Consider the following 57,671-nt stretch of genomic DNA (forward strand, 5'->3'; position numbering starts at 1 on the left):
TTAGGTCCACCTTCTGACTGTGTGTACGGGATGACCACCATGTTTTCACGCAATGCATGCGAAACATCTCGGGCTACCCTGCCCATACTCCACAACTTCCCCATTTTCTTTGGAGCCGCAGTCCATGGGTAATCCCCCCATAACATACCTATACGGGTTTGCCGGCTGAATACCAAAAAAACACCTCCAGACAATAGTTCACCAATATATATTTACATATTAATATTCAAGGGATACTTTTATTTACCTGTTCAAATCATTGTCTCGTTGCCTATTATGTTAATCTACCTGTTAGTTGAACAAAAGCAGCCGATCCACGTTGATCGGCTGCCTTCTTGTTTTTATTGAGCTATCGTTCCCCGTTAGCGTAACACTGGGCATACTTTATTATTATTTTCCTCCAACATGAAACACACCAATTACGGTTGCACCTTCAACATCATACAGAGGGATAGCGCGACCACCTAGTGATCTACTGTTCTGTATCGCAATGGCATCCTGGGGTGACTTTGGTTGTTCACCGTTTAAATCTTTTTTCAGTACATATCCTGCAGTGCCATGCGTAAAACTGCCGTTAGTTGAAAAAAAGAAGCCGATCACGTAGATCGGCTTCTAAATGGTTTAAAGAGCTTATCGGCAATTTCAAGCAATCGTTTTGCAAAGTTCTTGTGGTTTTGAATCTCTTCCTCTGACCAATTTCTTATTCGCATATTATAGTCATGCGTCCACTTTGAGCGATATTTCGTGCAACCCGTAGCCCTATATTACGCATTTTCTCCCAATCGTGCCCAATAATTTCAACAAGATTATCAACTTGCACTTGATGGAGCAAGAATAATTAAAAATGCAAGAAATAACCGGTATAACTGTAAATGGTACTAAATACTATTATGATCACTCTGTCTGTAAATCGGGGGTGATGAATCATGAAACATTTCTCATCGGGAAAAAAGCTACAGCAAATGGTTATTATCCATTTCGTGCCTTAACAAGTAAACTTGTTTCCGTTGGACACAGATAATAACACAGTTTACTATTAACTTAGGTTAAATTATTACAAGTGAAATGGGGATATATTAAATGAAAAAAGCTCTAGTAGCATCTATAGCTGTTGTCTCATTGCTTTCAACAACTACAACTGGTATTGGACCAGCAATAGCGGCTAGCACATCACCAATTGTTGATGTGCAAGATATGATTATAAATGGCATGGTAATCGATGTTACTGATTCTGTAAAAACAGTAGTCGATTCTTCTTTTAAAGATATTGTTGACCACTGGGCAGAATCCAGTATAGTTGCTGCAATTAAGCAAGGCATTGTAAGTGGATATCCAGATGGACTCTTTCACCCAGAAAATATGGTTACACGTGCAGAGTTCATTAAAATGTCAGTTGTAGCAATGGAGCTCCCTATTAATAACAATAGTCAATCTGATAATTGGTATGTTCCTTACATCGATTCAGCAAAAACTATCGGCCTTTATAAGGAAGGAGATTTTTCCTCTGGCGACATGACTAAACAGATGTCCCGATTAGATATGGTACATATCGCAGTGAGAGCTATCGGTGAAACTGCAAAAGATGATAATGAATTTATGTTAATTGCTGTGAAGAAAGGACTCATTTCAGGTACGGGAAATGGCAAGCTTGATCCGGATGGTACAACGACACGAGCTCAAGCTGTAACAGTCATACAGCGTATTCAAAAAGTAAAAAGCGGAATGACGTTACCGGTTGACGAAAAAGCTGTTGCTAATGCTGAATCCGCGATGAATGCAAAGAAAGATGCGTGGGGACTCACTATTAGAACTACAAATCTACCTAAAAATGCAAAAGATTATGCCTACATATTAGAACAATATCCAAATGACATGTACGAAATGGCGTATCCACAAATCGTAAAAACAATGCCAGCAATTTTATCCAAAACAAATAAATTTGTAAGGCATAAGCCAACAATGGAAGCATGGAAAAAGAATACAGAAGAATTTTATAATTTATTATTAAATGTGGATTATAGAACTATTAACGACAAATGGGCCGAGGATCTTTTTAGTCACTATAATCAATCAAATGTCTTTGTGTTTAAAGATATGAAGGAATACGTTTCTTGGGTAAAGAAGAATAAAATCATTACAGAAGGAAGTCTTATAGCTGAACCATCGATGGTTTCTGCAGCCGAACATGTGGGTTTATATTATATTAGAACGAAGTTCACTTTTAAGATTTCTTCATACACTGAGTACAAAGATATATTTTTCGATGAATACTTCAAGAGTAGAGGGAAATTCACTAAAGGTAGCTGGTATGAAGGTTACGCTGACATCCCTCTGTCTACCAATGTTGGAGGTAGTCATTTAAGGCAAATTGATGGGCAGGCATCATTATTTAGACTCACTAATATTGTTCGTAAGAAGAATTAGTAAGGCGTGATAACTATGAAAACTCATCATAAGAAAGGCATTTCTTTAGCTATACTCATAGTATAAATTTCTAATTTGTTAAAAGCTACCCTCGGCCTAAATCGGCCAATCGATTCATCAGCGAAGAGCAGCTTTCTGAAATAGGGGATTTTCTTCAAACTAAAGAACAAGCCCTCATTGTCAAGGGCTTGTTATATTTCATAAAATTTAATTTTGGATTAGACAATAAGGTGGGGTAAACGAAATAAGGCATCTCCCTGAAAATTTAAAATATTAAGACAATGATTTTAACATACTTAGCTTAAATATCTGATCAAACTCTATTTTGATGTTGTTGAGGAGTTGAATTGCTTTAGTTCTTTGTGAATAGAATTCTTTAAGATGCTCTTTATCTCCTGTTTCAGCGTATTTTAACAATGCATCAATTGCTTTGCTATATTCATCTACGCTCGTTGTCGCATCGAGAAAAACGTACGATGAATCCGTTACGTTGGTATAGGATTTATAATCGAAGGACTTAGAATCGATCTGAGAAGTTTGTAACAGTTCTTTTAACGAATTGGAATCTATTTTTTCTTCTAAAATAATTTTCCCTAGAATATTGAATGCTTCTTGGTCCATTTTTGTGAAATTTGCTATAAAAGTAGAATTGAATCTGTTAAGAATATTGAGATTGCTGATATACTTTTCTTTTTGATCGAATAAGGATAATACAGAGTTCTTGTAGTTAACTGAAAAACCTGCCTCTCTAAGTAGGTAGACTGGGACATAAACACGATTGTTTAAGATTTTCGCCTCTTCTCCGGACTTAGGCAGGAGTTCTTTAGTATTATAAAGAACCTTTATCGTTTTAGTTGGTTGAGCTGAGACAACTGTAACGCACATGAACACTAGACAAAAGGTCAATAATAGAATTTTTTTCAAATAAACAACCTCTTTCTATTGATTTAATTTTCCAACTGCTTTTCCTTCATCTTCTCGATTGTTTCTAGGCCGTCCAACCCACCGGCCATATTCAAGTCAAGCAGAAGCACGTCCGGTTCGGTCTCAATCATCAAAGCCAAAGCCGCTTTTCCCTCCTCGGCTTCGCCGACCACTTGATATTGCTCATCCGTTTCCAGAATCATTTTCAAGCCTTCCCGTACAACCAAGTGATCGTCCACGATCAATATCTTATGTTTCAGATACTCATCCTTCCACTGCTGTCTTTGTAAGCAGATGACCACCAATGATTCGAACTCGTTCCTTCATGCCAATAATTCTGTAGTGCCTCGCATTCTTGATGACTCTATCCGGGTCGAATCCGATACCATTATCCTGAATACTCATAAGAAAGTTATCTTCCATATCTTCAGTCTTCACCGATACATTGGTTGCCTCAGCATGCCTGGCAATATTGGTTAGAGCTTCGCGAGCCTCCAGGAGGAGCCTTATTTCACTTTCATCAACAATCTATTCCAAAAGCTTGTTTTTCTTCAAATGATCCCGTCTTGGTTAATGGGAACTTATGAATAGCGTGTCCGAATGGAACCTGCCTTACTTGAGTTATATGCTCTATATCTTCAGGGAAAAGAAGCATCTCAGTGTAACGTTCATCAGCAAATTTATATTTATTCTTCTCAAGGTGCTCCTGATTTCTTTGGACCGCCAAAGAAAGCTTCATCTTCACCCAGTTGAATTTATCCAGTCTTTGAGTCTTATCGAATTCAAATATCAATTGATCTGCTAGGCTCTGTGTATGCCTATCTATATGTATGGCAGGCTGGTCATCGGCATTTAAAGCTCTCACATAAACTAAATAATCTCCAGGAAGATACCCTACATTGATCGTATGGCCTTTTCGGTGCCCTAAGATCCCACGATCCTCAACAGACTTAATATCAAACATATGAAAGTAACAATAATTCCCCGACCACTCACTAGGTTTGATTAGTAAAGGATCTTCTAGATTAATTTTATTTTGAGCGTTATAATCAAAAATCTCCCCTTTATAAAAGTACTCTCCCGTGCTGTATGTCATCGGAGAAAAACCCTCATTTGCATATCGCACAATCCGAATCCATTCCATGTAATGCCTCCTTTGCTTTGTAGGTCAATAACCCTCCACATCTCGCGCTACCTTCATCTACAAAATATGGATAATTCATTGTACCTCAGTTATCATGAGTTCGAGAAACAACTTGTCAATTAACCCTATTACTCACTGCCACCATTCGAAGAACGAAGTATTTCTCCCTGTTTAATCAGCTGCTGGACCAATAAATAATCGGCCTCGCTTTGAGAAATAGCTTCAAAATAGGATTTGCCTGAAACTATATAATGATAGGTGGCAGAAGTACTAGATTCTAATCGTTTGGTTTGCAATAATCCTTTCTTGATTGTTAGAACGAGGATTTCTCCTTTCGGCGTTATGATATAATCACCAGGTTCTAATAGGGTCTTATCTGGATCAAGAACGGTCGGGTCTATCCAGCGGAATTTCCACGTTTGCCCTTTATCTTTACTAACCTGAACCCTCTGTTTTGGCACGAACGAACTCCCCCTTTAATACCCTAACTATCTATCCAAAGTTTATATCAAGATTATGTTTAAATCCTATATTGAATGGGACAATTTAACAATTTAATCTTAATGGTCTTTGATTACCTGCTCTTAGCAGTTTACTGCTTAGAGCCGGTTGCTTTCATAAAAAAAAGCAGCCCGGTGTCAGGCTGCCAATGCTTGTCCTATTTTTTTGGTTTCTTAATAACTTCCTCACTGCCGGCTGCGGCCATGAGGGCAGCTTCTTGAGCTTCCATTTTTGCCTCATAGAAGGCTTCAGCAATATTTTGTACCGCACGTTGCAGTCCATTGGTCCGGATCATCTGGAAATCAATCTCCATCATTTTCTCTTCTGTGATCGTGCCGACCTTATCTGGAAGCAGCCACTCCCGATTGATAGCAATCATTTGCTCTGTACTGGCAAAACTATCATGATCAAGGAATGGATGATCCGCCTTTTCGATTTCAACATATGCTGATCGCACTGCGCGGCCTTCCCTTTGCGCTTTCTGAACCTCTGCTTTAGCTGATGTTATCGGAATTACCATAACAGAGCGCGAATGATGGATTTTTGAATCATGATTATGTATGACGATCATCATATGCTGACCTTTAAGGACGTATCCAGGCTCTGGAGTAATGCCATCTACAAAATTGAACTCAGGTATATTGCCATTGTAAACTTCACCGCGAACAAAACTCATCGATTAAACCCTCCCCCAAAAATAAAACCCCACTCACAGTGGGGCTTAACCTTCATTTAAAAATCGAGTTGCAAGCGCCATTTGACGTTTCTGCAATCCGCGTTCAATTTTCTTTTCGGTTTCTTCGGAGTTACCTTCAAGCCCGATAAACTCCAGAAGAGACACATCGTATTTTTTCTTGATGTTGTCTTCAGCTTTCAGTGCGGCTGAATTTCTTGGTTTAACATTTGGTTGGGGAAATGCCAGAACTGTGGACATTATCCATCCCTCCATTCTCTTACCTCCAGTATATCATAAAGAAAACCCAAGTAAAATGGTATAAACCAATGTAAACCCATATAAAACGGTCAAATCAGCCAATAACTAATGATTCATCAGTCACAACTTTAATTGAGAACTCTTCATCGCAATCAAGACATTTATATAGTGAAACATTATACAAATCAGGTTGATCCTTATCCTTCTGGAACTCAAACATTTGCGCCTCACCCTGCAGCTTCGATATCGCCAAACATTTAGGGCAATAGATGATACCATTCTTTTCTTCTTGATCGGACACAGCCAGTCTCTCCTTTGATTTTATTGCTATGGCCGGATATCACCGGCCATAGCAGCTCATTTAGGTATTTAACACTGTCTTACAATTTACACATTGATATTCCATCGGGTGAGTACTAATCTGAATCACCTTGTTGAGCACCTGTTCACCCGTGATATAAACCCGTTCACCGCATTCTTTGCAAAGTTTTTTACGCAAGATCTCCATCTCCTTCGGAGTAACGGAAAAGATCAGATCCAACAGCTCAGGATTGTCACTTTCTACAATGTCCTTTCGATAGATCACCGGTACGGGTATCGCTTGAATTTGTTCGCGTTCTGCTATTTTCATCTCCAGATGCTCACCAGCGGACATTATTCTTAAGATATCATGTTGATATAAGGCTGTGCAAAAACTTGTCCAACTATTAATCAAATTGCCAGAATCCCATAGAATAAGTTCTTCATTCAGATTAATAGAAAACTGTCGGCCATCGAAATAGGTGCAATGGATAATAAGAGGTTCAACATCTGGGTACTCCCTAATGTCTTTCACAATTTTCTGTTCGATGTTTCTTTGACGCTCGGTCACCCAACGATTCGGCATCCCGTTAAGCCGCTTGATCTCTTCAAGTAAACTCATGCGGAGCTTAAGGCTAGGTATTCCATTTTCAAGCCGTTGATCAATCAACGAGCACAACAGCCTTATCGACATTTCCTCAAAATGATTTCCAACCAAGGAACCATAGAATTGCTTTATCTTCATCGTAAAGTCCTCCTGTGTTTTGTTTTGTCCGGGGAAGGGGCCCCGGCGCCCTCCCCTACCACTCATAGGTCTTCAACCCAGGAATTTCAAGACCATCAGAATCCAACATGAGCCAGTCTATTTTTTTGTTTGACGCGTAGTGAAGAACATGAAATAAGCTTTCTGGTAATTTGCCTTGCATGCATTCAAGTTCTTCACTTTCTGGAACAACAATGAAATATCCATATTGATTTTTCTCATAGATCACAAGTGGCATTTTCACATCTTGGTTAATTAAAAACTCCATAGCCATCCGGGTCACATGAGCCGTACTCACAGCAATCATTGATAAAACTTCCAGCGTGTCCATTTCTGGACCAGTCACCGCATCTTCACAATAGATTTGGCTGCCGGCCCAATCTTCCCCAAGAATCACATCGTCATCTTCCTTTTGTTGCTTCCTTTCAAGAAATTCAGAGTATGTGATCCCTGTCCAGGCTTTAAAATCATTCATCGCATTCACTTTGGCGTTCGGTCCTACAAATGGTGTCACTTCTTGAATAGCGTCTTGGAACATCTTCACTACAACATGAATTTTCATGTTACATCATCCTTTCAAATTGTTATCTGAATTTGGCCGACCTTTCTTTGAACGGTCAAAACGTCATTTTACGAAACCCTTTCGTAAAAACCCCGAACTTTTCTACGCAAAAACCCTTCAGATTCCAATTCCTGCAATGTACGACGAACCGTTGCTTCCGGCGTATTCGTCTTTCGAAGTTTTGAGGGGAATTGCTTCTTAACGCGTTCAAAGACTTTCTCTGGTGTGATGACTTCTAATCCCTTGGTTACATGTTTTATAGCGTTCTTCCATGTTACATAGTTGTCTGCATCAATCTTTTTGTATTGACCAGGGACCAAAATCCAAAGCTCTCCTTCCGGTTTGTAGTCCGTTTTAAAGAGCAATAAGTGCTCCGTCACCACCGGAATAAAGTTGCCTTTATACGAAGAGCGGTAACTCATAGCGTTGTGCTGCACTTTGGTGAAATGGCGAACCGGTGCACCGATCCAAGCCATCTCCCGTTGAATGCTCTTGATATATCCCTTTCCTTTGACCACCATATCCCCTACCAAAACGGCCACATATCTGCTGTGTGCAGCTGCCTTCACATTCACATGGCTTACAGCTGCGATAAACGTTTTCCAATCCATCCTGCTCATGTCCATGCTCTGCATGTGCTTAGGAAGATCAGCCGCGTAATCGATCATGTTCCAGTAAGGATAATGAAGAACCGTTAGATCAAAACCAGTATCATGGAAGTCGTCGTTTACAACATCAAATCCGTTGTGGATGTCGTCACCGACATAAGGCAGACCAAGGGCAGTGCAAACATCCCGACTGGTCTTCCCTCCTTCCATAGGGTCATAAATGTAAGGGGCCTGAATGCCCGTTCTCTTTAAGTAACTGACCAGCTTACCAAGGACATCACCAGCATAATTACCTCGATAGTTTGCGTTGCCGTATTTCCCACGTTCCGGAACAGAAATCAAAGTGGTTAATTCACCAAAGGAATCATTAAGTCCATGAATCTCCATATGAATCCCTCCTATCAGTCGTTCGTATGAGCTCGGTCGAATCAGAACAACTCGGTAATATTTCCGTGAACCAGCTTGGATTGGACATCTTCTTTGAAATCACGGAAGCTCTTCCCGGCATGTGTGAGCGTTTGTACGAAAGGGTGTTCTGTCACCTGTTCGGTATGTTGAATGGCAAACATCAAAGATTCAGTTCGAAACATTTCATCTGCCACTGATTCACAAAATCGCTCGTAATCCTTTTGAGCATCCTCATCGTTAATGGCAAGTAGAAAATCTTCTTCAAACCATTCTTCAAACAAAGACGAACCCGGCTCTCGAAACTGCACCAGCTGTTCATCGTCTGCCCCCGAAAAGTAAGACCCCGTATACTCAAGAACCCGGGATTCCCCAGCTGAATTGAACACACGGTAGGCAGTATTTAATTTCATTTGTTTAAAACTTCTAATAACGATCAATTTGTGTTCCTCCTTAAGCCTCGTTTTTTGGCCTGTCGGCCCCCTTAACATCCGGCTTCGTTTGCCGGTCTAGCCAAGCGGCGATGAGCGTTCTTTTGATTTTGGTTTGATGAGCAGTTTTCCATCTGCCGGTTAAGCGTTGGCGTATGTAGTTTTCAAAGAGCAAACATCCGTGTGTCGTAGCCGTCATAGCGCCCTTACCGCGCAGGCTTCCGGAGTGCAAGGGTCTGCCCGGAGGGATGGCGTTCTCGAATGAGAAAAGCCACCCTTGCATGAAGGATGGCTGCGTGGTTTGCTATGATCAACGGATACGACACATGTCGCGGATGTGCCTGAAGAAAACGTAAGGAGCCATGAGCGGCTGCTGGAGGACACTTGCGAATCAAAGCCGGGGTGCTTCTTCGAATTTGCTTACATGGGTTTGGAACTCTCCCGTTAACGGGAGAGGTCTGCATCCAATGCAATTTTAACGAGTTAAAATGCATGGGTGGATTACCTGAAGGTTTTTGTCTTTCGAGAAGGTTTTGCATCGGGGATTATTCTTCGCCGGTTATCACGGACATTGGAATGCGGAATTGGGCATTTCGAGGTCCGTGATAACCACCATTTAATCCGAAGCCCTGCCACGCAGGCAGGGCAACATTTGCGCATAAAAAAACCATCGACTCGTTTCAGTCAATGGCGTGGATATGTATAATCACTTACTAGGGAAAAAACAAGGATACAACTATGACTTTCCCTACCTATACGGCCCTGGCTACCAGGGCCATTACTCGTCCATGAAATCTCCATACGACTGCTGCTTTTTTAGATCACTTATTGATGACCGTTATACTGCGCTGTTGTATTTGTATAGATACCAATCATCATGATTTACCACAAAATTGTTATTTCTATCTTGTTTAACTGCGCGCCTCTCTGGTACTCCTATCTTAAAGTTATTAATCTGAGGAATATTGTTTTCTATAAATATTTGTTTGATTGTCACGCTTTTAACACTCTTTTTAACAACTTGGAAAGCTTTAATAATTGTATTGCCGCCAATAGCTGTACGAACTACAATGTCGTCTACCTCAAACGGATTATCTATTACTTCCTTTTTCTTTTCCATCCATCCCTCTGGAATTTTCATGTCCTGAATTTCACCATAAGCGTACTTGAGTGTATATGGAACAACATCAGGCTTAACCTCCACAGTCTTTGGATTCGCTTTAACAACGATATCCCATCTGCCGCGAATTTTAACGAGATAACCTGCCTTTAGATTATCTTTATTAAATTGAACGCCGCCGATCTCGTCCATTTTATTATGGAGAAATGCAAGTTTATCTAATTCATATTCCATTTTCTCTAGTAGAGTTTCCATGTATGTTTCGTTCTGAGTTTCTTCTGCTTGTACAATTCGACGCTGGTATTCACGGATATTTTTATTACTTTCTTCAATTCTGTTACTTAAATATGTTCTGTCCTTAAATTTACCCATACTTGCCGTTTGTTGTGCTGTTTCAGCTCGATCACGGAAATATTCACTCTTTCGGTACTCTTCAAATCCTCTATGATAACGGTCAAACATTTTTTCTCTTTGACGTGCAAATCGTTGACTTTCTGCATGTCCTGCAATAATCGGTTGAGTGAAAAATGAAATGTCACCGTGCATACTGTTTATATCTTTTTGCAGGTTCTTTGCTCTTGTCTCTGCATTGTCCGCATACTTCTCGAAGCGCTCAATACGTGCTTCTGCTTTTTCTACTTGTCTTTCTACTTCCTCAGCATAGGACAAGCGTTCTCCAGTTTTACCGCCATCTGTAAAGCCTAGTTGTTTAGCTGCTCGGATAGCTGAATAATGATTTTTGGTTGAACGGGACACCCAAGCAGAACGAGAACCTGAAAAAATATATGCCTTTTTTATTGCCTTTTTTTCATCCGTGGTTAGAGATTGATACTCTTCTTTAGAAAAATGCAATTCAATTTTAGAAGTTTCGAGATTTAGAATATATTGTTTTGTCATTATAATTCCCTTCTTCCTAGATAATTTTTTGTGGTTGTCTCAATTGCACTTGCCTACATAACATTTGCAAAAGTCTTTTACTTGGCGGAAAGATCCCTAAATCCTAACGGGATCTTTCATGGTGATTCACCCTTAACATCCGGCTTCGTTTGCCGGTCTAGCCAAGCGGCGATGAGCGTTCTTTTGATTTTGGTTTGATGAGCAGTTTCCATCTGCCGGTTAAGCGTTGGCGTATGTAGTTTTCAAAGAGCAAACATCCGTGTGTCGTAGCCGTCATAGCGCCCTTACCGCGCAGGCTTCTGGAGTGCAAGGGTCTGCCCGCAGGGATGGCGTTCTCGAATGAGAAAAGCCACCCTTGCTCGGAGGATGGCTGCGTGGTTTGCTATGATCAACGGATACGACACATGTCGCGGATGTGCCTGAAGAAAACGCAAGGAGCCTTAAGCAGCTGCTGGAGGACACTTGCGAATCAAAGCCGGGGGTGCTTCTTCGAATCTGCTTACTTGGGTTTGGACTTCTCCCGTTAACGGGAGAGGTCCGCATCCAATGCATTTTAACGAGTTAAAATGGATGGGTGGATTACCTGAAGGTTTTTGTCTTTCGAGAAGGTTTTGCATCGGGGATTATTCTTCGCCGGTTATCACGGACATTGGAATGCGGAATTGGGCATTTCGAGGTCCGTGATAACCACCATTTAATCCGAAGCCCTGCCCCGCAGGCAGGGCAACATTTGCGCACAAAAAAGCCATCGACTCGTTTCAGTCAATGGCGTGGATATGTATTAAATCATACTCATTTAGGAAAAGATAAGATTACACCTTTGACTTTCCCTCTAAGTGGCCCTGGCATCAGGGCCTCTTTTATTTTGATCTGTAACAGCTATCTTCAGACATTTAGCAACAGAGTCTAGCTGAGATTTGAACATTCGTTAAGAAGTATTTGGGAAGGGAAGACAATGTACACTTCGTCTTCGTCTTGAAGTTCACCTTCGACATGAACCCTCAGACCATAACTCCACCCATTAAAGCGTGACACGCCTTCTAACACCTTGTAATCTTGAGGTTCATTTGTTTCGTTAAAATGTTGTGGTATACGGAATCTAATCTTCATCCCCGTCAGATTCTCCAATTCGCTAAACCCTGGATAAACGTCGGAAGGTCGATAACGGCTTCCGATTCTATCTTCCATTACCTGCTCGATGGCAATACACGCAATTTCGATTGGATTAAATGTCTGATCCATATTACCATTTAGCTCTGCTAACCCATGCCCTTTGACAAATGCCCTCATGGATACCCGGGAAAACATCGGACAATCATGAATGTGAAAGAACCTATTCTCTCCATTTAAGCATACCCGGACATAATCCCCTTCACTTACAAAAACACTCTTCCGATAAGCCTGAATTTCTTTATAGGCTTGATGAAGTTTAGGATAGCTTGCTAGTGCTTTTTCTAGGAAATAACCATTCCCATGCAATGCCCAGTATAACTGACGGTAATGAAATTCCTTTTTTGCTTGCTCAGCAGATCGATACTTCCCGATCCAGCCCCCCCTATACTTGGATCCATCCGGCTGCTTCATATAATAGTTCCCCTTACCTTCTCCTGTAGCCTCTGTATCCAGGAAGGCCTCCCATTTAGAGTTCATCATGAATTCAGTAAGAGTCATTTCAGTAATCAACAGATTATCAAGATCAGAATTTACAATAAATAATTCATCCTGAAACAAATCCAAAGTCAATTGCATCCAATACCGCATCCCTTCGAAGTTTGTTATCATTTACAGGCATCGCCTATTGGCCGCAACCTTTTCTTATATTGGCAGAAACGGATAAATCGAAAAGTATTCCTTATGGCGCAATTCATAGTAGTAGCCATATTTAGAGAACATCATTTTTAATGCCTCATGTATTTCCAAATCCCCATTACTGAACGCTTCATATAGTTGGTTTTCGTAGAAGCTAACCGTCAATGTTTCTGGATTACAGTTAACGAATGGACCTGTTGGGTTCACATTATCCAGCACCTCATCCTCGCTGAATGCTTTTCCGTTGAAGAAGATCGTAACGCCATGCCACATATTCCGCTCAAGCAAAAAGGCTTTAAGTTCATCTGCGATCGATTTCATCAGCTTGCGGTGGTCTTCCACATTCGGGCGATATTCCAGGTCATTGTGTTCATAATAGCCGTCTTCCGTATGTGACCTGGTATAGACAAAGAACGTGTTCTTGTTGATACGGATCTGAACGGGTATATCGGTTCCATCCTCGTAACCTTGAAAGTACACATAGTTCTGATCCGTCAAAAAAGGGAGTTGGATCACACTTCGAAATGATGTTGCTTCTAACTCAGCCGCAATTTCACTTAAATCTAAAGGAACAGGAGCATTATATACAGCATGGATCATGAAATTTCCGGCCAGGGAAAACTCTTTATGACAGCCTACACATTGAAACATTGTCGCTTCGTATCCATCTGGAAGTTCGTGCAACTCAGAATCAAACTCGACTTCAACGATCTGCAAGAGTCGATCCGGGTTAGCTATGTCTCCACATATAGGGCAATTAAAAATACCAGTTCCATTCGGCAATTTACTCATAGCATCATTTCCTTTCGGTTTGAGATCTCATCATTTCCTGCATCGAACTCTTCTAGTTCCCACCACTCATGACGGGTCTCCAAATGATCAATAATCGTTTCGAACACACCTTCGTCACCAGGAATAAAAATATCCAACAGTTCCCCAATATCATTCGTACAGAGAAAACGATCCGTATTCGTTTCAGGAGACTCCATCGAAAGCGCCTGCTTCTTATCCTCATTCCACATGCATATAAAAATGCTAGCATTCGTTTGTATTTGATCAATCCGATACTTTGCCGCGATCGAAGCCAATTCCTCATCCGACTTCAATTGTTCCATCATTAGATTCCATTCCTCGTCAAATTGATTCGGATACTGAAACACGATCCAAACAGGATGGCTATTCAGATGAAATTCACCCTTTTCGAACAATGTGTGTGCGCGGTTTAAATGACGAACCATATCAACTTTTTTCAAGACTCTCAACCCTTTCAAATCCAAAATATTTGTTTGATGGTGATTCAGCCTTAACATCCGGCTTCGGTTGCCGGTCTAGCCAAGCGGCGATGAGCGTTCTTTTGATGTTGGTTTGATGAGCAGTTTTCCATCTGCCGGTTAAGCGTTGGCGTATGTAGTTTTCAAAGAGCAAACATCCGTGTGTCGTAGCCGTCATAGCGCCCTTACCGCGCAGACTTCCGGAGTGCAAGGGTCTGCCCGCAGGGATGGCGTTCTCGAATGAGAAAAGCCACCCTTGCTCGGAGGATGGCTGCGTGGTTTGCTATGATCAACGGATACGACGCACGTCCCGGATGTGCCTGAAGAAAACGCAAGGAGCCATGAGCGTCTGCTGGAAAACTAACCTGCGAATCAAACTGCACTCTTCTTCATGAATTAACCCCAACGGTTTTTCACGCCACCGGGTACCCAGGTTGCATTGCTTGCAATGCAAAAAGCCCAATGGAACAGCGGTGTTCTTCCGCTGGTCGCTTGGGCTTTATGGGTGGTGGGGTTTCGTGCCGGTGTATTCTTAAGGTATATGTTTTAAAATCAGATTAGATTATCAGGCTGTTTAGGATAACCAAACGCATTCCAAAAATAAGTGCAAATTGTAGCTGCTGTTTGCTCAATAGTTTCTTTATCCATAGTTTCAATTAATACCTCTGGCAAAATCAAAAAGTCTTCATCGATTGCTTGGGGACGTCCAAACATCACTCGCCTTGTCCCGCAAACCCCCATCCCCCCAACCATACTGACAAAAATATAAAAAGGGTCGCGCATGCCAAGCCCAGCATAGTTTTTAATTTGCCACTCTAATGATTCTATCAAGGCTCTTTTAAACTCAATAACATAAAAAATCGGACGTCCATTAGGTTCTTCCGCCGATGATTCAATAGAAAATTGATAATTAGAAACCTGTTCAATAATGCCATTTCGAAAAATTTGAGTATGTCCTCTAAAAGATTCCCCCTCGGACTCCTGATAAAATACACCATCAGCGTGAATCCTCGGATTTGCCCCTGACCGACCAAGTACAAATGGAACTAGAGACCGGTAATTGTCTACGACAGGATAATTAGACGTGATGTCAAATGCAGAGACTGGGACATAATGAAGCATGATAAAAGGAGGCATCTGATGATAAACGTGTAGTGACTTTTCAGCTCGCTTAGCGCGGAAGCGTTCATATCTTTCAAGGAAATGCCCTCGTTGGTCCATCATACTTCTGATTTCAGAAGTTCCGGCAGCAATTTTTGCCGAGCCAGTTCGTATCAAAAATTTAGAATTGTCCTTTACCATGTGTGGAGCATTCCAGCTGCGAGGCACACGAACATGAATAACATTATTCCCATTAGTCAAAGGAATAGGTTGATATAATACATTAATTAGTCTTGGGTCTGTCTTCGCTTCAATGGATTGTTTAATGCGTAGAATCAGGTTATCTGGATTCTCTTCTAATCCTTCCAGCTCAATGGTTCCTTCTTTGTTTTCGCTAATGCCGATAAAGAGATCCCCACCTCTGGTGTTGGCAAACGAGACTACTTCCTCTACCAGGCTTGTAAGGTGAGGAAGCTCCCTCTTAAATTCAAGCTGCAGCCCCTCAATTTCTCCGCTATCTTTCAATACTCGCAAGTCCGCCTCGTTCACGTCTGCGAAATTCTTGTAAAATGTCACGCTTTTTCCTCCTCATTATATTTATCTAATAACTACGAAATAACTCGTGCCATGCTATTAAATATATACAAATACTAGATAGTTTATACTCACAACATAAAATATTAACGTCATTAAATCAAAATGATATTTTGTCGATGTATATAAATAGAATTTGAGTTATACAATTCATGCTGCTTATTGGTAGTTTAAGGGTAATCGTATGTATACAACAAATAAGCCGACACAAAGTGCCGGCTAAATATATTATAATACCTCTTCGAGTACAGCTAATCTCATTTTTCCATCCTTTGTCCAATGACGAAATCGAACACCCACTCGTATAAGAGGATCAACATATACAAAATGGCTGGTTTCCCTCAGCTTGGAATTAGCCAATATTGGAAATACCTTTTTTCTCTTAGCTGGTGTCAATCCATACTTCACCATTCCAGCAGGTATCAGCTTACCATCTCGTTCAATTCCCAACAGCCAGGCTAACTCCCTTTTCGAATATCCCATCACAACGCAAACTTCACGCTGATAAACTACGACACGTTGCCACAAATCTTTAGGTCGCTGCCCGTAATAATATCGACTGTTACGCTTTTTAATAACAATCCCTTCAAGCCCCTGCCCTTTGCATAAATTAAACAAAGGAATAAAACTATGTTCCATAAAGCGAATCCGTTTGATGACTTCATTCTCTATTAAGGCTTCTTCCAAAATGGCTTTGCGGCTCATCAGATCGAGAGAACGCAAATCATTCCCCTGATGTCTAATAATGTCGAAAGCAACGAAAGCCAGCCCCGGTGTTCTCCCTAATTTCGGCCTAGATTGGAATCGGCTCATCATGGCCTCAAAGTCAGGTTTACCCGTTTCTATATCACAAACAACCAGCTCACCATCCAATGTCGTCCCTGAAGAAACAGCGGATGTAGCTGCCTTTGTAATCTCTTCAAAATTAAAGGTAATATCGTTTTGATGGCGAGTATAAAGCCTTACCCGGTCATGATCTACTTCCAGGAGAGCTCGTATCCCGTCTAGCTTTAACTCTGCAATATGATCATCGGACTCAAAGGGCTCCTTTAGATCCGCTAACAACATTGGATCAATCATACATCATCACCCTATTAAAGGGTATCACACAGGGTTATGAACTCATACCGGGAGTTGATGGCAAGAAAAAAGATCCTGAGGAGAAGTGGGGTTTCATGCAAAGTAAACTATCGATTATATGTTAATTTACAGGATCAACCAATTGTTGTAGAATATTTACGAGAACATTCATTCGCTTATATTGGAGGTATGAGAAGTGCCTATCCCTGAAAGTCAACTTGAAACCTGGGCACATCAAGGGGCAATAAAGACTTCAAAGTTAACCCACGAAAAAATCAGAGAAGTAATTGAAAACAGCCCTGTTTTAAAAGATAAGGCAGTCGAAATATATCTCCAAGGATCTTATAAAAATTCCACGAATATTCGAGGAGACTCTGATGTCGATATTGTAGTCCAGCTTAACAGCGTATTTTACAAAGACATCAGTAACCTGAATGCAATTGAAAAACAAAACTACGAGTCGAATTTCATCGCTGCAACCTATTCCTGGAAAGATTTCAAATCGGACCTCATCAAAATCCTAGAAAATTATTTTGGTAAATCCTATGTAGAGGTTGGTAACAAATCGATAAAAATCCTCCCCAATAACGGACGATTACCCGCCGACGTGGTTCCATCGGCACAATATCGCCGCTATATACGATATACAGGTAACAGAACTGACTATATAGAAGGCATGTGTTTTTGGACTTCAAAAGAAAACCGCTTTGTCGCCAATTATCCAAAAGTCCATTATGACAACGGAGTTTCTAAAAACCAAAAGACAAATCAAATGTACAAGCCATTGATTCGAATTTTCAAAAATGCTCGTACCTATATGGATGAAAGAGGATTATTCGATAAGTCCCAAGCACCTGGTTATTTTATCGAAGGTTTACTCTACAATGTATCCAATACCAGTTTTAGAAGTACGTATAACCCGTCCATGTTCGAGATTTTAAATTGGCTACATCAAGCGGATTTCCAAAAATTCGTTTGTCAGAATGAGCAAACGATGCTATTTGGATCAACTCCAGAGCAATGGAACATTGAAGATGCGGGTGCATTTTTACGTTCGATGATAAAACTTTGGAATGACTGGGGAAAATAAATCATGCATGCATATTCAACGGATTCTAATGAAAGAGTCAATATTCCTTTTTATTTAGCTGCGGCTAGTATTCTATCAGCTTGGATTCTGCCTAAATTTCTAAATTGGATTGGGCTATCCGTACCTTGGTGGTTCGATGCACCTGCAGTTATGGGTTTTTACGGCATATACTACAAACTGTTCGATACCCTCTTTTGGAAATGGCTTGCAAAAGTCGGTATCATACAAACTCCGAATTTAAACGGTTTATGGAAAGGTCATTTCCTCAGTTCTTACGATGGACATACTACGCAAAAAGTTGCAACGATTGAGATTAAGCAAACCTGGACGAAAATGTGTATTGTGTTTAGGAACGGCACTTCCCGATCTAAAAGCATGACTTCTTCGATCATTACAACCAATGCAGAAGGTATAGTAATAAGCTATGAATATCAAAATGAACCCAATTACGATACGGTTAGTACCATGCAAATACATCGCGGTTTCACCCGGTTAACTCTTTCAACCAACAAAAAGGAACTTGATGGAGAGTACTATACAGGAAGAGGCAGGTTAAGCTACGGGACAATGAGATTCACAAAGACATGAGATGGCGATTCTAAGTTTCAGCCTTGCTTTACAAGATTTTATGAAGGTTTTAGGCATCATGGGAAATCGCTTCGTTCGGTCGGTCGTTCACGGCCGGCCACCATCAATTCAGAAGCTCCGCCGCGGCGGCGGAGCAACCATGCACTTTAAAATTCAGTCGATACAAAAACCCGGCAATTATGCCGGGTTACTCCGCAAGGCTCCAAGGGCATTAGCGATAACGGTCGAATCCATTGTCGAACCGGTATCGAAAAGCAACCGACTACGCAATTCGTGAACGATTTGAAGTTTATTTTTGTTGGCCTCCTGGTCATTAGGGTTATTCGATTGCAGGTCTCTTTTGAGCACTTGCAAAGCAAGCATTAATATGTTGGATTCTTCAGCGGATAATTTCATGAATACTACCTCCGTATAGTAAAAGATTTTTTATACTAAAAGATCATCTTCATAGATTTCGAATAAATAGGAGCCCGATTCATTTCGATCACTCCCGCATAAATAACCACCGGTTACCTTTGCATGAACTTGATCTAAAGCCAACAAAATATCTTCCATGGATTGACCAGATATATTAACGGTTGCGTGTGTTTTTTTCATTTTCTGAGATCTCCTTTAAAGTCCCCCGGCCACTGGCCGGGGCATATTTTTAGGTCTTAGGCTGCTTCTTGATTTAATTGGGTTTCGATCATTTCTATGATTTCTTGGGAAGCCTTCTGGATAATATCTCCGGCTTTCTGGATGGCGTCCAAACTGTTTTCCGGGTTCCAATGTGCTACATATGGAAAACTGTAGTCACTAGTATCAAAGCCGAAATAATTCAACACAACAAACGCTGTTCCCTCGGCCTCGATCTCTCGATCATTACGCGTCAATTCGTCTCTACGTGGATTTTCATAGCCATGAAGCATACCATGGGCCAGTTCATGGATAAGGGTCTTGGCTTTGTGCTTATAGGCCATGTTGTCCTTAATCCCAATGGATTGAGTCAAGTGATTAAAATATCCTTTTGCCCCACCTTCGATACGTTCTTCATTGACTGGAAACGGACAAATAGTTTTAGCCGCCGCGTAAAACTCACGCATGGATTTCGAATCCCCTTTTAACTCGGAACAAAGTTCCGGCAACGGCTCCCCGTCCGTCTGCGAAACATCGAACACGTAACAATGGCGAAATCCGGTTAGCACACGGCTTTCTTCCCCCGTTTCATCATCAATTTTTTTCTTAATGTTCGGCGCAAGGATCGCCAGCCCCCTTTCCCCTCGTTTTACATAACGTTTAAACTTCTTCCAATCTTCAAACCCTGCAACTCGGCTTGCATGCGGACATTGAAAGTAAATCAACATCATGTTTTTGAAGGAATAACGGTGGAATTTAGATTGAAAAACGAGAATTTCTTTCCATTTATCAGAAGTGTAAACTTGACTCACACCATTCTTTAGTTGGCTGAAAAGTTCTTGAACCTTGGATTTTTTGTTTGTCGTCATATCGAAAATCTCTCCTTTAACATGGTGTATTGTTGTATAAAATAGGGGCTTTATCGCCCCGCAATTTATTTGAGTTTCAGGGTTCCGTAAACCGTAAGATTACGTAGAGCCTGATGACGCTGGATTTTGGAAAGTGCGATTGCTTTTTGCGTTTGGGACATATTCGAACATCTCCTTTAAGTTGAATGGATATTTATGGTTAAACCCCTTATCCGGCTTCGTTTTCCTGTCTAGCCCGAGCGGCAATGAGCGGAATGGTTTAGGGGGTTGAGACATGAACCGTCTTGCGATGCTTGCTGTAGCTTGCGTATGTAGTTTTCAAAAGAGCAGTACATCCGTATGTCGTATCCGTCATAGCCCGGTAAATCATGCAGGTTCCAGTAAGGCAAAGGTCTGCCCGTAGGGATGAGAAAAGTTTTTGGCGACATTCCAAAAAGTTTTCTCACCTTTGCCTGGAAGGGTTCTGAATGATTGGCTATGATGACGGATACGACATGCCTACGGATGGACTGCGGTTGGAAACAGAATGAGCTGCGGATGCTCGCACAGTAGGCTTCAGGGATCAACACCCGTCGCCCTTATCCTCTTCGAGCTACCCACAAAATCACTTCGAAGCCCTTACCCACAGCACTTTCAAGCCCTTCAAGCTTCATTTCTTTCATGAATGGTCTTAGATCTGACGGTCTTAAAATTGCTCAGAAAGAACATTCATGAAAAAGATGAAGGCTCAGCTGCAGCCGAATGAAGCCATAAAAAAGAGCCCGGCGACTGCCGGACCCTTTTTTACTGAGCATGATATGAATATTGAAAATGAATCAGATGAGGTTAGATTACTCGGTTAACGGCTGGATCGTAATAGAGGAGATCGTCCAGTTTGATATCGATTTGAGATATCTCCAGGGTAAGCCGCCTTCTCTGACAGACTCGTTCTACTTCAGCACAAGTATAGTTGGCTATATTTTGGGTAAGGTCAAAGATATTGGACCTTCGTTGACACGCAAACGGGTTATAGATACATCCGTCCCCTGTTTCCTGAACGGTAATAGAAGCATATTCTTTAGTCTCGTTGTCCTGGGTGAAGCCGATAATTCTGACAGCATACCGAACTCCCATCTTTACTTTAAGCAGCTCCATAACGGCTTGAATCTCGATTTTTTTGACGCCATCCCGTTTCAACATAAAGGGCAAAAATTCAATGTCGATATCCGAGAAGTTATGGAAGATATTTAATAGGGTCTTGGTTTCGTATGGGGAGCTATCTTTTTTTAGACTTTCATTTTCAACCTTCAGCGCGAGGTTTTCTTTCTTTAATTCAATCATCTTGCGATGAATATCGTTTCTTTTATTAAACAAGTACATGTTCCTCCTTCAGGGATACTGTCATTCTAATACCACACTGTTGCTCACTGTTCTTCTCATCGGAACGCAAAGGAAGATAAGAAGGGCAATGGAATCTATCGGGTCTTAGGCACTTGTGCCTTAGACCCGGTAAGTCGCTTGCCCTTCCTGACTGAACGAGCTGGGGGATCCAAAACTGATTTAGTCTTTAGTTCAACTCAAGAAGACTTTCTCTATATTCGTCATAAAACGAGTCCTCATCCACATTATTCAAACGAATGAATAGAATTTCAAAGTACCCAGTAACCTCAATGTGTAATGTCTCCTCTTTATACAACGGATCTCCATCGGATCTATCAAAATCAAGTTCAAATGAGACTTTTAACGAACCAAGTAAACGAATAGTAACATCGAAATCAATAACTATTTCAGTTCCATAATACTCCGACAAGCTGGCCTCCACTTCAAGCTCAAAAGCTGACTCGATTTCAACGTTTTCCTCTATAACACTTGCTGATGGGCCATGCAAATAGATGTTAGAATATTTCAACACTTCTGCTTTGTCAGCATTCATATAAATCTTATCAGGTAAAGCAGATGTATTTTCTAAATAGTCGGTTAATATGCCATCTTTATTAAATAAATTATCATTCACAATCACTGGTGTAATTAGTTCATGTAGAATATTCTCTGTCTTCATTTCAACTTCGGCTTGTAAACTGTGTACACCATTAAGAATGGCCAAGTGATTTACTGCTTCAGTAAGGCTCAAAAACGTGATACCTTTAGAACTCACTTCGGAAAATTCTTGGATCAATTCCATTCTAGCTTGAATGGGTCTTTTACTTTTTGGATGCAACTCCCACCAATCTTCCTTCACATCGCTAGTTACAAAAATGAACGGCCGTTGACACTCTGCGGCTCTTTGAAGGATCTCTTTCCATATCAATAAATCACCATACTGTTGATGTTTAAAATCACCATTCTTACTCTTTCCCATATCCTCATATCCAGGTGGTATTTTATATTTAAAACGCAGCTGACCTTCCTCATAAATTGCTATTGTCTCATTAATACTCAGAGGTAGACCAATATTACCTTTCTGTTGTAGTAAAGAAATGAGCTGTGCAGGCAAATCTTTATCTAGCATTTCTTGATTGTTCTGAACTTCCGATCGGATACGTGTTTCATAATTTTTAATGTCATCCCTCATGCCATCAATCTTGTTAAACAGAGTTTCTTTCAGGAGTTTTATTGAAGGGAAATCTGATTTTTCATAGGTAGCCAACTTGCTCGATAGATCAGTTTTGAATCCCTTAATCATCTGAGTAAGCTCTTTATCAGCATTTTTATACCTCGACAGAGATTCAGATTTCACTTTTTCTTTACCTGCTTCAAACTCCTTGCAAACCTGAGCTGGCAAAAATATAGACTCATGTTCTATTTGTAAAATATCATGGATGTATTGGTTGGTCGTTGAAGAAAACCGATAACCATCTAACAAACTGGAAGAATCGATAACCATTAAAGCATTCTGATCATTCCACAATCTTTTAAAACTTTCGATATCCATATAAACCCCTCCATTTAGAAAACACTTGAATCAATACAAGGACATAGCGTATCTGATAAACATCTCGTCTATGATTTCCACCGGTAAATCAAATCGCTGACTGGCCTTTTCAAGCACCCTTTCATCATGGAATTCAGGATCATAGAATATTCCGTATTCCTCAAACTCTTTCATCATATAATCGTATACTTGCTTATCCAAATTGCTCTCCAAAGGACCCAAATCATTTAAATCCGTTCTCCCGTCTTCTATCGAAGCAATGTCAATGTGTCTATCATACTCAAGTAAATCAAAGGTCGTATCGCTGATATAGTAACGGGCGGATGAATCTCCTTCTTTCTGAAATTCCAGTCTACCGGCATCTTCATCACCTCGTAACGTAAGAGTGGACTGTTGATACACTTTATAAATCTCTCGCATCTCTTTGTACTGGCGATCCAAATCTTGATTAAAAAAACGATCGGTCAAAATAACTGTTGCGAGAATTTTGTCATCGATTCTTTTGATATACTCATGCCCCCGAATGTTCCATCTAAAATCCCTCAAGATATCCTCGTAGGGAACCTCCTTCTTAACCGGCTCTTCATTCTGGTTACAACCAGTCAGTGTCAATAAAACCGTAAGCAAAACACTTATTACTAAAACTGAATGTCTCATCTGTCCATTTCCCTTCCATATCCAATGATGATTTTCTATTTCATAAAGCTATAACGGTTCTTTTCTGGGTCATACCCAAGAGCCGTAGCAAATGCCCCATTCTTCCCGGTGAAGCCGTCAATTTTATCGGTCCTGCCGACCTTCAGTAATTTTTTGATTTGAGCAACTGGTATCCGTTGCCCCAAAAATTCCTTGGATAATTTGAACTTGCATCCGGTTTTCCACTGGCTACACCCGTAAGCATACTCCGTTTCAACAACCGGATGCTTACATAACGGGCATACCCCTACAGCTGAATCAGCAGCAGTCGGGAATCGCGATTCTAGTTTTCCATTCTTTAAAAAGACGAAAAGATCATACGTCCCTTCTCCATTAGCTTTAGGTAGCTCTTTCAGCAACACCTCTTTACCGGAGAGAACCGATCGAATATTCTTTGCCGGCAGCTGAATCTTTCGAAACTCCTTGTACACCACGAATGAACACCCGGCACTTCTTCCGCTGCAGCTGTATGTTTTTTCATGCTCTACAACAGGCTTACTACAGATCGGACAACTGCCCAACGATCGATCCTCAGCATCCGGGAACCTTCCGTCGATTTTGCCATCCTTTAATTTAAGCAACATATCGTATGACCTTTTCCCTTCTGCTGCCGGAATGTTGGATATCATTACTTCCTTACCAGCTAACAGATCCTTCACCTGTTTTAGCTTGAGATCAACCTTTCGGAAACTCTTCCAGATACTAAACGTGCAGCCATCTTTCCAACCGGTGCAGCTGTAGCTCTTTACCTGCTCAATAACAGGCTTCCCACAACTCGGGCAAATGCCAATCTCATTTACATTATCAAATAAGGGCTTTCCCGAAAGCCTTTGCTCCATGATGAGCTGAAGCCGGTCTTTGTAATTCAGAATCTCAAAAGCAAACTGTTTGAACTCATGCATAAGTTCCCCAGCATCACGAGCTCCTGCAGCGACCTCTTCCAATTTGTGTTCAAATTCTCCAGTAAGTTCGATCGATGCAAGGGGCTGTTCGTAGACCATACCCATGAAATTACGGCCCTTATCCGTTAAATAGATCAAGTTCTTTTTCGACTCGATGTATTCGTCTTTAATCAGCTTTTCGATAATTTGAACTCGAGTCGCCGGCGTGCCAATCCCTTTTTCTTTCAACTGCTGAAGCACAGCATCTGCAGCTTTCTCCTCATCAATCGCACGGCCGGCATACTTCATCAGATTCTCCAGATCGGTGTCCGAAAATCGTTTAGGTTTCGTTGTTTTACCTGTATTCAGGTCAGTTTGAACCACCTTCGATGTTTGTCCTTCCGTAACCAAAGGAATAGCAGGTTGCTTACCATCAGGCTCATCCGGATCCTCTTCTTGCGGCTTATAGATTTGCCTCCAACCTGGAGCAATAACACTAACCGACTTGGATTGAAAAAGCTCGCCCTGGACTTGCGTAACCACTTCGGTTTCTTGATCGATACCTTCAGGATGAAACGCGGCTAAGGTGTGCCGCAAAATGAGCTCATACAATTTCTCTTCATCCGTTGTTAACTGATATGTATCATCATGCTTGAAATCCTCTGGATTACGACCAGTCGGAACGACCGCATGATGTTCGTTTGCTTTGCTATTATCGACAAATCGCCTTTGTCCTTTTAGTGATTGGATATGACCAGGAAACAAATCTTGATATTTGCTCTTCTCGCGAAGCTCATGTAAACGATCAGCCAGCTGATCTGCCGCATTTTCGGAAAGATGCCGGCTACTGGTACGCGGATATGTACAATACTTCTTGTCATACACCTTTTGAAGTAAATCGGTTGTTTTCCTGATACCAAATCCAAGCTCCTTACGCGCTGCCGCACGAAGGGCCGTTCCATCAAAAAGCATAGGCGCAGCGCGTTTAACCTCTTTCGATGAGTAAAGAGTGATCTGCCCCATTTGTCCGCGAATCTTGCTCATAATCTGCTCGGCAGCAGCCTTCGAATCAAAACGACTGGTAGTACCTTCTGGACCTTCAGTGAACCACTGACCATCATATTGTCCATTCGGTACGCTAAACCTGGCCTTCAAGGTATAAAAGGTCTTGGGTTCGAATTGCTCGATGTCCATTTCCTGATCGTAAACCAAACGCAGCGTTGGTGTTTGAACCCGACCTGCTGACAGGGTGACGCTTTCCTTCGCCACTTCTTTTGCCATAATGGAAAACAATCGTGTTGCTGTAATCCCCATCCAGAAATCAGCAGCGTCACGGACTTTGGCCGCCGCGGCAAGCGCATCGTACTCCTGCGCCGGCCGAAGCTGCTGAAAACCGGTACGGATCGTTTCTGGCGTCAAGTCATGCACCCACAATCGAAGCAATTTACCTCGATAGTCAACATACTCCAAGATCGTTCGGGCGATATGCTCACCCTCCCTGCCAGGATCCGTTGCAATTACACAGGTATCACTCTCAGAAAGAAGACGTTTAATCACGGCCAGCTGATCTTTTTTGGTCGGATCCACTTCCATTTCAACCGGATATGGAACAAACGGCAAATTCTCCAATTTCCATTCTTTATATTGTGGATACGAATGCGGCTGTTTCTGTTGGATGAGATGGCCAATAGCCCAGGTAACGACGTCCCCTGATTTCAAAGTAATGTAGTGTCTGTCTTTACTAGCAATACCAAGCGCCTCTGCAATATTACGTCCCATATCCGGTTTTTCTGCCAGTATGACCCTCATATTTACCTCTCCTTCAACAAAGCGATCTGGTAGACAAAATGTAAGGTGTAGAAAAATTCCGTTCGATATTATTCATCTTTCCTAAACGGATTTTTAAATGTTTTTTTAGGTACCTCTACGAGTGCCGGCTTATTAAACAGATCAGATCCTGGAAAATCGCCATCATGTTTCGTTTCTTCAATTTCCTGAACTGTTTCCGTGAAACCTTCCTGCTCGAGCTCCCTTAGCGCAACATCCTCTTCATCGGCTTCTGCAGGGGCCTGCTCAAATATAGGTTTCGGTTCGACTTCTGATTCTCCGGAGAATGAATGTGCTGTTTCAGCTTCTACGATCAACTCCTGAAGTGGTACACTTGCGAACTGATCTTGATGTTCGGAACGATCGTCTGCATAATTCACGACCTTGTTTTTCCCAGAGGTTTTGGCGAGATATAGAGCGTCATCTGCCTGGTGAATTAATTGTTCTCCGGATTCGATATGATTCGTTCGACTGCTGTAACCAACACTAACGGTTACCGGATAAATAGCGCCTGACTCTTGTTCCACACGTGATCTAAAACGTTCGGCAATAACGGAGGGATCAGCTTTTGAATCGGTGATTAAACCAACAATCTCTTCTCCCCCATATCTTCCAGCAATCCCGATCTCCTGGCATACTTCTTTCATAATTTGACCCACTAACTTAAGAATCTGGTCCCCAACAAGATGCCCCTGAGTATCATTCACTTGTTTGAAATTATCGATATCAGAGAATATAACAGTAGCCGGCTGTTTACCTTGTACAGCCTCATCGACCTTCTTCACAAAAAACGATTTGTAGTATAGGCCAGTTAATCCGTCTGTCACGGATTTGTAGCTGACGGCATAAACCATGTCAACAATTCGATCAAAGAAGATAAGTATGGCAATTAAACAGAATAGAAATTGTCCTAAAAGAAACAGATGATGAAAGAAGTAGGTGTTAGCCGCAATGAACAGAACATTCATAAGATAGGAAAAGCCAGCTGTACCTACTGCAGCAATGAACAATTTACGCTTAGGCAGCTCACGAGTCATCCAGTAAATAAATGCACCGCATGCCACGATATCGAGCAGCATAACAAAAATCGATAATCCGTTCACGAAAGTAGAAATCAAGCCTAAGAGAAAAAGCAAACCTGTACCAATAAGAATGAACAGGAATTCTTTATGTTTTTTGGGTTTGAAAAATCGATATAACCCAGCGATGGTCATAATACTGGTTGTCCCTAAAATTGTTGTAAATGATCGTACTGAAGGCTCTTCCTGGCTGAGTAGAAACAACCCATACGAACTGAATACCAGAACGTTGGCAGCTAATGTAATTGCCAAGAATCCATACTCAGATGTTTTCCATCGTCGATAAAAAATGACAGCCATGATAAGCATAACGAGATATGCAGTTAGTATGACAAATGAGGGAATAATTTGAGTTAACATAGACCCTATCTCCAATTTTTATGATTTTGAGTGCTTGATATTTTTTTAATGTATTGCAGGGATTGTCCTGTAATTTCGGATATAAACGCAACGGAATAGCCACGTTCATACAAATCTCTTGTGTGCGTGTTCTTTAATAGCTGCGGAGATAAATTAGCAACACCTATGGAATGACTCATAGAATTATAGATGGACCAAACCCCTTTATCTGTAAGTGGTTTACTTCGATTGGAGATAAACATACAATCGGTATCTACATCTCCTCTTTCCGTTATCCACTCTAAAAGTGCATTCATTAAATCTGCCTCAATTTCAATGCGTCTGATCTTAATCCCACTTTGTACGCTCAGAAGGGCTAATAAAACATTCAAATCCTTTATTCGTAATCGAAGAATTTCAGAAGTTGTTAGACCGGCAAATAGAGATGCATATAAAATGGCCCTGTTTCTTGTAAAAGTCCATCTGGATTTTGTGTTTTTGCTCTCTTCTTTAAAGTAATCAAGAATGGTATCCTTCTCTTCCGATAACCAAACAGGATCTTTCACTGCTTTGGATAAAGACTGTTTAATTTCCTCATATAAGTCAGATGTTATCTGCTTGCATTCATACAGAAAGGTAAAATACGACTTAATACACTGACTATAGGCCTGAATCGTTCTCGCATCATACTTTTTGGGTGTATTCGAATCCCCTTTTATAAAGGTCGCTTCATTCAGCAAATAATCCAACCAAAATTCGATATCAACATTTCGAATATGTTTCGGATCAAATACTTGCTGTTCCGTACGCTCTGAATACCAAGATCTGAAATTAACCGCTGCTGTTAGGAATGTAGATGATTTCTTATGGTTATCTTGCAACCATCTAACATATTGCTCCATTGAAAACCTCCAATATATCCTGGCTGTCGAACAATTAAGGGATTTTTTATGATATCTGATGGATCCACTGATCCAGATCAAAATACGAACCGCTTTAATGTTAATTCTCGCTTAGCAATAACTGAGGTGTGGCAGGATCTCTGTGATATAGAAGTTCTCTTATACGCCCCTTAGCTATGGTTAATGCTTCTGGAACGGCTTTAAGTTCGGTATGACCGCAACGATTATTGCTACAAATCATAAGCTTAATGATTGGTTTGTCCTCGGGGACATGGAAGCAGAGTTGCAGATTCAGCGGACCCGGATCAATTTCTATGTATCCGATTACTTCAAGAACACCATTACGACATTGGAAACAGTTCATTTTTTCTCCTTTCTTAATTGATCTGACCTCCACTAGATGAGTTGTGCTGCAATAAATTAATCCTCGTCATCTTCGTAATCATTCGGATTTCGGTTCAATCGCCCATTGAGATTAATTACAATCTGAATGAGAATTGAAAAAACTAAAAAACCGCCAATGATATAAATATCTCTCGGAAGCACAAACGAGCCCCCTGAAGAAACAAACACATCACTGTTCGGTTCGCTGTAGCCAGATATGAAAAATGGAATAGCAAAGAAGACGAGAAAAGGCATTAAATTCACGTAGAACATGACTTTCCAGCCTTGCTGTAGAAAAGCTGCAAGAATCATTGACCAAATAAGTATGGTGAGGAAGGGGTATTCAGATGCTACATGAGGCATTTTTCCAAAGACGCTAATCATATTGATGACTCCATAGGTGACAGCGTTGAGAATAAATGCGTTTATGAATATATTCCGATCTTTCATTTTTGTATTGTTTTGCATTAGACCGTTTCCTTTCTAAAAGTGCGATAACTACTTGTTTCGTGAAAAACATACGTAAATACGTACTCTAGACACCTCCTTTACTCATATTCGCAATTCAGTATATATGATTCTTTAAGACTACCGAATCTAGTCCTATTATACCATATTTAACCCTAACTAAATAGAAAATTGTACCTATAATGGTTAAAATATATGCGAAAAAAACAGCCTCTTACGAGACTGTTGTCGAATGATGGGTTATTTAATTACCTAATTCAAATGACTTATTTGGCATTTGGGCATTACTTGGACTGGAGGCCTGATCAAGGATATGATTCTTTAATTGCTGTGATAAATGTGGTGCTTTTTCCAAAGGAATTGTTTTCGTGTCCTGCTGACCTTTTAACTGGAACTGTATAAATTCTTTATTATTATCTTGGTATATCCGAAACTTGCTTACCAAAGTATTCAGCATTTTCGGATTTAACGTTTGATCAGCTGCTGGTAATCCCTTTGCTTTTTTTAATGCATCCTTAAGTGTCATTTCACGATCCGGTTCGATCCACATAATTTTGGACTCCGATTCTTTTTGAATACATTTATGTATGACTTTTGAAAGTTCCTCAGTACGGGATGGATCATCCGTTGCTTTGACGGCAGCCATGTATTCTTGCTTTGGCACATGGGACCATCTCAGATCGTAGCCAGCTTCATTGGCCAGCTGCCTGAAAAATTCACGAATAGTCCGTCCATTTCCTTCCCTAAATGGATGGAGGTAATTGATATCTGAGTAATATGTAGCTGCTTTGTCCGCAAACTTTTCTGGAGATAAGCCTTTAAGAAACTTATCTTCACGTAGCATATTTGTTATATTAGCAGTAGTAAAATCAAGCGTTCGGTATTCAGCGAACGTAAAATCATTTTTGCGAATGTTCGTATACCGAAACTCACCAGCGAATGGGTATACATCTTGAAATAAGTGTTGATGAATAGCTTTTAAATGCTGTATATCAAAATTGCCTTTAATCGGTGTTTGCTGTAATTCCATTGCCCGCAACGCTGTTCTGTTTCTTTCAAACACATCTAAAGAAGCTTGATCCTTCAGGTCGGCTTTATTGATCAGGACATTGGTTCCAGGATAAACATAACTGCTGCTCATTTTTTGACCTGCTTCATAATTGCTAAATTATACTCCTCATCGGTGATTTCACCATTCATTCTTTTAAATAACAGCTCTTTCTCCTGATCGTTCAAACTGGCATTCTCATAACCCCAGGATGCGTTGACTTCAGCAAACTTGCGTTCAAATTCTTCCCTCGATATCTTTTTCATTGCGCCTGCCCCCGTTCACTTGTTCAAACCTTTTCTGCTTGAAATATGATATTTACTCAGATTAATAGAATCCACGATTCCTTTAAGATACTATGATATATCAATAATAGAGAATTCACTCATCGACATTTTTTTAATGAACTAGTGATTTTCCAATTGTTAAGCGGATATGGTGAAGTTTTGTTTAATCCATCTCCATTTTCCCGCGAATTGGGTAATACCCGCCATAATTCCTGTTAATGCGATTGGTCCAATATCCTCTGCCAGATCAAGCCTATGACATAAGAAAGAAGCTGCATATTCCAACGGATTTTCTGTATTACTCACCGCATCCGATGCCACTAAATAATAATCATGTATGGCAGTTGACGAGTTCTCCCCTATTTCCTCCATCTGACGGACCAATTCTAATACCTGTTCATGCATTTCGGTTGCTTGCTCTTTCGAATAAAGGTTGTATAGGGCTAATAAATCAAGCCCGAGCGAAGCAAGTATGAACTCAAACTGAGCCCATTCTTCAGGGACATCCTTAAAAATTACATCGTAGTCTATTATTTCGCTTTTGACATGTTCCCACTTCAACGGAAGATCATCCATAGCTGCCTTGAAGACAAATCCTACTGCAGTTTCGGAACTTATTGAAGTTAAAGTAGATTCTCTAACAACCGACATTTCCCCTTGTTTCTGCATTGTTTTTAGCCACTTTTCCGTTACAGTACGCTTAACCATACCTCCTTTACCATCAGATAATTCTAGCGTTGTTTTCTTTCCGAACAAGCGATCAAATAGTCCTACTGAGAACTGTGTCATTTCTTACCGCCTCCATACACATGATTATTCTTAGAATTATTTATTTCTCTTTCTTGAAGGTACTCTTGAATCTCTTCAATCGAATACTTGTCCAACTCTCGATACATCTGGATTTTCTGAAACGGCTTGCCATCAACCATTTTCCGAAAAGCCTCAGCTCCCTCCGTGCTCAGAACATCTGCAGGGTCTCTCCCTTCAGGGAGTTGACCAATCCATGTTTCAATATTCGAATTGTGCAGGATATTACCGGTCTCATAAGCCCCTTCCCTTCCGGCACTATCCCCATCATAAATAACAAGGGATCGGTCAATTTTCTTCTTCTGCAGCAAACGTGCATGATCTATATTAAACTTGCCGGCTCCTCCAGGGTTCGTCCCATTGGTCAGACCATTGGACTCGGCCACAAGTTGATCAATAAATGATTCATAGATGGTTACCATCTTTCCGGATTCGATAAAATCATAACCACCTAGGAAACTAACATTGCCATAAAGGTAAAGATGGCTTACTCCTTTTCCTTCGGTTATTTGGCGGCCGTAAAGATCAACAACCTTCCCATTCATATAAATTGGGATGATTGCTCGAAAGAAAAACTTATCTAATCCCTTTTGATTGAGTAACTTAAAATCAGTCAGTTCTTGTTTTGTGAACCCCTGGCTTTCTAAGTAGTTACGTAAAACTCTCCCTCCAGGTGCATAGCCGGCTTTATATTTTTTAAGAACATCCAGCGATATTCCTCTACTTAAAAAATAATCATAGTTATTTTGTTTGTGATAAAAATCGGCTGCCAATTTAAGGGCCAGTTCTTTTCTTTTTTGAAGCTCCTGTTCCTTTCCATTGGATTCTGGCAGATCCATATGAGTCATATCAGCAAGTTCTTTAACTGCCTCATAAAAAGTCATACCAGCTACATCACGTAAGAAATGAATCGCATTGCCACCGGTTTTACATGCCTCGCATTTATAAGTCTGGGTATCTTTTTTAATTCGGCCGTTATCGAAATCTGTCTTGCCGCAGCAGAAATCCGCAACATAATAGTTGTTGTCTCCGCTGCCTGGTTTAACACGAACACCATGTTTTTTCATAACATCCATCATGTCCACTCGTGACAACAATTCATCTATGTATTCTGTAGAAAAATGCGCCATCCTCTATCCCTCACTTTTATTTCGATCCTCAACTTTATGCTTAAGATACCTAAAAACCTCATCATCTTCCGCTATCAATTCTTTAAAGTCAGATGGAACCTTTCCAGCCTTCACCACCATTTGATGAGGATCTTCATCTAGAGCTGCAGCTAACCGTAGTAATATTTCTTCTGATGGAGGGTTGTCATGATTATTCTCAATACGGCTGAGATACCTTATCTGCATACCTGCTCTTTCAGCAACCTCAGTCTGAGTTATTCCCTTATCGGTTCGTAATTTTCTTATGTAGTCTCCAAACAAATCCATTACCCCCACTACTTTTATCCTAGTTCTATTATACCAAATATCGTGTCGTGTCACAACACGAAAGGGGATAATGTGTTCGTGTTTTTATCTTCTTATTGGAGTGGAAAAGAGGCTGCATGTCGCAGCCCCCTTTCTAATATAACCTTTAGAACATTCACTTTATTTAAGCATTGTATAATACAACGTCTTACCGATCTTATTTACTTCTTATTTCATTGTAATCATGCGATAAATCAAAGCTGCGCTCTCTGCTCGTGTCAGATAAGCTTTCGGTCTAAACGATCCATCTGGATACCCTTGTACCAATTGATTTCCCGTTAATGCACGCACTTCTGCTTCTGCCCATTTTGAGATGTTTTTGCTGTCTGCAAACGAAACTTCTCCATCAGGGATTATTTCTGAGTAAAGAGCATTGGCTAACATTTTAGATGCTTGTTCCCGCGTGATTAGATTAAATGGTCTGAATTCACTTGCACTGAATCCATGAGCGATTCCATTACCAATAGCTGCTTTAAACTCAGGTCCATACCATGCATTCAAATCAATATCTTTAAATGAAACTTCTGAAACATCAGTAGGCTCAAGTTGCAGAGCTCGTACAATCAAGCTTAAAAATTCAATACGATCTATCGGACGATTAGGCTGAGACTCCGTTGCCGATACCCCTTGGATAATTCCACGTCTGACAAGCTCCAGAATTTGGTCCCGATTAAAAGTCTTATCGATATCCTTGAAAACAATCGTTTTAGGATCCTCTTTATTTCCTGGCTTTTTTATATCAGGTACTTCCTTTTCCGGACGTGGTTGTGTAGGAGGCGCACTTGTCTGGGGATTATAATCTGATCCACCCGAAGATGGGGGTACCGATGTAGCCAATGTTTTTCCATCAACGGCCTTCACTTCAGATTTTTCTCCTATTTCATTCTCTGTCCATAAGTCAAAGGTGTGTTTGGTATTCGGTATTAAATCATTAATGGAGACCACATCACCTTCTCCTCGATAGATTTCCTTACCCTTACTCGATACAACAAAGCTTTCATGTACAAGCTCATGTTCAAACTCCAGGATTAACTGTCTCTCTTTTGTTTCTGATACTTTTGCTGAAAAATCACCTGAAGGTTTGGTTACAAAAGCCGGTATCTTCACAGTTTCTGCATAACCCGTTTCGTTGAAGGGCTTGAGCACCCATCCTTCGATCTTGGCAGCACTCTCCAGATTATCAATAGATACTTTAAGTTCTTTCGTCTGTTCGATGAGCTTCTCGTTAGAATCAAAAACTTTGTAGCCGATTGCGCCAGGTACAGGTGTCCAAGAAATCAACGCTGTATGGATACCCACTTCGTCGATGTGGACATTTGCACCTTTGCTGTCCGGAAGAGTAAGCCATTCAAATGAAGCTGCTGCACTCTCCCCCGTTGCATTCACAGCCTTCACGAAAAAGATGTTTGTCGTTCCAGGAGTCAGTGACTCTACTTGGAACTCTGTATCCTTGATTTCAGCAATTACTTCCCTGTTCTCATTCAAGATGATATAGCTGGTCGCACTTTGCACTTCATCCCAACTAAGGGTTACGGATGTAGGTGTATGATCGAGTGCTCTAAGTGCATTCGGGTTGTAAGGTAACGTTAAGAAAGTCATACTTTGAGCTGGACTAAAACCAGATGCGTTTCCGGCCATTACCGTAACAACATAGGTCTGTCCGCCGGTTAAGCCGTTTACATGCAATGCATGGTCAGTGATGTCATACTCTTTCCCATCTACACTGACCCTGTATTTTGTAGCACCTGGGACATCGGAGAATTGAATCACCGCACTCTGCTCCTCAATATCTACTACATGTATCTCCTCCGGGGCTGCCGGAATTGTAGAAGTAATCAGAGAAACAGCAAGTCCCTTTCCACTTCGATTTATGGACCGTAAGCTCAGTTCATAAGTAGCTCCGGATGGCAAGTTAGTTAGCACATACTGTGTCGTTCCCTGTGGAAGTTGAATTTCATCCATCCCGTTCACAGTTAAAACATAACCTTCTGCGCCTCGAACTTCAGGCCATTGAATCGTGAGCTCATCCATTTTGGGATTAACACTCTCTAAATATGAAGGTGCGGCTGGTAAGGTCCACACGTTATTTAGAATTGAGTACTCGCCAAAACCGGTGCCATTCTCTGCTGATACTTGATAATTGTATGAGGTGCCTGAGCTCAACCCAATGTCCCTAAAAGTATTTGTAGGGCCTCCATGAATGATGTCCTGATCACGGACCAGCTCATAATACGTTGCACTTGTAACAGTGTGCCAACGAAGATCAATGTAATCCTCTCCTATTTGCACATCACTAAATCCTCCAGGTGCAGCTGGTACTGTCAAATAACCAGTATGAGCTGCTTGCCCCTCGCCCGTTTTATTTAAAGCAGCGACCGAAATATCGTACATTGTTCCAGGCTCTAGGTTGGTGACAGGTTGATAAACGGTTTCTGTTACTGTTTGATTAAATACTATTTGTCCTGAGTTGTTATCCCTTGCAATTATGCGATAGCTGGTTGCTGATTCAACGGGTGTAATGGTAACCAAGGCCCGATCCCCATGTCGCCCATCCTTTTCAACTAAGACTTCTGCCGGAACATCGGGTAAGGTCAACACCTCTGCAATAGCACTAAAAGAGCTTTCCCCCACATGGTTTCTTGCTTTGATTTGATATTGATATAGTTTACCGCCAGATAGCGACACATCTGAAAAGGTGCTCTCAGGATATGGAATCTCCCAACTTTGTCCGGTCGTGATGTTTTGAATTACGTAAACATACCCATCAGTTAACGTAGAACCGTTCGGTAGGGTCCATTCTAACTGGGCTGAATTGTGATTAGCTCCGTTAACCTGTAATACAGGTGTCTCTGGAAGTTTCTGAAGCTGTAAAGCATTAGTTACGGTTTGTACTGTGTTTCCAACGCGGTCTGAAACCTTTGCATGTATGTACCATGTTCCTTCCGATGGTATCTTTACAGTTTTCAGACTATCAGAGGCGTTGTCCCAATTACTTGGCGGAACCGCACTATCAGTGACCTTATATAATCTTTGATTCGGATCTACACCAGACAGTAGATCCTCATATTTGATTTCCACCACGATCTCTTGCGAATCCCACGGCCTGCTGTCAGGTGTAAAAGATATGGTGGGTTCCTGACTATCTAAATTTGATACAGTTATGGATTTTTGCGTTTGATTTCCAGCATTATCCTCTGCAATAAATGTATATGTTCCATTCTGATGCACGCTAACCGATACCTGTTCTTGATTTCTCCATTCGCCTCCCGGAACTTGGGTACGTTTAATTCCAGTTTCATCATCCATTGCTAAAGCCGTAAGATTGACAGGCCCTTTAGTCCAATCGGTTTGATCCGCCGTTACCTGCAGAGTTGGTTGAATCGTATCGGTGTAAGGGATATGGACTACATTCGATCGATTACCCTGTTGATCAATAGCCGCAAGATGAACATAAAAGTTACCTGTTGCTGCAGCTTGAGCTGTATAACTTGTACCCGTTGTTGTTACCGTATCCGGTGGCATTGTATTTGGGTTTGAATCAATGACTACACTATATCCTTTGATACCGGATGTAACCGTCACCGGTTGATTGGGAGAGAGTGCAGTAGGACCCGCATTACGAGGATAACCTTTTATCTGATAATTGTATGTCGTTCCATTATCAGATGGGACACTCCACGTAACGAGGGGTTTTCTTCCGGATCCGATACTAATGTTTACACCGTTTGGTGTATTTGGTGCAGCAAGATCAATAGCTGCCGTATCTTCATAATCTGATAGATACCCACGATAAATGGATTGGCCATCACGGAAAACTTCCGTTTCTGTCGCGTAGCCGAATTTGACATCATCCATTTGATAAGTTCCATTGGTCGACCAAAGTATGATTGGGTGAATTCCGTTGGTCGCATAGTTGTATAGAGCATTATCGAGCTTGGTATTTAGGCTATACGTATGCCATTGGTTGTCAGCAGGTAGATATCGATCTGAAAAAGCCTGCATGTTGGTTTGATGTAATTGAAGAACATTTTCACCTGCTTGAAAGGTGTCTGTGTTCGCTTTAAAAACGTATCCATCTATTGGTCTTGTTGTTGAAAAAACGTAAGTATTATTTGGATCCTCAATCATTTTCCTGCTAGTTGCGTCCCACATATACCATTTAACACCATAGTTATAATCGCTATTATGAGCTGTCACTATGACAAATAATTGTCCATTATTCAACGAGGGTAGAGATCCATCTGATAGCCTCACCTCAAAACTTTTGGGGTTAGTCTGAAAATTCACTGGATTAGTGAAATACACCGGCTGCCTATTATTGTCTAGAAATGGTAAGCCTTTCTCTAACCACTCACCTCGGAAGTCAAACCGTGCCCATCCATTTCCTCCTAAACTCCTAGCTTTAAAGGTTACACTTAAATCAGATCCATTCGGAAACGAAACTCCTTGGAATCGACTGCCACTTACAGTCGATTTCGTTTCTGGATACCACCACCAATTCCCCTGGCTAGTAGTTACCGTATCTGTTACCTGTAAGACTCGGCTTCCGGTTACAGCTTGATTAGTATTCAGAATAGTTTGATTGCCCTCGGATGTATTTCCACCACCAGCGAGAATAGGAAGCATATCACTCGGCTCAAAAGATGTTTGAGTCATAATGTCTTCATCTGCCATTTCTACGGCCCACTCAAGTTTTACATGGTTATCCTTCTGATAGACTCCAGTAAAACTAGGAGGAGCAGCGGCAGCCATTGTCTTCGAGGGAATTAAAGTCGTTAATACAGCTATACTCAGCAAAGCGGATAGTAGCTTCATAGCTTTTTTCCCCATGAGGTTCTCCCTCCTATAGGAGACCGGCTCGATCGAACCGGTCATTATCAAATTAGGTTATTAGTGATTGGTTGTTTATTGATTACTGCTAGACATAATCGTTCGATAGATAAGTGTCGCACTCTCTGCACGTGTAAGGTTTGCTTTGGGTCTAAATGAACCATCCGGATAGCCGGTGATTAGCTGTTTTTCGCTCAGCCCAAGCACTTCATTTTTGGCCCACACGGCAATCCTTTCTTCGTCAACAAATACTGGATTATTGCTTTCACTCTTTGCTTGGAGCACATTACCTAACATTTTAGATGCTTGTTCCCGGTTTATAAGATCATTCGGTCGAAACACGGTTGCACTAAACCCATGCGCTACATCGTTATCCCAAGCAGCCTGCAGCTCCTTCACATACCAAGCATTCAGATTTATATCATTAAAATCCATCTCTTTATCAAAAGTCCGCTGAAGATCTAATGCTCGAACAATCATCGAAACAAATTCAGCTCTCGTGATGGGTCGAACTGGTTCGAATTTTGTTTCCGATACGCCTTTGACGATACCGCGGTTGGCCAATTCATTAATGTACACCTTGGCATAACTGTTTTCGATATCGCGAAAGCCACTCGAACTGTTCTCATTTTCAGTTTTCACTTCTACAGTCTCATCTGGATCCACTTCAATCGAGGTTGGTTTCTCCAGAGTTGGATTAGGCGTCTTTTCAGGGATTCCACTGTTGCCGGAATCGCCACCGGTTCCACCACCACTACTGATAAGGGTTTTTTTTGTTTCTGTTTCAAGTACCACTCCCCTACTAATTCCGGATTCGTTTTCCGCTTTAAATTCATAAGTGTATCTAGTACCTGCTTTAAGACCTTTGTCGGTAAACCCCTTCCCATCGATCGCCACCTGTGCAATATCTTCACCATTCCGACTGATATTTAAGTAGTCCGCGGTCCCGACAATTGCTTTAGAAAGGTCAAATGATACCGATGTTTCGGTTACATTCATAATTTTGATCCCCGATGGAATAGCTGGCACAGTCAGTACATCGATATGTACAGACTTACTGCTCGTCCCGTATTTATTTCGGGCCTTGAACTCATAGACATAGTTCTTACCAGCATCCAGATCTTTGTCGGTATACTTGTCTTCTGAAGACTTGATTTCCCCAACCTCTTTTCCATCACGAAAGACCACCAGGGAATCAGCGCCCTTTTTATTGGCCTTGATCAAATCGAAGACCACACGCTCATCTGTAATCTGTTCAATGACGATCCCTGTAGGAATTCCTGGAATCGTAATAAAGTGTATTTCGGACGGATCGGAAGGTCTACCCTGTTCGTTCTCCGCTACCAGAGTGAAATCGTAGTGTTTACCCGTTGTTACCGGAGATATGGTTATAGGTCCTTCAATGCCCCTCCACACTTCGATTCCATTTTCATCAAGCAATACATGTTCCTTCGCGTTTTCCACTGGCGAGAATTCAATGGTTACCTGATTCTCCTCAACCGTGACCACAATGCTATCCGGAACAACCGCCTGCGTCTTCGTCGTGAAGGTTACCCGTGTCGGTTTACTTTGGCCAGATACGTTGTGGGTCCAGATATCAATATCATAGGACGCACCCGGCTTCAGATTTCTAATCGTCACGTCAGGACCGATAAGGTCCAACGAATCGCTCGAACCGACAATTTGAGCTTGGTATCGTCCAGCTGTCTCGTCTTTCTCCCAGCTCAGCATTATTTCGTTTTTGCCCAAAGACACTACTTTCACATTAGATGGAGGGTGTGGTTTGGTTATGAACTGTCCGATTGCTACCGCACCAAATCCTGATCCATTACCGGCTGATACGGTAAAGTCATAACTTTTACTGCCTGTTAGTCCATTTAGCTGCAGGCTATTTCCTGATACCTCATAGTCTTTGCCGTCAATCTGAACCAAGTATTTATCTGCCCCGGTCGTTAGGTTCCAAATAATCTCGGCTGTCGTTTCCTCAATATTTCGTACCTGTACATCGCTTGGTTCCTCTGGTATGGTAACTGCAGTCAAATGAACAGACTTACCTTGTCCACTGCGATTCTGTGCAGTTACAGTAAACTCATATTCTTGACCAGGATTTAAACCTTGGAATGTATAGTGAGTCGTATTGACAATTTCCCGATCTCCTCTGCTTGTCTCCACTATATAGCTTTCTGCACCCTGAACAGAAGCCCATTGCATCGTTACACTATTTTCTGTTGCCCCTACAATCTCGGCATGACTCGGTTTTGAGGGTAGGGTTATTAAATCTTTCAATTCTGCATACTCCCCTGGACCTGTCTCATTTGCAGCTGCCACTCGAAAGTCGTAGACACTTCCTGATTCCAAACCAGTATCCTTAAACTCAGGCTCAGGACCTTCATAGATCAGATCGGTAAAACGTTCAAGGTCGTAGTATGTTGCACTCGTTACAGTGTGCCACTTTAATGTGATAGCATTCTCTTCAATGCTTGCGCTTGAAAAGCCTTCCGGTGTATCAGGTAACGATAGATAGCTAATACTGTTCCCTGGCCCCTGCCCACTCGCATTAATCCCATAGACGGTGATATTGATCACTGTCCCTGACGGCAGACCATTGATTATGTAGTTCTCTGAGTAGATAACTTCATCAATCAATGTGCCACCACCATTATCTCTTACGATAACTCTGTAAGAGTCTGCTCCTACAGCCGGATCAAACGTAAGATATGCTTTGCTATAATCACGATCTACTTTCTGGACCTGCAGCTGCTCCGGTGCGTCTGGCTTGGTGAGTACCGCTATGCTTTGTGCCTGGGTTTGACCCACATGATTTTTAACACTCACAATATACTCATATGTCCTTCCACCCAAGACTCCATTATCCGTTATAGAGCTTACTGGATAAGTTGTCTGATAAGTTGCACCAGTTACTGTATTCCTTACCTCATATTCATAACCATCTGTATATACATTACCGGTCGGAAGATCCCATTGGATGGTAACTTGATTATTATGAATTTGGCTTGGACGAACATTAAGCGGCTCAACGGGACTGTCTTGGATTTTAATTGGTTTAGAGCTATAAATGCTTGTATTCCCTACATTATCCATAGCCTTCACATGAACAAACCATTGCCCTTCATTCGACAATTCAATCACTGAACCGTTAAAAACCTCCCAATCTGTTGGCTCAGTTGCCGTATTCGTCACTTTATAATAAACCCCACTTGGTTGCACCCCTGATAACGAGTCTATAACGGCAATGTTCACAGGGACTGTATCCGTTGACCAGTCCCGGCCGTCTGGTGTAACGATGATTTCTGGGCCTGACTTATCGATTCTGATTGTAGAAGTTGCTTCGGGACTTTTTTGTCCAAATCCATTGACCGCTCTTGCGGTTATGATGGTCTCTCCTTCTTTTATAACTTGCCCGGTATCTCCTTCCTGAAATTCCCCATCATCAACCTTATATTCATAGTTGAGATCACCGTGTCCGGTACTACCAGAAATATTGAAGTTTACCGGATTCTTACTCCATGAACCTGTCTGCAATGTAATGATTGGAGCAGTTGGTGGGCTCTTTACAATTTTAGCTTCTGCCTGTGTCTCGTCACTTATATTGCCGGCATTGTCTATAGAACGTGCCTTGATAATAGTAATACCTTCTTTAGATATGCTTAATGGTGCTGAATAGGGCTGCCAACTCCCCATATCTAATTGAAACTCGGTCCTGCTAATACCACTCGGATCTACACCAGGTGTGATTGTGATTTCTACGTTTTGTTCAGTCCATCCGTTAGGACTGACAGCTATTGTTGGTGTTGTGGGTTTTGTTTTATCAATACTTGGATTCGCATTGATTTCTTTGCTTATATTCCCTGCGTTATCTATTGTCCGGAAAGATAGAGTATAAACGCCTTCGTCTACATAATTTAAGGAACTTGTGTATTCAGTCCAATTACTGTTTCCGACCTTATACTCCACCCTGTTGACTCCAGATAATAAATCCGAGCCCGGGCGTGCTTCCACATGTAACGTGCTATTTGATAAATTACTCGGACTAATGGTTATTTCTGGTACAGATGGAGGTGTTTTATCGATCTTGATTGTTATGCTCTTCTCGGGGCTTGTGTACCCTGCCAAATCTATCGTTCTAGCCGTTACAACATTCTGACCTTCAGAAGTAATAGTTAGAGGAGAAGAGTATCTTTGATAGTTCCCATTACCAATTTTATATTCAACATGACTTACTCCGATCGCATCAGTACCCGGCGTAATTGATATTGGTACATCGTTAGATGACCAATTCGTATTGGCTAAAAATGAAGGCGAATTAGGTGCTGTTTTATCTATCGAAATTACCCCTGAGTAGATTTTAGTATCACTACCATTGATTCCATCATCAGCAGTAATTGCCACATCTCTATAAATTCCTTCACTCAATTCAGCAGCCGTCCAGCTCAATGTCCAATCTTTTGATATAAAGGTGTCAATTTTACTGGATTTTTTGATTCCTCCTATTGTGGCAGAGACCGTTACATCGTCACCATCTAAATCGTTAACTACACCTGAAATCGTAAGTATGTTACGCCCTGAAAGTGTAGAAATGATTTTGTCTCCATTTGTATTGATCGAAAGTGTTGGTATATTTTTCGAAATAGGAACCAACCTTATTGCAAAATAATCCAACGCCCAAGCATTAATATTGGTAGCCTTGATATATCGAAAAGATGGAATGGGGATGTTCGTTTGCTCCACCCATTGATCTTTCTTTGTAATACTAGGATACGTTTGGTGCCATGTTACTCCATCTAATGATACATATTGAGTATATTCGCCATCATAGTTACTAATTAACTCTTGAAGGGTGTACTGTGACGAACTTACCGGATATCCAATGTCTAAATAACGATTCTTTGCGAACCAGTATTGTCCGCCTGGTTTGCCACTACCACCATCGGCCATACCGCCGCCGCCAGCTCCTCCATAGTTACCAAAGAAAGTCTTTTCATAAGAGCCACCATTGCTTACCATATTAATTACTTTAGCAGCTGCATTGCTTTTCGGAATATGAACAATTAAGCCATTGAAAACCAACAACAATGCAACAAAAATACCTATCAGTTTTCTCATGAATTTCATATAAATCTCCTTATTCTTTAATCAAAATTATCAAATCGCGGAAAGAATATAGGACTAAAAATATCAAAAATTACAAATTAAGTTAATAAAATCAGTAAAATGGGTGCAAGAGGTCCAGGAAAGGATAAATCCTCCCCCTGATCTCCCATATTTTTAATGCGGAACTTGTGAGCTGAAATCATTCCGACTGGACAGATCGGCATGATAGAAAACGACATCTCCATCCTCTAAACTGAACCGGTTACCAAAGGAATCAAACACCAATCGTTGATAACCTTCAAGCTGCCATTGGTTCATCAAAGGTGCATTAATGTATTGAAGATGAGGATTATTCAGATCACCATTTCTAATGGTCTCAATGTTGAAGTTCACAATGATATAACCATTCTTGAAAAAGACAGCCGATTTATCATCGAGCCCCCCATGCGTTCTTGCATACTCAGCCAGATCGGTACCAGCTTCAACGACGTATGGCTCCGCCGGTAAGCTGTATTCTCCATACCATTTCTGGATAGCAGCATTAGCACGTTGAACATTAACAGATGGTGGGATATTCGTTTTTGGTCCGATAAAGGTACGGATATGCTCTGGAAGCAGCATCAATCCATATCCACCAACCGGTGTCTTTAGCTTTGTATCTTTTGAAATGTACCTATCGATAAACTGCTGTCTTGTGGTTGAACCCAGCTGCCCAGGCGTGAAGTAGTTATCATATTTAAAGTTAGCGGTATCGATCATTTCCTCTGCAGGAACATTTCTTAACCTTTCATTCAAGATGACGTATCGCTTTACTTGATCTTCTGGCGATCCTACCTTAACAAAATTCTTTGAGTTTGTTTTATAGTACAGATCAACCGGGAAGCGATATTGTCCATCTTTGGAAACAAAGTGGAATGTCGGTGTTATACGTATACCATCCTCTCTCCCAAACATATTCCCCTTGCTTTTGAAATCGAATTTAAAATGATATCCGGTTTTTACAGCGACATTTTTATATCCTTGAATCGGGTTGCTACCCGGCCGGATTGGCAATGTAAACTGTGTAGAGTTGCCTCTTGGATCTCCATCAATCCCTTTGGTTCCGACCCAATATGATACTCCCGTAGGATTAAAGCTGCCCTGCTGTGTCCGGAAAACCGATTCCCAATTATAATCAGCGATATCCGTGATATGAAAATCATAGAGTCGGCCAATGACTTCTACGGATACTTCATCGGCAGCCACATGATTCACCAGATCTAAATTTGCATCGTATTGATACGGTAGATCAGGTGGAGAGTTTTCTGCAATGTTCCGGAAATATACTTGGTAGTTCCCTTCGTCAACCCATACCGGAAGAAAGAATTCCGTATCCAGCTGATTGACCGGGATATCGATCCATGTATCTTTCGGATAGAACACCGTTCGACTGCCGTTGTACGTATCAAATGGGAATCGCACTTGCTTCGTGCGGAAGTATTTAGCGTAATCTCGATTTCCGTAACCAGGATAGTTCGTGTGCTGCCCACTAGTTGGTATCCTTACAATAAATGGTCGGTCCAAAATGAAAGCAGCTCGATTATAGTTCGGCGAGGTCTTCTGGTTGTGTGGCCGATCATCACTAACCGATGAATAGTTCACAACTGGTGTATGTACCGTTACCGTATTGATCTGGTGAATCGGGAACTCTTGATCGCTTCCGCCGTTAATGTTGCCAGGTAGCAATCCGTAGAAAATTGTGCCGGCACTCGTAGTATTAGCGCGATTGATCTTGCTGGAACTGATCATATTGTTTGGTTTGTACAGCACGTTCTCATCAATTTGAGTAGGTGCTGGTATACTTCCAGGCGTCGGCCCCTTCTCCGGTGTCCGGGCAGGATTCATGATTGTTGCCCCATTAAAGACTAATGCATCATTGGTTACTTCAACCTTCTTCACACCATTCTCGGCAACACTTTGCAGATTCTCACTCGGTGGAGATGGTCTGCTTGTAAATTGACTGCCGCCGTAGGATCCAGCTGGTGCCACAATAGGATCTGGCGGTGTAGGTGGATAATATGCACCAGACGCATTTGTCGTAACCTGCGGCGGCTGATATCCTTGGGGAGTAATGGTAATTTGCTCACCCGGTAAGGCATAATTCCTCAGAATACCTTGGTTGATCTTATACACTTCCAGGTTATCGATCACCCAATACGAATACGGCCGTACAACGGTATACCTCTGTGTAACTACCTCTTGATCTTCTTGTGGATCCGGAACCTCGGTTGGTTTTCCGTCTGGACCATTTGGTCCCGGTTTCTTTGGATCCCATCGAAGAGTCCATGTCTTCTCCACGTTTACTTCAAAGGTACATGTTCCTGACATTTGGACGAAGGTATTCTGGAATAAATAATTTCGGGCTAAAATGTTTCCATACAAGCTTTCGGATGTCGGAATCCCCTGCAGAACATCAAACATTTCACTTCCTCGTTGATCGGCCAAAATCTTGGCAGTTACCATAGGATCCATGTACTTCCCACTAATTTGGGCTCCTGGCGCCGGTGGTGTGCATGAGTTTGTTGGCGGAGGTGGGGGATCGTCTTTTGCTTCATAGTAAAGATACAGATAATACGTAGGGAAAGTACCATCATAAGTGAAAGCACTCGGATCCCCCGGCGATGGTGATCCACCGCTCGGAGCTGAAACCGTACTTTTTTTATGTCCTTTATATATGTAGTCTGCAGTCCCCGGTGTGTGTGTAAAAGCGTATCGTTTATCCTTCTCCAACTTCTCTTCCCTATCAGTGAATCCAGGAACACCGTTCAGCGGCTTACCTTTGGTAGTAAAGTGTTTGATAATCGCTTTACCTTCTGCAGGCTCGAGTTCGATTTCAAATAGAGTCGGAAAATGGTAACGCCAGCCTTCAACTAGTGGCGCAAATTGTTGTCCTTTCTGTTCTTCTTCCTGTCTTCTATTTACCGGGTTTTGAGCCTCAAGCAATCCCCGAGTAACATATACAGGAACATTCGCAATGTTAGTTCCTTTCCCTGTCCATGGTCGGTCTGTAAGCGAGTAACTTGTAGAAGTTGATCTTTCATAGTACGACTTAGGATTCTGTGCCATCTCAACTGATCGAGATTTTTCCCAAATTTCATCCCCATATTCACGGTAGTAATCGAACTTGCTTACACGAACATCTTTTATTTTGCGAGATGAATTAAATTCAAACATATAATCAAAACCATCCACATCAGTAACGGATCCTGGCGGTTTTGTTGTTGACCATTTACCAGCAGAATCACTCCATGTGTCATAGTAAACCATACCAACAAAATAATAGATGTTTGGATTTTTAGGATGTTGAAACATCCTGCTGTCTCCGATAGCTTCTGCTTTACTGGGATTAATAAGAAATACCGCAGTAAAAATCACGATAAAGCAAAGCATGACTTGAATAATCTTTTTGGATTTCAATCTCAACATGCCACAACTCCTTATTTAAAAGGGTTAACAATGGCCACGATGTAATCTTTAGGTTTATCTGTACTGAACGCGATGTAATCAGCCATATTTAGTCGAAATTTTGTCCAATCATAACGTTGAATGTATTTTCCATTTTGGAAAACATCCGATGTACTAGTAACGGGATAATAGTTCGTTGCTGTCCCGTCCTTATGATTTACAAAAGCATTATCTACACCCGTCCGATATTTTACATGATCATTTTTGACCATGAAAAAGATTGGTGTCCCACGAACAGAACTACGTATCGCGATGTAATCTTTCCCATTGGATTTTTCAATCTTTATGTCATAGATAATTTCGCCATCTCCAAGTTTGATTGGCAATTGATTAGCATGAATAATTTTTATTCCATCAAATGGCTCTTTATCTGCCGAGAATTTTTTAAAATAAATAGAAGATTTTGTATATGCTTTGAAGTCATTTAATGGCTGAAGTTTAAACTGATCATCATCTGTATTTCGGAAATTCTTCTCGCCGATCCAGACCCACCGGCCGACCTTATCCCAACTGACCTTTTCACCCAAACCTTCACTCACCAAGCGCAGAGGAACAAATGTCCGGCTATCCTTTAGAATGATCTTCGTACCATAGCTTTTGGACTTCCCGTTCACTAACGCAGTTGTTTGGCCAACTGTCATTTTGACCGTATCCGTGCCTTTTATTACTTCAACAGTGGTTTTACCACCACTTTTGCTATAGCTGATCTTCCCACCTAAAGCTTCGGACACAAAACGAATCGGAACCATCACACTACCTTGTTGATCTTGGAACGGCTTGGCATCTGGAAACTTCATCTTTTTCGCGTCCAACAAAACTTCTACTTGAGCTGCACTTTTGGCTTCGGTCGTGTTAGCACTCACTACACCATAAGCAGCAGTCGTCAACAAAACACCGGCAAGTATACTTTTAAAAATCACTCTCATTTGATCTCACTCTCCGTCTATATATTTTGAATTCAATGTTTCAGAATCTTTCGATAGCAAAATAACAACCAGCATCACCCCTTTCAATTATTCCTTATGCTCCTCACTATCCAGAAGGCAGAATCCGATTAAAATCAGCTGCGGCCGGTATGCTTGCCGCTTGGAACAAGCAATTCAGGTCGAGTAATCAACAAGTCTAACCCTCGCGCGTAGTCCAACTAGAGGCTCAGCAAAGCGCCAAAGGCGCTGCTGGAGTAGTTGGACTTAATTGTCACGGAGGAACGCGTAGCGGTAAATCCTTGACAATTTCAAGCGCCCTGATACGCTGTGCCGATGCGGCAAGTGACAAATAGGCCGCGGTCTTCCTGAATCCAGGAAGACTACCTATTTGACGCTACGGAGACCCATTAAAACATTCTTTTGGGAAATATCCAGCAGCTGCAGCCTCCTTTTCACTACTAAATGCTTCTTCGATTCGGTACGGGTAGGAACAGCTATCCCGGTAGTAATATTTCAGGCCGGTTTGAGGATCAACAGCTCCATAGATAACTGGATTCTTAATTAGCCGTCCACCACCAAAAGCATAATTATTGTAAAACTGATCTCCGATTGGGATCCCTTGGATGAATGCCATAATCCCTATATCATCGATGGTATTAACCCAATCCTCTTTTGGTATTAGCGGTAGCTTGAATGTGTAGCTGACACCACTTTTAGTCATATATTCATTGTGTTTGTTTATAAAATAAGCGAGATCGTTCTGTACATTAGTGACGATCCAACTTCTTCTAGCTTCGTCAAACTGAGTGGCATTGTTTAGGACCTGAATACTCGTTTTATTCTGCAATTCCCATTGATACCCTTCTATCCATTTTCGGTTAGTTGCGTCATAAGCATAAACGTAGCTGTCTAACGTAAAATTCATACTATTACCCTGGGGATCTGTATAGGCATAGGGTTTCTTTGGACTCCACATATGCTTCATTTCTGTTGTCCCTTCACGATTGTTATACTCTCTGATCGTGTACAGGTAGTAACCGTCATAATCAAGGATCACGACTGCTGGGATATATGAAGCTAAGGCTCCTTGCCCAATATAATCGTCTTTTACGCCAAAGTTGAGGTAAAGGGTCTTGAAAAAAGTATCTATAGCCAGTTCTTTATTAGCTTTAAAAAATTTGGCAGATTGATAGCCGGCTTCGTATTCCTGCAGCTCGTTCAGATTCAACACAAAACTAGCATCTTGAGCTGCAGTCTTCAAAGCTACATCATATTGGTCTTCCAGCTGCGCAACGAGTTTGAGATCATTCGTTCGAGCATCCAATACGTAATAAAAGGGAAAAAATATGAGTACGAAGGCGATAGCAAAATTAATAGAAATCTTCATTCAGAACCATCCCCCCGTAAGGCATAAAAATCTTTGGGACATCTCCACTGTTTCCGACCAGGATAAAGTCATTCAAGATAGTGGCCATCGTTCTATTTTTGTTTTTAACCTGTACCTTGATAAAATCATTGACAGCCAGCTTGTACTTGCGAGTGTCGCTGTCTTCAGGAATGTTTGCTTCAGGAAAAATAACTTTCATGATTTCCTCGGTATAGTGTCCGTCATAATAGGTATCAAAGCTGTTTTGAAATGACGCAGGATTAGCTGGGTCGGCATAAACAGGATTGTATTTTTTATGTAAGTGCTCGATGCTCACTTCGTAAACATTTCCTGTAGCCCCAAGCTTTTCATTAAATTGAAGATACATTTGTGGTGAAATGTACCCCTTTGTGCGTGCCGCATCAACAAATTCAGTAACTGCCTGGTGAACAACCGTTTGGATTTGGTCATCGTGACGCTCCGCTGCTTGGTACAATGGGTAAACTACTAACAACGCTAAAGCCAGGAATGCAGCCACTAGTTTGGAAATTGCGTCCATGAATTCATCCCCTAGTTAAAAATAATCTTTATTAATTCGCCATCGGTATTTCGTTCATATGTTACATTGAATTTTTTATCCGGATCGATGCTAGAAACATCGGTATTTTCGATCGTTAAATTTTTAGAGTAGATAAGGTTTCCAACTTGAATATCTGCGTTCAAGTTCTTAATTTGAAATATGCTATAAATGACTTGCGCACCTGAATAAACTTCCTTGCCAGCCTCTTGAATCGAATTGAAGAGGCGATGATCTTCATTTGCATGTAATTGTTGCATGTTTTTTACACTTTGTTCCTGAGAAACGAGAGCCCAGAGAGCTAATGTTGCCGCAGCTATAAAGACAAAAATTGTTCCTGTAATCGAAATGCCAGCTTCGGTATTCTCATTCATATATGAATGCTCCCTTAATTTAATGGAGGATTCCCCATCTCCCCTCATGGATCTGGGGAATCCTTATAAACGTTCCTTTTTATGGTTGACTGAAGATAATGCCTCTTACTACATTATTTCCATCGAAAACTACCTGAGATGAGAATTTTCCTGATGGATTGATATAGTTAGGATTAGATTGGTTTTGCGCTACTGTAATATCCGTATTTTTTCCAGTGCCTACAATTTCGCCGTTAGCGTTAAATTCATTACCGTAAGTATTGCTGCCGCCCTTACCAGTAATTACTCTTACTCCAAACTGATCCTGATTCATATATTGACGAACCGCATTCAGCACTTGACTGCCAGACATAATTGAGTTGTCGTAATTGTTGTACTCGGATTGAGATAATGTCTGCTGAATCCCTGTCATTTTCTCTTGGCCGGTCTTAGCACCCGCCTGAAAAACCGCGAAAAGAATAACCACGAGTGTAATCAATCCAATGGTCAGGAAAATTCCACCAGTAATTCGTAATCCTGAGCTAGTTGTTTCTTCCATTTTTTTCTCCCCTTTAGGTAAAATTCATTAAATTACTCATCGTTTTGTCCATTTGCCCAATAGATACATAGAGCATTGGAAACAAAAGGTAAAGCAGAACACACATATAGAATGGTGTCCAGCCGCAGATCCGCCCCCATAACACTTTTTTACTAATGAGTCGATTCATGCGGTCCATTTTTTGCTCCCGGTGAAACTCTTGCTCTAGTTCTAAATCATCGAAAGCTTGAATCAATGGTATTTTTTCTAGTGCCAGCTGCAGTCTGTTAATGATTCTCACAAAGGAAATGAATGGTGAATCCTCCTTGAGCTCTACTATCGCCCTTTCAGGACCACTGTCAAAATTAACGATGCATTTCCGTAGTGCCGGTCGAAAAATGATGCTGTATCTTTCCATCCATTCGAGGATTGTTTGCACATTCATACGTTCGAATTGACTCAGAATGGAAATCACTACATGGAATTGGTCAACTTCATTCTGGATCTCTAAAATTCGCATCCTTCTTTGAAATTGCGTTATCCATAATGGGATGAAAAACCCTATACAACTCGTACCAATCGCAATGAGAAGTTCCCACCACTTAAAATATTGATTATTGAGAACTTCCATTTTCTCCGTAATCCTGGTGACAGTTTTACTCAAAGCAGTATTTTCCGTTGGCGCATCCGGCAGCAACATTACCCTTTCCAAGACTGCATCCCTGGTTAAAGTATCAGCTCCTTTCAAGTCTCGAATTACTGCATTATCAAAGTCAGTAAGCTCTTGGGCCCTTAGCTTCTCATCTTCGGTCATGAAGCCCATCATGTGTGGTGTCTCTGTTGTTAAATTGGTTAGTATTTGATGGCTTGTATTCCAATGAAGGAAAATGGATAGAGCGATGACTCCGATAAAACAAGCCAAACTCACAACTATTCGTTGTATATAGAACCACTCAATAGTAAGTGGTGAGTTTGATTCTTTTAGCAAAAGTGTTATCTGATAGTGTTTTCTTGTCCTTTTCGATGGAACAATTCGATCAATGAACCACCGAGCACCTGGCAAATTGTAGACATGCTTCTCCCAATTCCTTCTGCTCCCCACTGCGGTATACCTGGCATCTTCGATTTCACCGATTTTACGAACTAATAAGTAGAAGATGATGCATGCAGAATAAAGAATAATCCGTAAAATATATCCGATATTCCCAGCGTAGAATTGTTTCATAATTGGGAAATAGGTTGTTGCCCAGGTTTCAATTGGAAAGGTGAACAAGATTGGCAATAAAGCGAATAAAGATAAGTTACTGAGCTTGTAGCTTAGCCGCCTTCGTCTCAGGACATCATCCCGGATCTCTCGAACCAACTTACTTAAGGCATTCAAGTACATGGAACCTTTTGATACAACCCGATCCCCATGCTCCATGACCAAATACGAAACACCTGCAAAAAGTTTTAAGTACCGGTTTGGAGCTACCGCATAGAATGCCTCTAATTCTTTTTTTGGATCCTTGGATGTCAATATATCGTGGATCCGCTCAGCCTGAAGCTTCATATCGTGCGGTGATCGTTGAGCACCTTGATATATCGATTCATCTACCAATTTCAGCTCCTGGTAGTCATGCCGAACTTCTTCCAAATAGTTCACAAATTGTACGAGAAGTCGGTCTTCAACTCGCTTTACAAAAATACTAATTAGCAGTGTATTCAGTACAACGACGCCCATTATGGTGAACAGAACCATGACAAAGCTTTTACTAAAAATCGCCATAGTTGTGATAACTACAAGGGAAATGGCAAGGACCCTTAAAGTGATTCGCATGGTTTCTTTTCGAAGTGTCAGCTCGTCGTAAGGATTAATGGCCGAAAGCCGAAACCGCACGCGCCTAATCAGTTTGCTGAGAAAAGGGAGCTTTGAAAACTCAACATATGATTTTTGATAAAATACCATCAGTCGTTTGTTGGTTATCTTTCTGGCCCCACTGTATCCTACAGGCTTCGCTTTTCGCTGGGAGACAAAATAGGCAGCTCCTGAAATAAACAGCGCGATGAGACATATGATTAATAGAATTTGGGTGTTAATCATAGCTCACATTCCCCCAGTATTTTTTTAAAAACATCCGGAAATTATCTGCATCTTTTGGGGGCATGATGGACAGCATTTGATGAACCTTTTCCTTTGATAAGGGTTCACAAGCAATGTATTTACCGTCTCGGTACTCAACAATGTTTCGATCCTTCCAAACACGGCCTGTCTTACGTAAGATCTCTTCCTTTTTTATAGCTATAAGGGCATCCATTTTGGATTCAAGACCGTCTCCCGATTGGATTTTCTCGAGCGCCGAGTCATCATGCTCTTGATAGATGCACTCCGTGATACGCTCGATGTATCGGCGACCGGTACTGCTTCTTTCCACATGGACATCAAGCTCAATGACTTTGGCTACCTGTTCTTCTGCTGCTTTTTGATCTGTGGCGGCTTGTGTATTGATCAATGCATTTCTCAAGGACCACATAAGATCTCGAAATGTTTTGGCATGATGGGTGAAGATCGTGAATAAACTCGCGACTTGACCCATCTTTATCATCCAAGCAGCCACTGGATCAGTAGCTACCTCACCCAGCAAATTGACGGTGCCATCTGTTTTCTTTTGAAAATCCAGTCCTTGTTGGCCGGTAATGTAGTCTGTTTCCCGAAAAGCGATCGTATTTCGCTGCGGGTACAATTTCCGAAGGTTGAGCTCGAAAGCTAGTTCCTGGATTCGCAAGTTATACGTTGCCGGAATATACTTAACTGCGGCCATCATAAGTGACGTTTTACCGGCACCTTGGGGCCCTGTAATGGCTGTTATTCGTGCACCTTTCATGAAAAACTTGATAAGTTCTCTTGGAAGTTCAGCATTATCAGCGGATTCATCCGAGATCAGCTTTTCAAGAGACATGTTCGGAAGGTCAAATTTCCGAACCCAGAACGCCCAGCTTTCGGCAAAAGGTGGACGGGCAACAACAACCCGCGAACCATCTTTCAATTCGTTTACTTTGAAACCTGTCTGTTCATTCATCTGGCTCGGATTGTCATATTTGTAGATGTTGTTGACGATTCGCTTTAATTCGAGCTCTGAGCCATAGCTAAGAAAAGATAAGTGAATTGATTTTCCTTTATAGAAGATCCACACACTTTCGTATCCGTGGTGCTTGATCTTTTTCATGGAGTTCATCAGATCCACTTCGTCATCGAGTAGCTGCATTGAGCTAGGTACACCAGATACCCCGCCGGACACACCGTCGATTTTCTGGTTTAGAATGTCATCGATCACTCCATAACCCTTGTACTGCGAGTAAATCCGTTGCACCACAACGCTCAACCGGTCGTGAAAATCGAGTTTGTGTTTGGCGGCCTCCATTTTATATACCTTATTGATTTCTTCGCTTGTAATGATGTAGGACTCGGTGGATCCATCTTCGATCACAGATTTTAAATCATCCAGATGATACTGGGTAATCAACTGCTCTAGCCCCTTGAATCCGTATTTCTTCTTGTACAAATGTAGAAGAATATCAAACTTGTCCTGATCACTAAGGCTGTCAGGTTCATGAAAAGGAATGATCCAGTTCACGTTGTGTTCATCAATGCCGTACTTGCGTTCTAACAGATCATAAATGTACTGTTTGAGGTATACCTTCTCTTGGATATCCCCCGTATTTGCATTCTTCAAGGCTTTTTCCAATTCAACTACCAAGGCTTTTCGACGGCTATATTCTTCTTCAGATAGTGCCAAATCCAATAAATTGGTATTGATAAAATCGCTTATCGTCCGTTTCACGAAACCGAGAATTTCTTCGATCTCGTATCGTTCCCTGTCCAATTCTTCTTTCTTGGAGAAATGCTGGACCGGTTTACGCCGAAGCTTGAAAATCAAAAACAAAATAAGGCCGATTAGAATGAGGACGATAATCAGGAAATTTAAAGTCGTCCCCATTAAGACACTCCTCTCTCAATATTTTTGATTTTGGTGTTGATTCCGACTTCTGTCAGAATGAACTCAGCTGCTCTGCGGACCTCCTGCATGAAATGAAAATTCTCGTGGTTTTTGGCTATAAAGCGATTTTTGGTAAAGAATCCTTTTACGTCTCCATCGTTGTAATGATCCTTGAAGTTGGTATTATACGGAACCGTAAGAATGGGAGCTTTGTAGCGATATTTATTGGCAATGTTCTTGATCTTATATTTTGACTCAATATCATACTGGCCGACCAACAAGACATGTGGCTTTGTGTGTAATTCTGCCGGCCAGGAGTCTTTGCTCTCAAAGTATTTCTCCAGCACATTAATGTTCTGGTTAACACATACAACAATCAGATCCGAATTTTGAAGCATGGATTGTCCCACATTGCTATTCGATCCACTATGCAGATCCAAAAGCAAAACGTCGTAGTAGGCGCGTGCACTTTCATAAATGATGTTAAGGACATCCGTCGATGCTTCAAACTGTTCTCGATTAAGTTTTCCACTATTCTTCAGAAAGTCGAGACGATCCCGTTCGATGAAAAGGGAATTGTTTTTAATGGAATCATTCTGCAACTTCCCTGCCCGAACAGCTCGTTCCAAAGAGTCAATGCCGGTACCCGTAAAATCGAAAAACTCAGGATTCGACTGCTGTAAAGCTCTTCGAAACGCTCGTTCCAAGGTAGCATCGGACCATTGTGGCTGAGAACAAAGGGTTCGAATTTGATATTCCAAACCAATCAAAGCTGCAATTGCCGCGGTATTACTCGTAACGCCCAGGCCGTGTTGATAGCCCCAAAATGCAATTTGCCCCATAGCTATTTGCTCCTTTCAGCTTGCTTCCATAAATTCAGTGTTTCCTTGGCACTCAGCTCAAGAATGTGGGATACTACCGTCTTAATGACGTCTTTGTACGGTCCGGACAACCCTTTCAGTTTTACCTTACTGGAGAATTGATTATTAATTTTCCGAGTTAAATCACGCTCATCCGGATAATACGTCAAGGTATCCCCCCAATGAATAGGGTGCTTATCTAAGAGATCATTGAGATAAGTTTCATTGTGAGTACCATGGACTTCAAAAATGATTTTGCTAAAAGGGTACAGCTCGGAAGCCGGCTTTTCTTGAAAATAGGATTGTATGAGCTTTTCATTCTTCTGCATCACTGGATTCTCAAAAGAGGAAACGAGATAATACAGATCAGCTGCCGGCCAATTTCTTAAGGTCTCTTCATTTTCCGCATCAATCAGTACGATGTCATATTCGTCGTTCTTAAGAATTGCATCGAGATCACTGTGGCTAGATAAGCCTTCAGCAATATCAAAATGGTCATACTCCTGCAGTAGCGAGGCCATCTCGACTTTCGGATAGGCGAATTCATATCGGCTGGTTACAGTGCAGTCAGCGATCAGTACCTTCTTCTCCTGTGATATCAGCTTCGCAATGTAAAACATTAAATCAGTCTTATCGTAATCACCTATAAAGAGAATCTTCTTCATGCCTGCCTCCTACTCCGTGACCGTAGTATCCGTTAAAGGGACACTTTCATTGTTATCCGTGAAAACTGCATCCGAGCTTGGATTCACGGGTTGTTGCTGATCAAGTAACGAATTCCCAGTGTTTGCTGAGTTATCTTCTGCTTTTTCAGACTCTTTCTTCGTACCATTCAGTCCATTGATATAATCCTGTCTTTGTTTTTCAGTCATGGACTGCAGATCGCTCTCAAGCTTCTGGCGATATCTGCGCTCAAGCTCTGTTTTTGCAACCTCAACAATATTCGGATCGGATTCAATAAGATCCAGCACTTTTTCATTTGCAGGGTAAGTAACGTAAGCCCCGTCTTGCACGTATGGATCAACATAGCTGAGCGCATAGATCGATGCATCGTTGATATACGCATCTACGATTGCACTAGACATGGTAAGAATCTCTTTTTCATTCATTTCATACCAGATCGTTCCATTGGCGAGATCCTTGACTTTCTTTTTAGACAACACAATATAATCTTGTCCTGTCGGAAATTTCACACGAACGTCTACAAATTCATCCTTGTCGAGTTTGCTTGGCAGCTCGATTAGACGGAACTCTTGATTTCTTAAATCATGTGGTGTGATGCCTTCCTCAAAAAGCATGGACGCTGTTATTGGGGTATTCTTTTTGAGATTAATCTTCGTATACTTTCCCACAATGTCATTTGCACTCATTACATTGTCTGGAACCGCTCGTTTCGGAATATTAATTGTCACTAGATCAGATTTTTGTAGAAGATCACCAGCCGTATAATCTGCAGCTGCAACTTGAACTGCTATTGTCTCCTCTTCTAATTGTTTTTTGGCATAGTCACGTTCCTGTTCAATTACAGTCTTTTCAGTTTCATTCTTGTTATCAATGTGTTTAAAAATGAAATAGCCAGCAATAACACAAATAAGCAGTATGCTGGCTCCTCCTATAGAACCGGCTAATAAAAGCTGTTTATGCCTAAAACGAATTCTTGACATACCCTTACTCCCTTCATTTAACTGCAAGTAAAATGATCAATAGAATGATGATAGCGACCATAACGCTGTATATAATCCACTGCCGATTTTTGTTACGTTTCTTCCCGATATACTCTTTTAAAAATCGTTCAAGGGTTGAATCTGTTCCCTTGTTTATCCGGTAAGGATCAGGATGAGAAGGAATGGCGTGAATCTTCCCTTCATGAAGTTCTTTTTGAATGTCGCCTATCACAACTTCCTCCACGTGTGGGATGCAATAAATCCAGTTGGCCTGATCTCGATGGCCATGCTCTTCAGCAAATTCGAACAACCTGTGTTGTCTCCACTCGCTGCCATGTCCTATGACAAGCTGTACATGGGCTCTGTAAAACTCTTCGAGATAATGGCTCGAATGATGATCACCCAAATCAAGAACAATATAGTCATAGTTTTGTTCCAACAGCTCGGCGATGTTGTATTTATAACTGGATTTGTAGTAATCAACTCCACTGATACTGAAGATGGACACATCGGTCTCGGATCCAATCATTCCTTCATATGCTGCTTCAATTTTGGCAAAGTCCCTATGGTCATTTGCCTCAATGATGGCAACTTTACGCCCTTTTCTAGCGATGAAATTTGTAACAAGAAGGGCTGTGTGAGTTGTACCAACAGCCTCTTCTACACCAATTACTGCAATGACTACAGTTCCAATAATGGTTTCTACTAGCGTTTGTTTCTCCTTGATCGGCGGTGGTTCAATTTCAATGTCATGAATTTCTTTTAGTAATGTCTGATCAAGTTTCGCGGATTGGTTTGCTTCCTGCTTTTCCTTGCCCTTTCCAGTGTCT

Annotated in this window: 52 protein-coding genes (1 of these 52 running past the window's edge); 4 read left to right on the top strand and 48 right to left on the bottom strand. The window is 41.4% G+C overall.

Annotated features, from left to right (window positions below; all coding sequences use genetic code 11):
* Positions 1-390: 390 nt before the first annotated feature.
* Entirely contained in the window at positions 391-600 is a 210-nt protein-coding gene (locus ACQKPA_RS30490; RefSeq protein WP_427496111.1) for a hypothetical protein, read from the bottom strand.
* A 480-nt stretch (positions 601-1,080) separates the two neighbouring features.
* On the opposite strand from ACQKPA_RS30490, the gene ACQKPA_RS30495 reads away from it, so the two are divergent.
* Entirely contained in the window at positions 1,081-2,424 is a 1,344-nt protein-coding gene (locus ACQKPA_RS30495) for an S-layer homology domain-containing protein (protein WP_427496112.1), read from the top strand.
* A 273-nt stretch (positions 2,425-2,697) separates the two neighbouring features.
* On the opposite strand, the gene ACQKPA_RS30500 is transcribed toward ACQKPA_RS30495, so the two are convergent.
* From ACQKPA_RS30500 to ACQKPA_RS30585, 18 genes are all read right to left on the bottom strand, one after another.
* Positions 2,698-3,348: a hypothetical protein gene (locus ACQKPA_RS30500; protein ID WP_427496113.1), complete on the bottom strand. Its 651-nt coding sequence runs from the start codon at positions 3,346-3,348 to the stop codon at positions 2,698-2,700.
* A gap of 23 nt (positions 3,349-3,371) precedes the next feature.
* Positions 3,372-3,650, bottom strand: a complete 279-nt coding sequence (locus ACQKPA_RS30505; protein WP_427496114.1) for a response regulator — start codon at positions 3,648-3,650, stop codon at positions 3,372-3,374.
* On the bottom strand, positions 3,613-3,876 hold the full coding sequence (locus tag ACQKPA_RS30510) for an ATP-binding protein (RefSeq protein ID WP_427496189.1): 264 nt from the start codon (positions 3,874-3,876) through the stop codon (positions 3,613-3,615). The genes ACQKPA_RS30505 and ACQKPA_RS30510 overlap by 38 nt, the downstream gene beginning before the upstream one ends.
* Positions 3,869-4,492 carry a hypothetical protein gene (locus ACQKPA_RS30515; RefSeq protein ID WP_427496115.1) on the bottom strand — a complete coding sequence of 208 codons (624 nt, stop codon included), beginning with the start codon at positions 4,490-4,492 and terminating at the stop codon, positions 3,869-3,871. Before ACQKPA_RS30515 ends, ACQKPA_RS30510 begins: the two co-directional genes overlap by 8 nt.
* A gap of 128 nt (positions 4,493-4,620) precedes the next feature.
* Positions 4,621-4,953, bottom strand: a complete 333-nt coding sequence (locus ACQKPA_RS30520; RefSeq protein WP_427496116.1) for a hypothetical protein — start codon at positions 4,951-4,953, stop codon at positions 4,621-4,623.
* Positions 4,954-5,150: 197 nt separating this feature from the next.
* The gene (locus tag ACQKPA_RS30525; RefSeq protein WP_427496117.1) at positions 5,151-5,669 is read right to left on the bottom strand and encodes a type II toxin-antitoxin system PemK/MazF family toxin; all 519 of its coding nucleotides are present in this window, start codon (positions 5,667-5,669) and stop codon (positions 5,151-5,153) included.
* Between the two features lie 45 nt (positions 5,670-5,714).
* Positions 5,715-5,927 carry a hypothetical protein gene (locus tag ACQKPA_RS30530; RefSeq protein WP_427496118.1) on the bottom strand — a complete coding sequence of 71 codons (213 nt, stop codon included), beginning with the start codon at positions 5,925-5,927 and terminating at the stop codon, positions 5,715-5,717.
* 94 nt (positions 5,928-6,021) lie between these two features.
* Positions 6,022-6,228: a hypothetical protein gene (locus ACQKPA_RS30535; RefSeq protein ID WP_427496119.1), complete on the bottom strand. Its 207-nt coding sequence runs from the start codon at positions 6,226-6,228 to the stop codon at positions 6,022-6,024.
* 60 nt (positions 6,229-6,288) lie between these two features.
* Positions 6,289-6,972: a hypothetical protein gene (locus tag ACQKPA_RS30540; protein ID WP_427496120.1), complete on the bottom strand. Its 684-nt coding sequence runs from the start codon at positions 6,970-6,972 to the stop codon at positions 6,289-6,291.
* Between the two features lie 55 nt (positions 6,973-7,027).
* Positions 7,028-7,552: a hypothetical protein gene (locus tag ACQKPA_RS30545; protein ID WP_427496121.1), complete on the bottom strand. Its 525-nt coding sequence runs from the start codon at positions 7,550-7,552 to the stop codon at positions 7,028-7,030.
* Positions 7,553-7,620: 68 nt separating this feature from the next.
* Positions 7,621-8,547 carry a hypothetical protein gene (locus tag ACQKPA_RS30550; protein ID WP_427496122.1) on the bottom strand — a complete coding sequence of 309 codons (927 nt, stop codon included), beginning with the start codon at positions 8,545-8,547 and terminating at the stop codon, positions 7,621-7,623.
* A 41-nt stretch (positions 8,548-8,588) separates the two neighbouring features.
* Positions 8,589-9,005, bottom strand: a complete 417-nt coding sequence (locus ACQKPA_RS30555) for a hypothetical protein (RefSeq protein WP_427496123.1) — start codon at positions 9,003-9,005, stop codon at positions 8,589-8,591.
* A gap of 829 nt (positions 9,006-9,834) precedes the next feature.
* On the bottom strand, positions 9,835-11,013 hold the full coding sequence (locus ACQKPA_RS30560; protein WP_427496124.1) for a DUF3560 domain-containing protein: 1,179 nt from the start codon (positions 11,011-11,013) through the stop codon (positions 9,835-9,837).
* Between the two features lie 906 nt (positions 11,014-11,919).
* Positions 11,920-12,762 (bottom strand): hypothetical protein, encoded by an 843-nt coding sequence (locus ACQKPA_RS30565; RefSeq protein WP_427496125.1) that lies wholly within the window; start codon positions 12,760-12,762, stop codon positions 11,920-11,922.
* Positions 12,763-12,828: 66 nt separating this feature from the next.
* The gene (locus ACQKPA_RS30570; RefSeq protein ID WP_427496126.1) at positions 12,829-13,614 is read right to left on the bottom strand and encodes a hypothetical protein; all 786 of its coding nucleotides are present in this window, start codon (positions 13,612-13,614) and stop codon (positions 12,829-12,831) included.
* A complete protein-coding gene (locus tag ACQKPA_RS30575) occupies positions 13,611-14,075 on the bottom strand; it encodes a hypothetical protein (protein ID WP_427496127.1) in 465 nt (154 codons plus the stop codon). The genes ACQKPA_RS30570 and ACQKPA_RS30575 overlap by 4 nt, the downstream gene beginning before the upstream one ends.
* Before the next feature lie 570 nt (positions 14,076-14,645).
* On the bottom strand, positions 14,646-15,770 hold the full coding sequence (locus ACQKPA_RS30580; RefSeq protein ID WP_427496128.1) for an AlbA family DNA-binding domain-containing protein: 1,125 nt from the start codon (positions 15,768-15,770) through the stop codon (positions 14,646-14,648).
* A gap of 246 nt (positions 15,771-16,016) precedes the next feature.
* Entirely contained in the window at positions 16,017-16,868 is an 852-nt protein-coding gene (locus ACQKPA_RS30585; RefSeq protein WP_427496129.1) for a DNA ligase, read from the bottom strand.
* Positions 16,869-17,064: 196 nt separating this feature from the next.
* Between ACQKPA_RS30585 and ACQKPA_RS30590 the strand changes: the two genes are divergently transcribed.
* Positions 17,065-17,958 (top strand): nucleotidyltransferase domain-containing protein, encoded by an 894-nt coding sequence (locus ACQKPA_RS30590; RefSeq protein WP_427496130.1) that lies wholly within the window; start codon positions 17,065-17,067, stop codon positions 17,956-17,958.
* 3 nt (positions 17,959-17,961) lie between these two features.
* Complete coding sequence (locus tag ACQKPA_RS30595) at positions 17,962-18,546, top strand: hypothetical protein (RefSeq protein WP_427496131.1); 585 nt, start codon at positions 17,962-17,964, stop codon at positions 18,544-18,546.
* A gap of 177 nt (positions 18,547-18,723) precedes the next feature.
* On the opposite strand, the gene ACQKPA_RS30600 is transcribed toward ACQKPA_RS30595, so the two are convergent.
* From ACQKPA_RS30600 to ACQKPA_RS30610, 3 genes are read right to left on the bottom strand one after another with little or no spacing between them, the layout of a single operon-like run.
* Positions 18,724-18,942, bottom strand: coding sequence for a hypothetical protein (locus ACQKPA_RS30600; protein ID WP_427496132.1), 219 nt, complete (start codon positions 18,940-18,942; stop codon positions 18,724-18,726).
* Positions 18,943-18,972: 30 nt separating this feature from the next.
* Entirely contained in the window at positions 18,973-19,143 is a 171-nt protein-coding gene (locus ACQKPA_RS30605; RefSeq protein ID WP_427496133.1) for a hypothetical protein, read from the bottom strand.
* Between the two features lie 56 nt (positions 19,144-19,199).
* Positions 19,200-20,030 carry an ArdC-like ssDNA-binding domain-containing protein gene (locus ACQKPA_RS30610; protein ID WP_427496134.1) on the bottom strand — a complete coding sequence of 277 codons (831 nt, stop codon included), beginning with the start codon at positions 20,028-20,030 and terminating at the stop codon, positions 19,200-19,202.
* Between the two features lie 710 nt (positions 20,031-20,740).
* Here ACQKPA_RS30610 and ACQKPA_RS30615 point away from each other — a divergent pair.
* A complete protein-coding gene (locus tag ACQKPA_RS30615) occupies positions 20,741-20,872 on the top strand; it encodes a hypothetical protein (protein ID WP_427496135.1) in 132 nt (43 codons plus the stop codon).
* On the opposite strand, the gene ACQKPA_RS30620 is transcribed toward ACQKPA_RS30615, so the two are convergent.
* The 26 genes from ACQKPA_RS30620 to ACQKPA_RS30745 all read right to left on the bottom strand — a co-directional run.
* The gene (locus ACQKPA_RS30620; RefSeq protein ID WP_427496136.1) at positions 20,856-21,383 is read right to left on the bottom strand and encodes a hypothetical protein; all 528 of its coding nucleotides are present in this window, start codon (positions 21,381-21,383) and stop codon (positions 20,856-20,858) included. The two genes, ACQKPA_RS30615 and ACQKPA_RS30620, sit on opposite strands and share 17 nt — an antisense overlap.
* 193 nt (positions 21,384-21,576) lie before the next feature.
* Positions 21,577-22,941, bottom strand: coding sequence for a PIN-like domain-containing protein (locus tag ACQKPA_RS30625; protein ID WP_427496137.1), 1,365 nt, complete (start codon positions 22,939-22,941; stop codon positions 21,577-21,579).
* 30 nt (positions 22,942-22,971) lie between these two features.
* The gene (locus tag ACQKPA_RS30630; protein ID WP_427496138.1) at positions 22,972-23,598 is read right to left on the bottom strand and encodes a hypothetical protein; all 627 of its coding nucleotides are present in this window, start codon (positions 23,596-23,598) and stop codon (positions 22,972-22,974) included.
* A 35-nt stretch (positions 23,599-23,633) separates the two neighbouring features.
* Complete coding sequence (locus ACQKPA_RS30635; protein ID WP_427496139.1) at positions 23,634-26,327, bottom strand: DNA topoisomerase; 2,694 nt, start codon at positions 26,325-26,327, stop codon at positions 23,634-23,636.
* Positions 26,328-26,395: 68 nt separating this feature from the next.
* Positions 26,396-27,784, bottom strand: a complete 1,389-nt coding sequence (locus tag ACQKPA_RS30640; RefSeq protein WP_427496140.1) for a diguanylate cyclase — start codon at positions 27,782-27,784, stop codon at positions 26,396-26,398.
* Positions 27,785-27,789: 5 nt separating this feature from the next.
* Complete coding sequence (locus ACQKPA_RS30645; protein ID WP_427496141.1) at positions 27,790-28,665, bottom strand: tyrosine-type recombinase/integrase; 876 nt, start codon at positions 28,663-28,665, stop codon at positions 27,790-27,792.
* Positions 28,666-29,085: 420 nt separating this feature from the next.
* Positions 29,086-29,517 (bottom strand): hypothetical protein, encoded by a 432-nt coding sequence (locus tag ACQKPA_RS30650; RefSeq protein ID WP_427496142.1) that lies wholly within the window; start codon positions 29,515-29,517, stop codon positions 29,086-29,088.
* 244 nt (positions 29,518-29,761) lie between these two features.
* Positions 29,762-30,658, bottom strand: coding sequence for a Fic/DOC family protein (locus tag ACQKPA_RS30655; protein WP_427496143.1), 897 nt, complete (start codon positions 30,656-30,658; stop codon positions 29,762-29,764).
* Complete coding sequence (locus tag ACQKPA_RS30660) at positions 30,655-30,831, bottom strand: hypothetical protein (protein WP_427496144.1); 177 nt, start codon at positions 30,829-30,831, stop codon at positions 30,655-30,657. The genes ACQKPA_RS30655 and ACQKPA_RS30660 overlap by 4 nt, the downstream gene beginning before the upstream one ends.
* A gap of 159 nt (positions 30,832-30,990) precedes the next feature.
* Positions 30,991-31,641 (bottom strand): hypothetical protein, encoded by a 651-nt coding sequence (locus ACQKPA_RS30665; RefSeq protein WP_427496145.1) that lies wholly within the window; start codon positions 31,639-31,641, stop codon positions 30,991-30,993.
* Positions 31,638-32,789, bottom strand: coding sequence for a CHC2 zinc finger domain-containing protein (locus ACQKPA_RS30670; RefSeq protein WP_427496146.1), 1,152 nt, complete (start codon positions 32,787-32,789; stop codon positions 31,638-31,640). The genes ACQKPA_RS30665 and ACQKPA_RS30670 overlap by 4 nt, the downstream gene beginning before the upstream one ends.
* Positions 32,790-32,792: 3 nt before the next feature.
* A complete protein-coding gene (locus ACQKPA_RS30675; protein ID WP_427496147.1) occupies positions 32,793-33,089 on the bottom strand; it encodes a helix-turn-helix domain-containing protein in 297 nt (98 codons plus the stop codon).
* Positions 33,090-33,302: 213 nt separating this feature from the next.
* Entirely contained in the window at positions 33,303-37,964 is a 4,662-nt protein-coding gene (locus tag ACQKPA_RS30680; protein ID WP_427496148.1) for a fibronectin type III domain-containing protein, read from the bottom strand.
* 75 nt (positions 37,965-38,039) lie between these two features.
* Entirely contained in the window at positions 38,040-43,097 is a 5,058-nt protein-coding gene (locus ACQKPA_RS30685; RefSeq protein ID WP_427496149.1) for an OmpL47-type beta-barrel domain-containing protein, read from the bottom strand.
* Positions 43,098-43,250: 153 nt separating this feature from the next.
* On the bottom strand, positions 43,251-46,541 hold the full coding sequence (locus tag ACQKPA_RS30690; RefSeq protein WP_427496150.1) for a DUF5704 domain-containing protein: 3,291 nt from the start codon (positions 46,539-46,541) through the stop codon (positions 43,251-43,253).
* 11 nt (positions 46,542-46,552) lie between these two features.
* The gene (locus tag ACQKPA_RS30695) at positions 46,553-47,506 is read right to left on the bottom strand and encodes a copper amine oxidase N-terminal domain-containing protein (protein WP_427496151.1); all 954 of its coding nucleotides are present in this window, start codon (positions 47,504-47,506) and stop codon (positions 46,553-46,555) included.
* Positions 47,507-47,900: 394 nt separating this feature from the next.
* Positions 47,901-48,893: a hypothetical protein gene (locus ACQKPA_RS30700; RefSeq protein ID WP_427496152.1), complete on the bottom strand. Its 993-nt coding sequence runs from the start codon at positions 48,891-48,893 to the stop codon at positions 47,901-47,903.
* Complete coding sequence (locus tag ACQKPA_RS30705; RefSeq protein WP_427496153.1) at positions 48,877-49,431, bottom strand: hypothetical protein; 555 nt, start codon at positions 49,429-49,431, stop codon at positions 48,877-48,879. Before ACQKPA_RS30705 ends, ACQKPA_RS30700 begins: the two co-directional genes overlap by 17 nt.
* Before the next feature lie 11 nt (positions 49,432-49,442).
* Positions 49,443-49,823, bottom strand: coding sequence for a hypothetical protein (locus ACQKPA_RS30710; RefSeq protein WP_427496154.1), 381 nt, complete (start codon positions 49,821-49,823; stop codon positions 49,443-49,445).
* Positions 49,824-49,902: 79 nt separating this feature from the next.
* On the bottom strand, positions 49,903-50,361 hold the full coding sequence (locus ACQKPA_RS30715) for an ABC transporter permease (protein WP_427496155.1): 459 nt from the start codon (positions 50,359-50,361) through the stop codon (positions 49,903-49,905).
* A 13-nt stretch (positions 50,362-50,374) separates the two neighbouring features.
* Positions 50,375-52,423: a hypothetical protein gene (locus ACQKPA_RS30720; protein ID WP_427496156.1), complete on the bottom strand. Its 2,049-nt coding sequence runs from the start codon at positions 52,421-52,423 to the stop codon at positions 50,375-50,377.
* Positions 52,416-54,203, bottom strand: coding sequence for an ATPase, T2SS/T4P/T4SS family (locus ACQKPA_RS30725; RefSeq protein WP_427496157.1), 1,788 nt, complete (start codon positions 54,201-54,203; stop codon positions 52,416-52,418). The genes ACQKPA_RS30720 and ACQKPA_RS30725 overlap by 8 nt, the downstream gene beginning before the upstream one ends.
* 113 nt (positions 54,204-54,316) lie before the next feature.
* Positions 54,317-55,159 carry a hypothetical protein gene (locus tag ACQKPA_RS30730; RefSeq protein ID WP_427496158.1) on the bottom strand — a complete coding sequence of 281 codons (843 nt, stop codon included), beginning with the start codon at positions 55,157-55,159 and terminating at the stop codon, positions 54,317-54,319.
* Positions 55,160-55,161: 2 nt separating this feature from the next.
* Entirely contained in the window at positions 55,162-55,842 is a 681-nt protein-coding gene (locus tag ACQKPA_RS30735; RefSeq protein WP_427496159.1) for a hypothetical protein, read from the bottom strand.
* Between the two features lie 9 nt (positions 55,843-55,851).
* Positions 55,852-56,841, bottom strand: a complete 990-nt coding sequence (locus ACQKPA_RS30740) for an SAF domain-containing protein (protein ID WP_427496160.1) — start codon at positions 56,839-56,841, stop codon at positions 55,852-55,854.
* A 13-nt stretch (positions 56,842-56,854) separates the two neighbouring features.
* Positions 56,855-57,671: the 3' portion of a hypothetical protein gene (locus ACQKPA_RS30745; RefSeq protein WP_427496161.1), read on the bottom strand. The gene runs 548 nt beyond the window's last position; the window shows 817 of its 1,365 coding nt (coding positions 549-1,365); its start codon lies beyond the right edge, outside the window; its stop codon occupies positions 56,855-56,857.

It is taken from the genome of Paenibacillus sp. NPDC093718 (assembly GCF_050279985.1).
Taxonomy (GTDB): Bacteria; Bacillota; Bacilli; order Paenibacillales; family Paenibacillaceae; genus Paenibacillus_AQ.

Excerpts from the sequence above, each read along its gene's own strand:
- ACQKPA_RS30495 (WP_427496112.1), top strand. The coding sequence starts at position 1,081 with ATGAAAAAAGCTCTAGTAGCATCTATAGCTGTTGTCTCATTGCTTTCA.
- ACQKPA_RS30515 (WP_427496115.1), bottom strand. The coding sequence starts at position 4,492 with ATGGAATGGATTCGGATTGTGCGATATGCAAATGAGGGTTTTTCTCCG.
- ACQKPA_RS30525 (WP_427496117.1), bottom strand. The coding sequence starts at position 5,669 with ATGAGTTTTGTTCGCGGTGAAGTTTACAATGGCAATATACCTGAGTTC.
- ACQKPA_RS30530 (WP_427496118.1), bottom strand. The coding sequence starts at position 5,927 with ATGTCCACAGTTCTGGCATTTCCCCAACCAAATGTTAAACCAAGAAAT.
- ACQKPA_RS30540 (WP_427496120.1), bottom strand. The coding sequence starts at position 6,972 with ATGAAGATAAAGCAATTCTATGGTTCCTTGGTTGGAAATCATTTTGAG.
- ACQKPA_RS30545 (WP_427496121.1), bottom strand. The coding sequence starts at position 7,552 with ATGAAAATTCATGTTGTAGTGAAGATGTTCCAAGACGCTATTCAAGAA.
- ACQKPA_RS30550 (WP_427496122.1), bottom strand. The coding sequence starts at position 8,547 with ATGGAGATTCATGGACTTAATGATTCCTTTGGTGAATTAACCACTTTG.
- ACQKPA_RS30560 (WP_427496124.1), bottom strand. The coding sequence starts at position 11,013 with ATGACAAAACAATATATTCTAAATCTCGAAACTTCTAAAATTGAATTG.
- ACQKPA_RS30565 (WP_427496125.1), bottom strand. The coding sequence starts at position 12,762 with ATGCAATTGACTTTGGATTTGTTTCAGGATGAATTATTTATTGTAAAT.
- ACQKPA_RS30570 (WP_427496126.1), bottom strand. The coding sequence starts at position 13,614 with ATGAGTAAATTGCCGAATGGAACTGGTATTTTTAATTGCCCTATATGT.
- ACQKPA_RS30585 (WP_427496129.1), bottom strand. The coding sequence starts at position 16,868 with ATGATTGATCCAATGTTGTTAGCGGATCTAAAGGAGCCCTTTGAGTCC.
- ACQKPA_RS30595 (WP_427496131.1), top strand. The coding sequence starts at position 17,962 with ATGCATGCATATTCAACGGATTCTAATGAAAGAGTCAATATTCCTTTT.
- ACQKPA_RS30600 (WP_427496132.1), bottom strand. The coding sequence starts at position 18,942 with ATGAAATTATCCGCTGAAGAATCCAACATATTAATGCTTGCTTTGCAA.
- ACQKPA_RS30605 (WP_427496133.1), bottom strand. The coding sequence starts at position 19,143 with ATGAAAAAAACACACGCAACCGTTAATATATCTGGTCAATCCATGGAA.
- ACQKPA_RS30610 (WP_427496134.1), bottom strand. The coding sequence starts at position 20,030 with ATGACGACAAACAAAAAATCCAAGGTTCAAGAACTTTTCAGCCAACTA.
- ACQKPA_RS30615 (WP_427496135.1), top strand. The coding sequence starts at position 20,741 with ATGAAAAAGATGAAGGCTCAGCTGCAGCCGAATGAAGCCATAAAAAAG.
- ACQKPA_RS30625 (WP_427496137.1), bottom strand. The coding sequence starts at position 22,941 with ATGGATATCGAAAGTTTTAAAAGATTGTGGAATGATCAGAATGCTTTA.
- ACQKPA_RS30630 (WP_427496138.1), bottom strand. The coding sequence starts at position 23,598 with ATGAGACATTCAGTTTTAGTAATAAGTGTTTTGCTTACGGTTTTATTG.
- ACQKPA_RS30635 (WP_427496139.1), bottom strand. The coding sequence starts at position 26,327 with ATGAGGGTCATACTGGCAGAAAAACCGGATATGGGACGTAATATTGCA.
- ACQKPA_RS30640 (WP_427496140.1), bottom strand. The coding sequence starts at position 27,784 with ATGTTAACTCAAATTATTCCCTCATTTGTCATACTAACTGCATATCTC.
- ACQKPA_RS30645 (WP_427496141.1), bottom strand. The coding sequence starts at position 28,665 with ATGGAGCAATATGTTAGATGGTTGCAAGATAACCATAAGAAATCATCT.
- ACQKPA_RS30650 (WP_427496142.1), bottom strand. The coding sequence starts at position 29,517 with ATGCAAAACAATACAAAAATGAAAGATCGGAATATATTCATAAACGCA.
- ACQKPA_RS30655 (WP_427496143.1), bottom strand. The coding sequence starts at position 30,658 with ATGAGCAGCAGTTATGTTTATCCTGGAACCAATGTCCTGATCAATAAA.
- ACQKPA_RS30660 (WP_427496144.1), bottom strand. The coding sequence starts at position 30,831 with ATGAAAAAGATATCGAGGGAAGAATTTGAACGCAAGTTTGCTGAAGTC.
- ACQKPA_RS30665 (WP_427496145.1), bottom strand. The coding sequence starts at position 31,641 with ATGACACAGTTCTCAGTAGGACTATTTGATCGCTTGTTCGGAAAGAAA.
- ACQKPA_RS30670 (WP_427496146.1), bottom strand. The coding sequence starts at position 32,789 with ATGGCGCATTTTTCTACAGAATACATAGATGAATTGTTGTCACGAGTG.
- ACQKPA_RS30680 (WP_427496148.1), bottom strand. The coding sequence starts at position 37,964 with ATGGGGAAAAAAGCTATGAAGCTACTATCCGCTTTGCTGAGTATAGCT.
- ACQKPA_RS30685 (WP_427496149.1), bottom strand. The coding sequence starts at position 43,097 with ATGAAATTCATGAGAAAACTGATAGGTATTTTTGTTGCATTGTTGTTG.
- ACQKPA_RS30690 (WP_427496150.1), bottom strand. The coding sequence starts at position 46,541 with ATGTTGAGATTGAAATCCAAAAAGATTATTCAAGTCATGCTTTGCTTT.
- ACQKPA_RS30695 (WP_427496151.1), bottom strand. The coding sequence starts at position 47,506 with ATGAGAGTGATTTTTAAAAGTATACTTGCCGGTGTTTTGTTGACGACT.
- ACQKPA_RS30700 (WP_427496152.1), bottom strand. The coding sequence starts at position 48,893 with ATGAAGATTTCTATTAATTTTGCTATCGCCTTCGTACTCATATTTTTT.
- ACQKPA_RS30705 (WP_427496153.1), bottom strand. The coding sequence starts at position 49,431 with ATGGACGCAATTTCCAAACTAGTGGCTGCATTCCTGGCTTTAGCGTTG.
- ACQKPA_RS30710 (WP_427496154.1), bottom strand. The coding sequence starts at position 49,823 with ATGAATGAGAATACCGAAGCTGGCATTTCGATTACAGGAACAATTTTT.
- ACQKPA_RS30715 (WP_427496155.1), bottom strand. The coding sequence starts at position 50,361 with ATGGAAGAAACAACTAGCTCAGGATTACGAATTACTGGTGGAATTTTC.
- ACQKPA_RS30720 (WP_427496156.1), bottom strand. The coding sequence starts at position 52,423 with ATGATTAACACCCAAATTCTATTAATCATATGTCTCATCGCGCTGTTT.
- ACQKPA_RS30730 (WP_427496158.1), bottom strand. The coding sequence starts at position 55,159 with ATGGGGCAAATTGCATTTTGGGGCTATCAACACGGCCTGGGCGTTACG.
- ACQKPA_RS30735 (WP_427496159.1), bottom strand. The coding sequence starts at position 55,842 with ATGAAGAAGATTCTCTTTATAGGTGATTACGATAAGACTGATTTAATG.
- ACQKPA_RS30740 (WP_427496160.1), bottom strand. The coding sequence starts at position 56,841 with ATGTCAAGAATTCGTTTTAGGCATAAACAGCTTTTATTAGCCGGTTCT.